General features: G+C 64.8%; 63 protein-coding genes and 3 tRNA genes (2 of these 66 running past the window's edge). 29 read left to right on the top strand and 37 right to left on the bottom strand.

All coding sequences use genetic code 11. The features are described from left to right. From J1N60_RS09370 to J1N60_RS09360, 3 genes are all read right to left on the bottom strand, one after another. Positions 1-372 carry the 5' portion of an NAD-dependent epimerase/dehydratase family protein gene (locus J1N60_RS09370; RefSeq protein WP_312912452.1) on the bottom strand. It extends 420 nt beyond the left edge of the window, so 372 of the gene's 792 nt are visible here — the first part of the coding sequence; the start codon lies at positions 370-372; the stop codon falls past the left edge of the window. Between the two features lie 106 nt (positions 373-478). Next, complete coding sequence (locus J1N60_RS09365) at positions 479-763, bottom strand: DUF7410 domain-containing protein (RefSeq protein ID WP_312912451.1); 285 nt, start codon at positions 761-763, stop codon at positions 479-481. Positions 764-872: 109 nt separating this feature from the next. Further along, positions 873-2279: a hypothetical protein gene (locus J1N60_RS09360; RefSeq protein ID WP_312912450.1), complete on the bottom strand. Its 1407-nt coding sequence runs from the start codon at positions 2277-2279 to the stop codon at positions 873-875. Between the two features lie 278 nt (positions 2280-2557). Between J1N60_RS09360 and J1N60_RS09355 the strand changes: the two genes are divergently transcribed. Beyond that, on the top strand, positions 2558-2821 hold the full coding sequence (locus J1N60_RS09355; protein ID WP_312912449.1) for a cytochrome C oxidase subunit IV family protein: 264 nt from the start codon (positions 2558-2560) through the stop codon (positions 2819-2821). A 411-nt stretch (positions 2822-3232) separates the two neighbouring features. On the opposite strand, the gene J1N60_RS09350 is transcribed toward J1N60_RS09355, so the two are convergent. From J1N60_RS09350 to J1N60_RS09225, 26 genes are all read right to left on the bottom strand, one after another. Next, positions 3233-3694 (bottom strand): hypothetical protein, encoded by a 462-nt coding sequence (locus tag J1N60_RS09350; RefSeq protein WP_312912448.1) that lies wholly within the window; start codon positions 3692-3694, stop codon positions 3233-3235. 162 nt (positions 3695-3856) lie between these two features. After that, on the bottom strand, positions 3857-5326 hold the full coding sequence (gene secY / locus J1N60_RS09345; RefSeq protein WP_312912447.1) for a preprotein translocase subunit SecY: 1470 nt from the start codon (positions 5324-5326) through the stop codon (positions 3857-3859). 2 nt (positions 5327-5328) lie between these two features. Then, positions 5329-5835: an uL15m family ribosomal protein gene (locus tag J1N60_RS09340; RefSeq protein WP_312912446.1), complete on the bottom strand. Its 507-nt coding sequence runs from the start codon at positions 5833-5835 to the stop codon at positions 5329-5331. Positions 5836-5837: 2 nt separating this feature from the next. Continuing rightward, positions 5838-6311, bottom strand: coding sequence for a 50S ribosomal protein L30 (locus J1N60_RS09335; RefSeq protein WP_312912445.1), 474 nt, complete (start codon positions 6309-6311; stop codon positions 5838-5840). Next, a complete protein-coding gene (locus tag J1N60_RS09330; protein ID WP_312912444.1) occupies positions 6308-6940 on the bottom strand; it encodes a 30S ribosomal protein S5 in 633 nt (210 codons plus the stop codon). Before J1N60_RS09330 ends, J1N60_RS09335 begins: the two co-directional genes overlap by 4 nt. Further along, a complete protein-coding gene (locus J1N60_RS09325) occupies positions 6937-7485 on the bottom strand; it encodes a 50S ribosomal protein L18 (RefSeq protein WP_253434022.1) in 549 nt (182 codons plus the stop codon). Before J1N60_RS09325 ends, J1N60_RS09330 begins: the two co-directional genes overlap by 4 nt. Beyond that, positions 7485-7934, bottom strand: a complete 450-nt coding sequence (locus J1N60_RS09320) for a 50S ribosomal protein L19e (protein ID WP_253434020.1) — start codon at positions 7932-7934, stop codon at positions 7485-7487. Before J1N60_RS09320 ends, J1N60_RS09325 begins: the two co-directional genes overlap by 1 nt. Then, complete coding sequence (locus tag J1N60_RS09315) at positions 7931-8641, bottom strand: 50S ribosomal protein L32e (protein WP_312912443.1); 711 nt, start codon at positions 8639-8641, stop codon at positions 7931-7933. The genes J1N60_RS09320 and J1N60_RS09315 overlap by 4 nt, the downstream gene beginning before the upstream one ends. Positions 8642-8644: 3 nt before the next feature. Continuing rightward, a complete protein-coding gene (locus J1N60_RS09310; protein WP_312912442.1) occupies positions 8645-9178 on the bottom strand; it encodes a 50S ribosomal protein L6 in 534 nt (177 codons plus the stop codon). Positions 9179-9180: 2 nt separating this feature from the next. Then, positions 9181-9573 carry a 30S ribosomal protein S8 gene (locus J1N60_RS09305; protein ID WP_254160199.1) on the bottom strand — a complete coding sequence of 131 codons (393 nt, stop codon included), beginning with the start codon at positions 9571-9573 and terminating at the stop codon, positions 9181-9183. Next, positions 9570-9758: a 30S ribosomal protein S14 gene (locus J1N60_RS09300; protein WP_312912441.1), complete on the bottom strand. Its 189-nt coding sequence runs from the start codon at positions 9756-9758 to the stop codon at positions 9570-9572. The genes J1N60_RS09305 and J1N60_RS09300 overlap by 4 nt, the downstream gene beginning before the upstream one ends. Continuing rightward, a complete protein-coding gene (locus tag J1N60_RS09295) occupies positions 9751-10296 on the bottom strand; it encodes a 50S ribosomal protein L5 (RefSeq protein ID WP_312912440.1) in 546 nt (181 codons plus the stop codon). Before J1N60_RS09295 ends, J1N60_RS09300 begins: the two co-directional genes overlap by 8 nt. Further along, positions 10293-11018, bottom strand: a complete 726-nt coding sequence (locus J1N60_RS09290) for a 30S ribosomal protein S4e (protein ID WP_312912439.1) — start codon at positions 11016-11018, stop codon at positions 10293-10295. The genes J1N60_RS09295 and J1N60_RS09290 overlap by 4 nt, the downstream gene beginning before the upstream one ends. Further along, complete coding sequence (rplX, locus tag J1N60_RS09285) at positions 11015-11371, bottom strand: 50S ribosomal protein L24 (RefSeq protein ID WP_312912438.1); 357 nt, start codon at positions 11369-11371, stop codon at positions 11015-11017. Before rplX ends, J1N60_RS09290 begins: the two co-directional genes overlap by 4 nt. A gap of 8 nt (positions 11372-11379) precedes the next feature. Continuing rightward, positions 11380-11778, bottom strand: a complete 399-nt coding sequence (locus tag J1N60_RS09280; protein WP_253433997.1) for a 50S ribosomal protein L14 — start codon at positions 11776-11778, stop codon at positions 11380-11382. Beyond that, positions 11778-12233, bottom strand: a complete 456-nt coding sequence (locus J1N60_RS09275) for a 30S ribosomal protein S17 (protein WP_312912437.1) — start codon at positions 12231-12233, stop codon at positions 11778-11780. The genes J1N60_RS09280 and J1N60_RS09275 overlap by 1 nt, the downstream gene beginning before the upstream one ends. Next, positions 12224-12658, bottom strand: coding sequence for a ribonuclease P protein component 1 (locus J1N60_RS09270; protein ID WP_312912436.1), 435 nt, complete (start codon positions 12656-12658; stop codon positions 12224-12226). The genes J1N60_RS09275 and J1N60_RS09270 overlap by 10 nt, the downstream gene beginning before the upstream one ends. A gap of 10 nt (positions 12659-12668) precedes the next feature. Further along, positions 12669-12890, bottom strand: a complete 222-nt coding sequence (gene rpmC / locus J1N60_RS09265) for a 50S ribosomal protein L29 (RefSeq protein ID WP_312912435.1) — start codon at positions 12888-12890, stop codon at positions 12669-12671. Beyond that, positions 12890-13897 carry a 30S ribosomal protein S3 gene (locus J1N60_RS09260; protein ID WP_312912434.1) on the bottom strand — a complete coding sequence of 336 codons (1008 nt, stop codon included), beginning with the start codon at positions 13895-13897 and terminating at the stop codon, positions 12890-12892. The genes rpmC and J1N60_RS09260 overlap by 1 nt, the downstream gene beginning before the upstream one ends. Beyond that, a complete protein-coding gene (locus J1N60_RS09255; protein ID WP_312912433.1) occupies positions 13897-14370 on the bottom strand; it encodes a 50S ribosomal protein L22 in 474 nt (157 codons plus the stop codon). The genes J1N60_RS09260 and J1N60_RS09255 overlap by 1 nt, the downstream gene beginning before the upstream one ends. Positions 14371-14377: 7 nt before the next feature. Continuing rightward, positions 14378-14803: a 30S ribosomal protein S19 gene (locus J1N60_RS09250; RefSeq protein ID WP_312912432.1), complete on the bottom strand. Its 426-nt coding sequence runs from the start codon at positions 14801-14803 to the stop codon at positions 14378-14380. After that, positions 14800-15522, bottom strand: a complete 723-nt coding sequence (locus tag J1N60_RS09245; RefSeq protein ID WP_312912431.1) for a 50S ribosomal protein L2 — start codon at positions 15520-15522, stop codon at positions 14800-14802. Before J1N60_RS09245 ends, J1N60_RS09250 begins: the two co-directional genes overlap by 4 nt. Before the next feature lie 2 nt (positions 15523-15524). After that, positions 15525-15779, bottom strand: a complete 255-nt coding sequence (locus tag J1N60_RS09240; RefSeq protein ID WP_312912430.1) for a 50S ribosomal protein L23 — start codon at positions 15777-15779, stop codon at positions 15525-15527. Next, positions 15776-16528, bottom strand: a complete 753-nt coding sequence (rpl4p, locus tag J1N60_RS09235) for a 50S ribosomal protein L4 (RefSeq protein ID WP_312912429.1) — start codon at positions 16526-16528, stop codon at positions 15776-15778. The genes J1N60_RS09240 and rpl4p overlap by 4 nt, the downstream gene beginning before the upstream one ends. A gap of 11 nt (positions 16529-16539) precedes the next feature. After that, entirely contained in the window at positions 16540-17559 is a 1020-nt protein-coding gene (locus tag J1N60_RS09230) for a 50S ribosomal protein L3 (RefSeq protein WP_312912428.1), read from the bottom strand. A 4-nt stretch (positions 17560-17563) separates the two neighbouring features. Then, positions 17564-18445 (bottom strand): RNA methyltransferase, encoded by an 882-nt coding sequence (locus J1N60_RS09225; RefSeq protein WP_312912427.1) that lies wholly within the window; start codon positions 18443-18445, stop codon positions 17564-17566. Positions 18446-18715: 270 nt separating this feature from the next. Between J1N60_RS09225 and J1N60_RS09220 the strand changes: the two genes are divergently transcribed. The 8 genes from J1N60_RS09220 (at position 18716) to J1N60_RS09185 (ending at position 29725) form a co-directional block, all read left to right on the top strand. Continuing rightward, a complete protein-coding gene (locus J1N60_RS09220) occupies positions 18716-20620 on the top strand; it encodes a polysaccharide deacetylase family protein (protein WP_312912426.1) in 1905 nt (634 codons plus the stop codon). Between the two features lie 150 nt (positions 20621-20770). Further along, a tRNA-Gly gene (locus J1N60_RS09215) sits at positions 20771-20841 on the top strand. Positions 20842-21434: 593 nt separating this feature from the next. After that, the gene (locus J1N60_RS09210; RefSeq protein ID WP_312912425.1) at positions 21435-21965 is read left to right on the top strand and encodes a winged helix-turn-helix transcriptional regulator; all 531 of its coding nucleotides are present in this window, start codon (positions 21435-21437) and stop codon (positions 21963-21965) included. A 145-nt stretch (positions 21966-22110) separates the two neighbouring features. After that, positions 22111-25320 carry a M14 family metallopeptidase gene (locus J1N60_RS09205; protein WP_312912424.1) on the top strand — a complete coding sequence of 1070 codons (3210 nt, stop codon included), beginning with the start codon at positions 22111-22113 and terminating at the stop codon, positions 25318-25320. A 246-nt stretch (positions 25321-25566) separates the two neighbouring features. Further along, on the top strand, positions 25567-25746 hold the full coding sequence (locus tag J1N60_RS09200; RefSeq protein WP_312912423.1) for a glycine zipper domain-containing protein: 180 nt from the start codon (positions 25567-25569) through the stop codon (positions 25744-25746). Between the two features lie 250 nt (positions 25747-25996). Next, complete coding sequence (locus J1N60_RS09195) at positions 25997-27682, top strand: NADH-quinone oxidoreductase subunit D (RefSeq protein WP_312912422.1); 1686 nt, start codon at positions 25997-25999, stop codon at positions 27680-27682. A 97-nt stretch (positions 27683-27779) separates the two neighbouring features. Beyond that, a complete protein-coding gene (locus J1N60_RS09190; protein ID WP_312912421.1) occupies positions 27780-28553 on the top strand; it encodes an SRPBCC family protein in 774 nt (257 codons plus the stop codon). Between the two features lie 2 nt (positions 28554-28555). After that, positions 28556-29725, top strand: coding sequence for a zinc-dependent alcohol dehydrogenase (locus J1N60_RS09185; RefSeq protein ID WP_312912569.1), 1170 nt, complete (start codon positions 28556-28558; stop codon positions 29723-29725). Positions 29726-29734: 9 nt separating this feature from the next. On the opposite strand, the gene J1N60_RS09180 is transcribed toward J1N60_RS09185, so the two are convergent. Further along, a complete protein-coding gene (locus J1N60_RS09180) occupies positions 29735-31888 on the bottom strand; it encodes a PQQ-dependent sugar dehydrogenase (protein WP_312912420.1) in 2154 nt (717 codons plus the stop codon). 395 nt (positions 31889-32283) lie between these two features. On the opposite strand from J1N60_RS09180, the gene J1N60_RS09175 reads away from it, so the two are divergent. The 3 genes from J1N60_RS09175 to J1N60_RS09165 all read left to right on the top strand — a co-directional run bounded on the left by J1N60_RS09175 (position 32284) and on the right by J1N60_RS09165 (position 35077). Next, on the top strand, positions 32284-33420 hold the full coding sequence (locus tag J1N60_RS09175; protein WP_312912419.1) for a cobalamin-independent methionine synthase II family protein: 1137 nt from the start codon (positions 32284-32286) through the stop codon (positions 33418-33420). Between the two features lie 248 nt (positions 33421-33668). After that, the gene (locus J1N60_RS09170; protein ID WP_312912418.1) at positions 33669-34508 is read left to right on the top strand and encodes a VOC family protein; all 840 of its coding nucleotides are present in this window, start codon (positions 33669-33671) and stop codon (positions 34506-34508) included. Positions 34509-34624: 116 nt separating this feature from the next. Next, entirely contained in the window at positions 34625-35077 is a 453-nt protein-coding gene (locus J1N60_RS09165; protein ID WP_312912417.1) for a response regulator, read from the top strand. Positions 35078-35258: 181 nt separating this feature from the next. Here J1N60_RS09165 and J1N60_RS09160 read toward each other — a convergent pair whose 3' ends face one another. Continuing rightward, on the bottom strand, positions 35259-35906 hold the full coding sequence (locus J1N60_RS09160) for a DUF7504 family protein (protein ID WP_312912416.1): 648 nt from the start codon (positions 35904-35906) through the stop codon (positions 35259-35261). A gap of 215 nt (positions 35907-36121) precedes the next feature. On the opposite strand from J1N60_RS09160, the gene moaA reads away from it, so the two are divergent. Then, positions 36122-37105, top strand: coding sequence for a GTP 3',8-cyclase MoaA (gene moaA, locus J1N60_RS09155; protein WP_312912415.1), 984 nt, complete (start codon positions 36122-36124; stop codon positions 37103-37105). A gap of 56 nt (positions 37106-37161) precedes the next feature. Here the strand turns inward: moaA and J1N60_RS09150 are convergent, their stop codons facing one another. The 3 genes from J1N60_RS09150 to J1N60_RS09140 are packed head-to-tail and all read right to left on the bottom strand — an operon-like array spanning position 37162 to position 40582. Next, complete coding sequence (locus tag J1N60_RS09150; RefSeq protein WP_312912414.1) at positions 37162-37656, bottom strand: DUF7519 family protein; 495 nt, start codon at positions 37654-37656, stop codon at positions 37162-37164. Continuing rightward, on the bottom strand, positions 37653-39626 hold the full coding sequence (locus J1N60_RS09145) for a DUF58 domain-containing protein (RefSeq protein WP_312912413.1): 1974 nt from the start codon (positions 39624-39626) through the stop codon (positions 37653-37655). The genes J1N60_RS09150 and J1N60_RS09145 overlap by 4 nt, the downstream gene beginning before the upstream one ends. Beyond that, positions 39623-40582: a DUF4129 domain-containing protein gene (locus J1N60_RS09140; protein ID WP_312912412.1), complete on the bottom strand. Its 960-nt coding sequence runs from the start codon at positions 40580-40582 to the stop codon at positions 39623-39625. The genes J1N60_RS09145 and J1N60_RS09140 overlap by 4 nt, the downstream gene beginning before the upstream one ends. Positions 40583-40765: 183 nt before the next feature. On the opposite strand from J1N60_RS09140, the gene J1N60_RS09135 reads away from it, so the two are divergent. The 13 genes from J1N60_RS09135 to rpsB all read left to right on the top strand — a co-directional run bounded on the left by J1N60_RS09135 (position 40766) and on the right by rpsB (position 47170). Next, positions 40766-40848 (top strand) — tRNA-Ser (locus J1N60_RS09135). Positions 40849-40969: 121 nt separating this feature from the next. Beyond that, the gene (locus J1N60_RS09130; protein WP_312912411.1) at positions 40970-41491 is read left to right on the top strand and encodes a 30S ribosomal protein S13; all 522 of its coding nucleotides are present in this window, start codon (positions 40970-40972) and stop codon (positions 41489-41491) included. After that, on the top strand, positions 41491-42012 hold the full coding sequence (locus J1N60_RS09125) for a 30S ribosomal protein S4 (protein WP_312912410.1): 522 nt from the start codon (positions 41491-41493) through the stop codon (positions 42010-42012). Before J1N60_RS09130 ends, J1N60_RS09125 begins: the two co-directional genes overlap by 1 nt. A gap of 1 nt (position 42013) precedes the next feature. After that, positions 42014-42400 (top strand): 30S ribosomal protein S11, encoded by a 387-nt coding sequence (locus J1N60_RS09120; RefSeq protein ID WP_253433931.1) that lies wholly within the window; start codon positions 42014-42016, stop codon positions 42398-42400. Positions 42401-42403: 3 nt separating this feature from the next. Further along, positions 42404-43153, top strand: a complete 750-nt coding sequence (locus J1N60_RS09115) for a DNA-directed RNA polymerase subunit D (RefSeq protein ID WP_312912409.1) — start codon at positions 42404-42406, stop codon at positions 43151-43153. A gap of 184 nt (positions 43154-43337) precedes the next feature. Continuing rightward, positions 43338-43422 (top strand) — tRNA-Leu (locus J1N60_RS09110). Positions 43423-43596: 174 nt separating this feature from the next. Then, on the top strand, positions 43597-43950 hold the full coding sequence (locus J1N60_RS09105; protein ID WP_253433925.1) for a 50S ribosomal protein L18e: 354 nt from the start codon (positions 43597-43599) through the stop codon (positions 43948-43950). Then, entirely contained in the window at positions 43950-44399 is a 450-nt protein-coding gene (locus J1N60_RS09100; RefSeq protein WP_312912408.1) for a 50S ribosomal protein L13, read from the top strand. Before J1N60_RS09105 ends, J1N60_RS09100 begins: the two co-directional genes overlap by 1 nt. Then, a complete protein-coding gene (locus J1N60_RS09095) occupies positions 44393-44791 on the top strand; it encodes a 30S ribosomal protein S9 (RefSeq protein WP_253433919.1) in 399 nt (132 codons plus the stop codon). Before J1N60_RS09100 ends, J1N60_RS09095 begins: the two co-directional genes overlap by 7 nt. Before the next feature lie 12 nt (positions 44792-44803). Then, positions 44804-44998 carry a DNA-directed RNA polymerase subunit N gene (locus tag J1N60_RS09090; protein WP_253433916.1) on the top strand — a complete coding sequence of 65 codons (195 nt, stop codon included), beginning with the start codon at positions 44804-44806 and terminating at the stop codon, positions 44996-44998. After that, complete coding sequence (locus J1N60_RS09085; RefSeq protein WP_254160137.1) at positions 44995-45174, top strand: DNA-directed RNA polymerase subunit K; 180 nt, start codon at positions 44995-44997, stop codon at positions 45172-45174. Before J1N60_RS09090 ends, J1N60_RS09085 begins: the two co-directional genes overlap by 4 nt. After that, complete coding sequence (gene eno, locus J1N60_RS09080; protein WP_312912407.1) at positions 45171-46376, top strand: phosphopyruvate hydratase; 1206 nt, start codon at positions 45171-45173, stop codon at positions 46374-46376. Before J1N60_RS09085 ends, eno begins: the two co-directional genes overlap by 4 nt. Continuing rightward, complete coding sequence (gene rpsB / locus J1N60_RS09075; protein WP_312912406.1) at positions 46373-47170, top strand: 30S ribosomal protein S2; 798 nt, start codon at positions 46373-46375, stop codon at positions 47168-47170. The genes eno and rpsB overlap by 4 nt, the downstream gene beginning before the upstream one ends. Before the next feature lie 135 nt (positions 47171-47305). Here rpsB and J1N60_RS09070 read toward each other — a convergent pair whose 3' ends face one another. Together J1N60_RS09070 and J1N60_RS09065 are read right to left on the bottom strand one after the other, a co-directional pair. After that, entirely contained in the window at positions 47306-47917 is a 612-nt protein-coding gene (locus J1N60_RS09070) for a trimeric intracellular cation channel family protein (protein WP_312912568.1), read from the bottom strand. Positions 47918-48142: 225 nt separating this feature from the next. Then, positions 48143-49378, bottom strand: coding sequence for a DegT/DnrJ/EryC1/StrS family aminotransferase (locus J1N60_RS09065; RefSeq protein ID WP_312912405.1), 1236 nt, complete (start codon positions 49376-49378; stop codon positions 48143-48145). Positions 49379-49607: 229 nt separating this feature from the next. On the opposite strand from J1N60_RS09065, the gene J1N60_RS09060 reads away from it, so the two are divergent. Both J1N60_RS09060 and J1N60_RS09055 read left to right on the top strand, forming a co-directional pair. Then, positions 49608-51221, top strand: coding sequence for an alkaline phosphatase family protein (locus J1N60_RS09060; protein WP_312912404.1), 1614 nt, complete (start codon positions 49608-49610; stop codon positions 51219-51221). Between the two features lie 2 nt (positions 51222-51223). Continuing rightward, the gene (locus J1N60_RS09055) at positions 51224-52240 is read left to right on the top strand and encodes a lipid II:glycine glycyltransferase FemX (RefSeq protein ID WP_312912403.1); all 1017 of its coding nucleotides are present in this window, start codon (positions 51224-51226) and stop codon (positions 52238-52240) included. A 232-nt stretch (positions 52241-52472) separates the two neighbouring features. On the opposite strand, the gene J1N60_RS09050 is transcribed toward J1N60_RS09055, so the two are convergent. Beyond that, positions 52473-52739, bottom strand: coding sequence for a MarR family transcriptional regulator (locus J1N60_RS09050; RefSeq protein ID WP_312912402.1), 267 nt, complete (start codon positions 52737-52739; stop codon positions 52473-52475). A gap of 311 nt (positions 52740-53050) precedes the next feature. Here J1N60_RS09050 and phoU point away from each other — a divergent pair, with 311 nt between their 5' ends. Beyond that, on the top strand, positions 53051-53534 hold the 5' portion of the coding sequence (gene phoU, locus J1N60_RS09045) for a phosphate signaling complex protein PhoU (RefSeq protein ID WP_312912401.1). The gene runs 188 nt beyond the window's last position; the window shows 484 of its 672 coding nt (coding positions 1-484); it begins with the start codon at positions 53051-53053; the stop codon falls past the right edge of the window.

Here is a 53534-nt window from a genome sequence, read left to right as displayed (position 1 = left end):
CGGGTCCACGACGTTCTCGCCGTTGACGGCGTGGTTCGAACTCGCGAAGATCACTCGCTCGAGGTCGTTCTCGAGGGCAGCCTCAAACGCGTTGTACACGCCGTCGATATTCGGCCCCTCCAGGTCGTCCCACTCGGCCCTGGGGGAGGGGTTCGCGGCGAGGTGGATCAGCACGTTCGCGCCCTCGAGCGCGTTCGAGAAGGCGTCGCGGTCGGCGATCTCGAGCGTCTCGCTGTCGATGTCCTCGTGTTCGCTGTGGCTGAAGAGGCGACAGTCGTACGCCGACAGGGCCTCGATTGCCTCTCGACCAACCCGTCCGGAGGCGCCGGTAATGGCCACTGTCCGATCGGTCGATCCGTGGTGGTCCGCCATAGACGGCTGCACCACGCTGAGCCCAAAATAGGTCCGGGCGGCGCGTGCCGGTCTTGGCGGGCTCGGAGGCTGGGCTCGGAACGGGGCGGACTCGAAGCCTATCGCGTCAGCCCGACCAGACGAGTCCGTAGAGGAACACGAACATGAAGTAGATCAGAAACACCGAGACGGCCGCCTTCGCGTGGAAGGTGAACAGGTCGAACTCCTCGTCCTCGCGGGCCTCCTCGAACGCCTCGCGCTCAGCGTCGCTGCAAACGTCGTCGTGAGCGAGACCCACGTGATACGTGAGGAGTTCCTCGGTCTGGAGCGGGCGAGCGCAGTAGGGACAGCTCAGTGCCGGTCCCTCCTCGGGCACGTCGTACTCGGGTTCGGTGACGGGCTCCGCGTGCATCTACGCTTGCGTAGGGTGCGGTCGAAAAAGTGTCTGCCGGTTCTCCAGAACAGGAGACTGCTCGAGTAACCGCACTGTACCTCGACGGCCGAATGAGTATCGTGGAAGCTCAGGCGGGAACGAACGGCGCACTCGTCGTCGGCAGCGAGACGAGGTACAAGCTGATCATCGTGAAGACGATCATGACGACGATGAACGGATACTGGCTCCGGATCGCCTGGAGCTTCCCGGGGAACAACTCGATCGAGACCGCGTGGGCGATCCACACGGCGAGCACGTGCCCGATCAGGATGCCGGCGATCTCGACGTAGCCGAACCAGGAGGTGAGCGCCAGCTGGGTCGGATTCGCACTCGGGTTCAGCGGCGCACTCAGTGCCTCGAGCAGGGCCGGCCACAGCGAGATGGAAAAGCCGATGTAGTGAGCGAAGTGGTAGCCGGCGGCGATGGCCAGCAGCGGCGGCGCGTACCTGATCGCGAGGTATCGCCGGGAGAGATACGTCTCCGCTCTCGAGCGAGTCAGTCCGGCCGCGGTCCAGTAGACCCACCAGCAGAGGGCGTACCCTCCGACCAGCAACAGGAGATAGACCAGTTGCGGCGGCAGGCCGATTCCGACCAGCACTTCGATCACCGTGACGCCCGGCGGGGTGACGATGAAGCCGCTGAACGTCAGTTCCCAGACCAACACGAGCACGAACCCGACCACCGAGAGGTCCGTTACCACGTCGTCGTCGCTCAATCTCGCGCCCGGCCAGCGAAGCGAGAGGCCGTCGTCGGTTCGCTGGATTGGTGCGACCGAGCCGTAGAGGCGAAACCAGACCGACAGCGGATCGCCTCGCTCGAACCAGGTCGACGACCCGAACGCGACCGCGCCGGCCACCGTCAGCACCGAGTAGACGAGGATGATCGTCGTCAGCAGCCGCGGACTCGAGATGACGGGGGCGACGACTTCGAGCCAGACGAACACCAGGAGGGCGCCGACGGCCGGCCAGGAACCGAGCGAGGACGGGTACGTGCGGTCGAGCGTCGGGAGGACGCTCGCGATCCGTCGCCAGGGATTGAGGGTGGGCCACGGATCGCCCACCGTGTAGGCGACCGTCGTCAGGATGGCACGAACGACGACGAACGAGAGGAGCACCGTGGCGCTGGTCAGGCCGATCCCCTGCGGGCCGACGATCCCCACGACGATCATTCCGAGAAGGACGCCGACGCCGACCGTCCCGCCGATGATCGAGGCGGCGCGAGCGAGCGTCCGGTTCGAGAGGCCCACGTGCTGATCGTGGGCGTGTGCGAGGAACTCCCGATCGGTGACCAGCATCGTCAACAGCGCGGAGACGCCGACGACACCCGCCCCAGTCGCGAGATAGAGCCACGTCGGCACGCTCACGTCGCCACGGCTCTGGGTCAAGCCAGAGGCGATGTTGCTCGCGGAGACGACGCCCGTTACGAGCGCGACGGCGAGCAGGGCCAGCCCCGCGACGATTCCCGTTCGGCGAGCGGCGACCGATCGCCCAGTCATTGGTCGACTCGAAGGCCCGGACGAGCATGATGGTGTCGTTGTCGGGCCGGGTTCGACCCTCGACAGTCCGGATGCTCGTCGCCGATATTGCAGTCGTCGGCTCGAGTGACCAGTGTCGACCATGCGAGCGACCTTCGCCGGTCGTACAGTCCGGCCAGTTCTGACCGTGCAACACGACCAGTTGTGAACGCGAAGCGCGACCGGTCCCAAAGGCGAACAGTCACCCGCGGAAGCGGCATGAGGAAGGTATAAGTGTGCGTCTCTCCGAACTCTCACCAATGTCGAGTGTACGAACCTACACCCTCATCTACGTCCTGTTGCTGTCGTTAGGGACGGCAAAGTTCGTGTTCTTCGAACTCCCCTGGTTTACCTACGAGTTCGCCGTGGGGGCGACGCTCTTCCTCGCCGTCATCAAGTCCCTGCTCATCGCCGGCTGGTACCAGCATCTCGTGGACGAACCGCGCTCAATCACCTACGTGATGCTCAGCGCCGTCTTCATGGTCTTCCTGCTGGCGGTCGCCGCCGGCTTCTCGATCCAGTAACGGTCGACGGCCGCGGCTGTTCGCCTCTCTGCTTTCTCGTCTGTACGGTCGCTTTCTCTCATCCCCCTCGTCCCTTCCACTCTCGGTCTCCAGACGTCACTTCACTCGAGTCGACCACGAGGACCGCATCACGTCGAGGCTACACCGGAGGCCAGACTACAGACGTATGGGGCGAATCCACGACCCGATGTATAGCCGTCCGATGAATCACAGGGTAGTCACCGCACGGACGCGCGTCCTATCAGACTGAGACTCGCCTGCTGAAACTGGATAGCACTCGAGACCGACAACCGGGGTTCGGTTCAACCCCACTCGAGGGAAAAGCGGTGTGCTGGAGAGCGATGGAAGAGCGTTCACTCTCTCGGGCGGTCGATACGGCTAGTCGAGGGAAATACGGAAAATGGGTCAGGCCTACCCCATCACGAGAAGGACGGCGACCGCGAGCAGTCCCAGGACGCCCAGGGTGAGCGCCGCGAAGGCGACGCCCATGGCCGTGTTTCCGAACCGGTCTCGAGCGGCGAAGTACGCACCGAAGAAGACGTAACCGATCAGGGCGGCGCCGCCGACGGCGAAGACGATCGGTTCGACAAGCGCCGAGTCGACGTACTCCCCTTCGCTGACGACCAGCACGGCGCCGGCCAGGAGGGCGACGGCAGTGCCGACGAAGCCGAGCGCCCAGACCACGGGTGTCTTCGCGATGGCGACGACGCGACTTTCCTCGGTAGCCGTTCGCGGCGACCACTCGGCGTACCCGCTGCGCGTTCCCGCGTGCCCACTCGGCGTCGCCCGCTGACCCATTCGGGTGATGATCGCTGCCGCACCGAGCACGATTAATCCCATCAGGAGTGTGCTTACCAGGTATATCTCTGACATCGAACCAGCTCTTAGCAGAGGCTTGTCCCTTCGCCCATATATATCCTGCAGTTGTGCTTCGGCCGGTTCGCTCGAGACTCGAAAATACGCGTCAGGCGCCGCGGCCCCGACAGATGCGTCGCTCGAGAACGAGGAGAACGGCAGGAAAAGTGAAAGGCGTGGCTACTCGCCGCCGAACATCTGGCGCATCATCGGATGCATCTCCATCAACTGCTCCTCGGCGATCTCCTCGTACAGTTTGTACGTGATCGAGACCGCGAGCAGCAGGCCGGTTCCGGAGACGGCACCGATGGTACCGAGCATATTCGCCCAGACGGCGAGCAACCCGACGAGCGCGCCGCCGATGACGGTCACCTGCGGAATGTACCGCTCCATGACCTTCTCGACGACACCCGCGTTCTGGCGGAAGCCGGGGATCTGCATCCCGGAGTTCTGGATCTGTCGAGCCGTCGCTTTCGGCCCCATGTCCGTCGTTTCGACCCAGAAGATGGCGAAGATGGCACCACCAACGACCATGAACGTCAGGTCGATGCCGATCCGCACCATGATCTGCCAGGGGTCAATTCCCGCGGGGGTCTGTCCCGTCCACCACATCCAGTCGCCCGGCGAGTAGATCGGCGCGAAGTAGTAGAAGAACCCGCCGACCGGCTGTCCGTTGGAGTAGACGCCGAGCCACCCGGGCATCGACCACTGACTCTGGAGGATCTGGCCCAGGAACTGGATGTTCGCCTGCACGGCGCGAACGAGGATCATCGGCAGGACGCTCGCGTAGATGAGCTTTACGGGGAAGCGTCCGCGAGCACCCTTTACGCGGGCGTGGCTCAGCGGGATCTCGACGCGGACGGACTCCGCGTAGACGACGATCCCGAAGATCAACAGTGTCGTCGCGAGCGCCAGCAGCTGGCCGCCGTTATTGGCGATGAACAGCGTATTGAAGCCCTCGCTACTGAGCCAGGAATTGACCGCAATCTCATCGGTGAACAGGATCTGGTACCAGCTGTAGAAGAATCCCTGGTCGGAAAGCGAGAGGAATCCCGAGACGAGTCGCTGGCTGACTCCGGCGATGATGAACAGGCCGACACCGCTGCCGACGCCCCACTTGCTGACGACCTCGTCCATGTAGAGGATGAGGATCCCGCCGATGAAGATCTGTACGAACATCAGCGTCTGCACCTCAGCCCCCGTAAGGGTGAGGCCGCCGAGCTGGAGGACGTTCACTGACGGAAGGAAGCTGCCGGCGAACACCATCGGCAGGGCCGTCAGCGCCGTCATCACGACGACGAGCAGCTTCTGCAGACCCTGGTAGAGGACCTGATCGCGCGGGTCGTTGGTGTCGAGTCCGAGCAGATTCGCCCCACCGAGCAACTGCAACACGATGCTGGCGGTGACGATTGGGCCAATACCGACCTGCAGGAGTGAGCCGTGCTCACCGGCTAAGATCGCGCGGAACTGGCCGAACAGGTCCTCGCCGCCCTGAGCGACGCCCAGGACCGCGATGTTCGTCAGGAAGAAGTACAGTACGAGAATCCCCGCCGTCCACCCCAGCTTTCGCTTGAAGGGAACGTGCCCTTCCGGGCGGCGAACGGTGGGCATTCGCGTCAAGACCGGTTCAGCGGCTTCCTTCCATCCCATGGTTAGTCCTCAGTGGCCTTGTCGGCTTCGGCTTCCGCCTCGGCTTCGTCGTTTTCCTCTGCTGCCTGTGCGCGCTCGGAGACGACCGCTTCGCCACCGGCGTCCTCGAGTTTCTCGCGGGCCGTCTCGGTGAAGGCGTCCGCCGTGATCTCGAGCGTGTTCCGGACCTGGCCGCTGCCGAGGACCTTGACGACGTCGGCCTCGTAGCCGTCCTCGACGACGTCGCGGGCGTCGATGGCGTAGCCGTCGTCGGTCTCTTCGGCGTCGCCGTCGGCGACGTAGAGGATCGCGTCCTCGTCGAGTGTCTGGACGTCGATCTCGGCGACGGTGGGCTGGGCGCCCTGTGGTCGCTTGAAGCCGTGTTTCTCTCTCGATTCGTAGTTGTGGAACTCGTGTTTGTCACGCCCGGCTTTGCCGCGGCCACCTCGGTGGCCGGCCCCGCGGCGGTTCTTGTGCGTGCCGCCGCCGTGGGTTCGCGAGCCGCGCTGACGTCGTTTCTTGCTCGTCATGGTTATCGCATCGCCGTTAGCAGGGCGTTAATCTCCTCGGTTGTATGCTTTCCGAGTTGCCCGCCGTTACCGGTCGGGTGTTTGACGCCATCGTGGCCACCCCGTGGCGGGTGCAGTCGCAGCGTCGGCGACAGCCCCTGCTCGCGAAGCGTCGTCTCCTCTGCGAGGAGGGCCTCGGCGAGGGCGGCGAAGTCGTCGTACTCGGTGTGATCGGCGATCCAGTCTGCGTCGACGTCGGACTGGCGGCCCTCGAGCGGTTCCGCTCGCTTCGCGAGCACCGTCTCGAGCACGTCGACGTCGGGTTCACCGTAGGCCACGAAGTCGTGGACCTTGGTAATCATCCCGCGGTAGGTGTCCGTGTCGGGGACGATGGTGAGGTGGTTGACCTTGTGCAGGTTCAGCATCGACAGCGTGTCGTCGACGGCCTGCTGGCGGTTGACCTCGCCGCGAATCTGGACGATAGCCTTCGCCGTCATCGTTCAGCCACCTCACGGGGGACACGCGACTGCGAGGCGTTCTCGAGCGCGTTGTAGGTCGCTTTCGCCAGGTTCACCGTCGTTCGGGTGTTGCCGTGGCTCTTCGTCCAGGCGTTCTCGATGCCGGCGAGCTCGAGCACCGCGCGCACGGTGTCGCTCGCGGCCAGGCCCAGCCCTTCGGGGGCCGGGATGAGTTCGACCTCAACGGAGCCGGCCTTGCCAGTCGTCCGACGAGTCAGCGAGTGGGGCCGATCCGATCGGTCCTCCCACGACCCGGAGCCGCGGGGCACCTGGATGAGGTTCAGCTTCGCGATACCAATTGCCTTCTGGATGGCGGCGCCGACCTGGTCCTCGCGACCCTCGGCGTAGCCGACGAAGCCGTCGCGGTTGCCGACGGCGACGACACACCGGAACTTCACCCGGCGGCCGGAGTCGGTCATCCGCTGGACCATGTTGATGTCCAGCACCTCGTCGTCCAGTCCGGGGAGGAGCTGGTCGACGAGTTCGGGCTCTTTGAGGGGAAGTCCGGAGTTGAGGGCGTCCTCCATCGTGTCGATTTCGCCCTCCTGAACGAGCTTCCCGAGTCGGGTTACGGGCTGCCACCCGTCGTCGTAGTCGTTTGCGCTCATTCTAAGATCGCCTCTCGTACGTCGTCGAAGTGTTCGGGAAGGTCAGTCGCGTCGAAGTCGCCGCTGTAAAGCGGCTCGTCGAGCTGTTCGGCGTACTCGGCGATGTGCTCACCGCGAGTACGCGACCAGTCGGCGAGGACGCTGTCGTTGTGGGGAATCTCGAGCCCCGCGTCGATCGCGCCCTCCTGGATCGCGAACACTTTGTTTCCGGGCGTCGCCTTGTTGAGGCCGATATCGAGGACGGCCTCGTCGACGCCGGCGTCTACCGCTCGCTTCCCGGCCAGCAGGCCGGTCAGGTACGCAGCCGAGAGGTTACTCGTCGGCGCGTCCCAGCCGTACTCCTCGAGGTCGCTCGAATGAGCACTGGCGAGCGTGTCGTCACCGTCAGGGCCGGGGGTGATCAGCTGCGCCGTGGCGTGCTTGTTGCTCAGGCGAGCAACGAGGCGGGGTTTCCCCGATTTCAGCAGGCGCAACCTCTGATGGTAGTCCGTCCGGACCTCACGGCGACGTCGCATCGGTACCTTGTATCGTGGTCCTGTCGCCATTATTGGTCACCGTATTCGTTGTCGATGTAGTTCAACAGGTACCGGACGCTGCGGAACTCCCCGCCGGCTGCCTTGCGATAGAGCTGGCGGTACTGCGTGGGCGTAATCTCGCCCTGGTCGCGGAGTTCGCGAAGCTTCCGGCGCTGTGCGCGAATCTTGTTGGTCCACTCTTCTTTCTGGTTCTGGCGGGCGCCCTTCTTGCCGCGGCGCTTGCCAGGCCCCTTCTTGTGGCCGTAGGAGCGCTTCTCGTTGCGTTTGCGGGCACGGCCGCGGGAGTTCCCGCGGGCGTCTTTCGCCCGGATCGTTCCGTCGTCGATCAGTTCGCGAATCTCCTCGCGCGTGATCGCCGACGCGATGTCGCCCTGGGCCTCGGGGTCGAACCAGACGCGGTTCTGCCCGACGTCGAGGACGTCCGCTGCGAGTCGCTTCTGTGAACTCAGGTCGGTCATTCGTCTTCCACCTCGACTTCGACGTAGGTCGGGTTCAGAACGCGGATTTCCGCGTCCTCGGCCTGCTCCTCGATTCGCTCGCGCTTGCGAGCGCCGACGGAGCTGGCGATACGAACGGCCTGGGTGTCGCCGTCGACACCCTCGAGGTCGTCCGTGTTCTCGACGTAGACTTCCTCGAAGCCGCTCGGGTGTTTGCCCCGAATAGCCTCGGGCGTGCGGTAGCCGGCCTGGACCTTCGCGCCCTTGCCTTTGAAGCCGCGACGCTGCTTGGAGAGGCCACCACGGGGGCGCCGCCAGGATTCCGGCGTGCGCTTTTTCTTGTGGTAGTCCTGTCGCTTGAACTGCGGTTTGCCCTCGGCGTGGCGCCGGCCGAGCAGGCGCGCCTCCTCGTCGTCGAGGTCGGGCGTCTTCTCGGTCAGCCCTCGGGGCTGCAGTTCGGTTTCGACGTCTTCGGTCTCGTCTTCTTCCTCGGCGGCTTCGTCTTCGATCTCGGCCTCCGTTTCCTCGGAGACCTCGAGGTCGCCGACGTCGGCTTTGATACGCGCAGCGAGCGCGTTACCGATGCCTTCGGCCTCGGCCAGTTCGTCCTGGTCGGCCTCTTTGACGTCCTCGATGGACTCGAACCCGGCCTCGCGGAGTGCGTCGGCCTTGCTCTCGCCGACGCCGCTGATGTCTTCGAGTTCCTGTGGTTGGTCGTCGTCAGCCATCTATCAGGCACCTCCTTTCTGTGGCTTCTGGGTGATGTAGACCCCGTCCTGAAAGACGCGGGTGTCCTTGCCTTTCACCTTGGTCAACTGTTCGATGTCGGCGGCGGTCTGGCCGACGTGCTCCTTGTTCGGGCCGGAGAGCGTCAGCGCTTCGCCGTCGACGTTCACTTTGGTGTCGCCGTGGATGGTCGTTCGTCGCGGTGCTTTCTCGCCGAGGAAGTTCTCGATGACGACCTCGTCGCCTTCGACGCGGACCTGCATCGGGAAGTGAGAGTAGAAGACTTCCATCTCGTACTCCCATCCCTCGGTCACACCGTGGAAGGCGTTTCGAACGTGGCTCTCGAAGGTACCGACGGTCGCGTTCGTTTTCGCGTTCTCCGTCTCGCTCTCGATGACCACGCGGTCGTCGTCGACGTCGACGGTGACGTCGGGGTACCAGAGGCGGCGGGTAACGCTGCCTTCCGGGCCCTCGATCGTCACGTCGAGGTGATCGACCTCGGCGGTTACGTCGTCTGGGATGTCCAGTTCGGTTCGCATTGTTAGTAGACGTACGCGATCACCTGGCCACCGATGCCCTGCTCTCGAGCCTCGTAGTGGCTCATGATTCCTTCACTCGTCGTCACGACGAGCGCGCCGAAGTCTCGAGCCGGGAGGAATCGCTTCTCCCACTTCTCGAATTCGTCGGCCTTGACGGAATATCGGGGCTTGACGGGGCCGCACTTGTTGATCGCTCCTTTCAATTCGACCTCGAACGTGCCGGCTTTGCCGTCGTCGACGAACTCGAAGCCGTCGATGTACCCGCGGTCGTAGAAGACCTCGAGGACGCTGCCGATGACGTTGGAGGCGGGTTCTACCTCGTGGCTCAGGTGTCCGACGCTCTCGGCATTGTCGATGCCCGACAGCGCGTTACTGAGTGGATCGTTCCCGGTCATTTGTACTTCTTGAATCCCATGTCGCGGGCGATCTCGCGGAAACACTGCCGGCACAGGTTGATGTCGTACTTGCCGACCAGTCCCTGCTTGCGACCACAGCGCTGACAGGCCGCTTCCTGTCCCGTGCGCTTGGCGGCGTGCTCGCCCGTCTCTTCGTTTTCAGTCTCGGTTTCGCTTTCACTCATCGTCTGGCACCTCCACGTCCACGTCGTAACTCGACTCGAGGTACGCGATGGCGTCCTCGGGTGTCAGCCGGTGTCGCGACGGGATCGCCTGGGTCGCTTTGGCTCGCTTCGTGACGCGATAGCCCGGTCGGACCAGGTTGACCGTCACGTCCAGGCCGTAGATCCCGACGTTCGGGTCGTACTCCTGGCTCGGGAACTCGGTGTGTTCAGCGACGCCAAAGCTGAAGTTTCCGGTCTGGTCGAACTGCGACGCCGAAAGATCCGCGAGAGGCAGCGCCGTCTCGAGGAAGTCCTCGGCGTCGTCACCGCGAAGGGTGACCTTCGTGCCGATCGGGTCGCCCTGGCGGATGCCGAACTCGGGTTCGGTCGCCTTTGCCAGGGTTCGGACGCTCTGCTGGCTGGTGATCTCCTCGATGATGTCCTCGGCGCGTCCGAGGTCGCGTCCGCCGCGGCCGACGCCCATGTGGACGACGACTTTCTCGACGCGGGGTTCGCGCATCTCGTGGAAGTCGGCCTCGCCGGCTTCACTTTCGCTCATTCGTCGTCACCTCCGCTCGCCGTCTCCGAGGAGTCGTCGTCGACGAAGTTCTCGTCGATGACGAACACGTACTCCTCGACGGTCTCGAACTCGCCGTCGTCGGTTTCGACCGTGACGATGTTCGAGCCGCTTCCGAGGGTCACGTCGATGTCGACGAGTTCGCCGATCTTCCCGCCGTGGTTGCCGCTGACGGCGGTGACCAGCGCACCCTCTTCGTAGGGGAAGTGTGCAACGACCGACTTGTCCTCATTGTCGACGACGACCGAGTCGTTCGTGCTGTACTCCTCGTCGACGACGACGTTCGTACCGTCGTGGAGCGAGAGCTGCGTCTCGCCGCCTTTGACCTGCTGTTTGCCGACGACCTTGCCGAGACGGCTGTCTGCGGCATCGGCGTCGATTTCGGTCAGCGAGAGGCGGCCGCCCTCGTCGGGGAAGACGCGGTAGTACTCCTCGCGTCCGGGGAAGCCGACGATGTCGAACATCCCGATGGGACGCTTCTCGTCGTTGATCGGCTCGCCGTTGACCAGGATCGCGTCCTGGGAGAGGGCGTAGCGGGCTTCCTTCTTCGAGTCGACGTAGCCGAGGACGTCCCGTAGGACGATGACCAGCGGGACGCCGGCTTCGCCGTGGGGGCCGGCGCGCGCTTTGACGGTGAAGACGTCGGTCTTGCGCTCGACCGGCCACGATTTCGGTACCGAGAGTCGTTTCTGATGGTTGCTCATTCGCTATCACCTTCCAGGCGCGCCTCGCGACGCTCGTCCGAGAGGTCGAGGTCCACGATCCGGACGTTCGACGTGTCGAGCGGTCGGGCGACTTCCTCGCCGTCTGCCGTCTCGACCGTCACGTCCTCGACGTGGATCACGGCCTCGTCGAGGTCGACGCGCAGGACCTCGCCTTCGTCGCCGGCGAAGTCACCGCGCATGACCTCGACGCGGTCGCCCGCGTTGACGCGGGTGCGACGCACGTCGTACTCCTCGCGAAGATCGTCGGAGAGCGTGGCGTGAACCTGCTTGTGCTTCTGGTGAAGCGGCGCCTGCTCAGTCTGGGTTCGTTGTTTGCGTGGTTGTTTACTCATAGTCTATCCTATACGATCATCGTCGCCGTGCTGGCGATTGCACCGAAGCGCTCCGCGACCTCGCGGGCGATGGGTCCCTTGATCTCGGTGCCTCGCGGCTCCTCGTTCTCGTCGACGATGACGGCGGCGTTGTCCTCGAACTTCAGGCGCGTCCCGTCCGGCCGGCGGATCGACTTCCGCTGGCGAACGACGACGGCCTCGAGGACCTGGCGTCGCATCTCGGGGGTACCCTTCGTCACGGAGACCGTGACTTTGTCACCGAGACCCGCCTTCGGCTGGCGGTTCTTGGTTCCGTGGTAGCCCGCGACGCTGATGATCTTCAACTCGCGCGCGCCGGAGTTGTCGGCACAGGTCACGAGCGAGCCCTTCTTCAGGCCCTGCGTGACGTCGGCTTTCATTGCCTCCATCAGGCATCACCCTCGTTGGCTTCGTCCTCGTCGCCGGAACCGCCAGCTAAATCTTCGGCCGACAGCTGCGGGTCGTGTTCCTCCTCCAGCGTCAACTCGGCGACGTCGACGGCGGTCGCTTCCTGGGTTACTTCGACGACCACGTGCGATTTCGTCTTCGACAGTGGTCGGGTCTCTGCGATCTTGACCGTATCGCCGACCGAGAGCGGCTCGAGCACGCCCGGCACGTGTGCCGGAATGCGCGAGCGACGTTTCATTTGACGGTCGTACTTCGGAACCGTCACGTCGTACTCTCGCTCGACGACTACGGTCTTGTCCATGTCCGTCGAGACGACGGTGCCGACGAGGATCTGACCTCGGACCGGCAGGTCGCCGTAGAACGGACACGTCTCGTAGTCGTACTCCTCCGGGTTTTCGGGTTCCGGAGGCCTTTCAACATCTAGTCCTATTGCCATGGTGAGTCACCTTTCGTTTCGGTGCGTCGGGCAGGTCGTGAGAGCAGTCGCGATCCATCGACCGTAACGTAGGCTACGTCCTCGCCAGCAGCGTGCCCGCTGGCACGGTCGCCGACGCTGTCACCGTCGGCGCAGTCTGCCGGAGAATCGGCAGGTTGTGTATCGGCCAGTTTGGACGTAGTCCCCGGAGACTTCTCGTCTCCGGCGGCTTCATCTGTGATCGCGAATTCGAATACCGAGCCCGATTTCGGCACGGTGAGCACCCGGGACGTCCCGTTCTCGCGAACTTCTATCGAGAGGGTCTTCGTCGTCTCGAGGACGACTCGTCCCTCGATACCCACGCGGCCGGCGTCGTCGCTATCGACGACCCGGACCGGCAGGCCGTTGAGTTCGTGTCGCGGGAGCGTTTCGGGTGTCAGTGCCATCGTGTATCGATTATTCCTCGTCGGTGTCGTCGAAGTCGCCCTCTTCACGCTGGATCGTCTTGACCCGCGCGATGGTCCGCTTGAGTTCGCCGATTTCGCCCGGGTTCTCCGGAGCGCCACCGGCGGCGAGGACCGCGTTGGCGTTCAGCAGTTCCGTCTCGAGGTCCTCGAGTTCGGACTGCCGTTCGGCGGGCGTCATGTCGCGGATTTCCTCGTTGTGGAGGATCGCCATCAGGCGTCACCTCCCTCGTCTGTTTCGTCGTCTTCGGCTTCGGCTTCGGCTTCGTCGCCCTCGTCCTCGGCCTCCATCTCCGCGACGAGATCCTCGGCTTCCGCCTCGATATCCTCGTCGAGCTCGTCGAGTTCCTCCTCGACGTCCTCGGCGTCTTCGGAACCGACCGCCGCCTCCGATTCGCCGGCGTCGGTCTCTTCTTCGGCGACTTCTTCCTCGAGAACCTCCTCGACGACCTCTTCGTCGATCTCGGCCTCGTCGGCGGGTGCCGGTTCGCCGCCTTCAGCGTCCGTTTCGCCTTCGTCGGCCTCGGCCTCGGTCTCATCTTCCTCGGGTTCACCCTCGAGCAATTCCTCGACGCCCTCGGCCTCGTTGGCCTCGACGGCATCGGGGACGACTTCCGCTGGATCGAGGTCGTCGTGGATGCGGAAGTCGTCGGGGAGCTCGGCTCCCGGCGGGATGATCTTGACCGTCACGCCGATCGTGCCGAGCTTCATGACCGCGACGCCCTGGCCGGTGTCGACGATCTCCTCGGCGGGTTCGCCGTTGTGCTTGATGTAGCCGCGGTTGAACTTCTCGACGCGCGAGCGCGCACCCGTGACCTTTCCGGCGAGGACGATCTCGGCACCGAGAGCGCCCGCGTCCATGATCCGGTCGATCGTCGTGTGACCGGCCTTCCGGAAGTACCAGCCACGCTCGAGGGCGTTGGCCAGTCGGTCCGCGACGATCCGCGCGTTGAGGTCGGGTTCGTCGACCTCCTGGACGTCGATCTGGGGGTCATCGAGGTTGAACTTCTCCTCGAGAGCCGTCGTGACCTTCCGGATGTTCTCGCCGCCTTTGCCGATGACCATCCCCGGCTTCTCGGCCTTGAGGACGATCTGGGTGCCCATCGGCGTCTTGGCGACGTCCATGCCACCGTAGCCCGCGCGGCCGAGTTCTTCCTCGAAGAACTCGTCGATCTGGGACCGCTGCAGGCCGTTCTCGATGAATTCGTGTTCGTCTGCCATTAGTCGTCACCTTCTGCGTCCGCGTCCGCGACGACGATTTCGACGTCGACCTGCGGGGTATTCCAGGCGGAGGCCCGGCCCATCGCACGCGGTTTGCGCCCAACGGACTCGCCGACCTTGTGGGCGGCGCAGTGGGCGATCTCCATCGACCCGCCGTCGAAGCCCTGGTGGTCGGCGTTGGCCGCCACGTTCTCGAGCAGTTCGAGGAACGCCTTGCTGGCCTTCTCGGGGTAGCGACCGGCGTCCCAGCCGTCGATGTCCGATCGGTGGCCGACGCCGGAGTTGTGCGACCGGAACGGAACCGAGCGCTCGCCCTCGACGACCGCCTCGAGGTACTCGACGGCATCGTCGACCGTTCGACCCTTGATCTCGCGGGCGATCTCCTTGCTGTGCTTGTGGCTCATGTGACGCTCCCGGAGCATCGCTTTCGCGGTGGTGTCCGGGTCGGCGTCGACTGAGTAGTTGATTCCCATGCGATGATCACTTCAGTGGGACGAACTTCGACGATCGGGTCGCGCCGATACCGGCCTGTCCGTGCGTGACGGACGATCGGGTGAGCTGGAACTCACCGAGGTAGTGGCCGATCATCTCGGGCTCGATCCGAACGCGCTCGAAGCTCTGTCCGGTGTAGACGGCGAAGGTCAGCCCGACGAACTCCGGCAGCACCGGCATGTTGCGCAGGTGCGTCCGGATCGGCGAGTTGGCCGTCTCCTGTTCGTCTTTCTCACGGGCCTTCTCGAGCAGCTTCTCCTGCTCGACCGAGAGCCCGCGCACGATACTCCGTCGCTGTCGTGCCGGAAGCACGTCAGCGACCTCCTCGAGCTCCATCTCCTGGAGCTCCTCGAGCGTGTGACCGCGGTAGGTAAACTCTTCACCTTCGCGGCCGGTTCGGTACTCCTGACTCATTTGTTTCCACCTCGACCGGTTCGCCGGGAGGCGATGTCACCGACTTTCCGTCCCGGCGGTGCGTTCTTCGAGACGGATTTGGGGCGACCGGGGTGCTGACGGCCACCGCCACCGAAGGGGTGGTCGACGGCGTTCATGGCGACCCCGCGGACGCGCGGCCACTTGATCCCGCGGGCGCGCATCTTGTGGTACTTCTTTCCTGCCTTGACGAACGGCTTCTCCGTGCGGCCGCCACCGGCGACGACGCCGATGGTGGCGCGACACTGTGGATCGAGCCGCTTGACTTCGCCACTTGGCAGCTGAACGACCGCAGCCTTGCGGTCGTGGGTGATGAGGTCCGCGTTGACGCCGGAGGCGCGGGCGAACTTGCCGCCGTCGCCCGGCTTGGCCTCGACGTTACAGACCGGGACCCCCTCGGGAATCTCCGCGAGTGGGAGCGTGTTCCCGGGCTTGATCTCGGCGCTGACGCCAACCTGGATCTCCTCGCCGACGGCGACGCCCTCGGGAACGAGGATCAGGCGCTGTTCGCCGTCGTCGAACTCGACGGCCGCGATCGGCGCCGAGCGGGCCGGGTCGTGCTCGATGCTGACGACCTCGCCCGAGACCACGTCGGTGTCCTCGAGCTTCTTGTGCTCGAGATTCGCCTTGTATCGGTGCGACGGGGCACGGAACGTCGGCGACCCGCGTCCTCGACGCTGGCCGAAGATTCGTCGTCCCATGCTCAGAACACCCCGATTCGTGAGGCGACTTCCTGGGCGTCGTCGTCCTCGCCCAGCGTCACCGTTGCCTTCTTCGTGCCGTCCATGGTGATCTGTGTGTTCACGTTCGCGACCTCGACGTCGAAGCGCTCCTCGATGGCGTCCCGAATCTCGGGTTTCGAGGCGTCGACGTGCACGAGGAACTGGAGCTTGTTCTCGAAGTCCATGTCGTTCATGGCCTTCTCGGTGACGAGCGGGTACTCGATGATCGAACTCATCGGTCTGCCACCTCCTCGAGGGCGCTCTCGGTCCAGACGGTCAGTCGACCGGCCTGGGTGCCCGGTGCGAGGTCCTCGGCGTTGACCTCGGCGGCGGTCGCCACGTCCGCGCCCGCGAGGTTGCGGGCGGCACGCGAGGGACCGGTCTCGCTCGAGGTCACGAAGAGGATCGACTTGGGCTCTTTGTGCTTGCGACCGCGGAGTTTACCCTGCCCTGAGCGGACGCTGCGTCCGTCGTCGGCGCGCTGGATGTCCGCGTCGACCCCGGCGGCCCCGAGAAAGGAGACGACCTCCTTCGTCTTCACGAGGTCCTCGAAGTCGTCGCCGACGACCAGCGGCAGGTCGGCGTCGTCGTCGAAGGCGTGTCCGCGTTCGGCGACGAGCTCGGCGTCGGCCGTCGCGGCGATGGCGCTCCGGATCGCGAGTTTGCGCTCTTTCTTGTTGATCGATTCGCCCTGGTCCTTCTCGGCCTTCGGCGGGTGGGCCCGTCGTCCCTTGACGGCCTGGGGAACGCGGCGGGCGCGTCCGTTCTGCCGGGGTACGTGGGCCATCCCGCGACCGCTACCGAACGATTCGGCGGGGGTTCGCATGCCGGCGAACTCGTCGGCACCGTAGGCCTGTTTTCGGTTTGCCTGTGCGACGCGGACCGCGCGGGCGATCAGGTCCGGGCGGTACTCCGTCTCGAAGACCGCCGGGAGCTCGACCTCCCCCGCGTCTGCGCCGTCCAGGTCTCGTACTGTTGCGTTCATGTGTTGCTAGTTCACCCCTGGTTGGATGCGGTGGAGACGTAGCGCACCTCGGGATCGAGACGCGGCTGGTCTCCGGGTCGAATCGCCGGGCGAAAGCGCACGAGGCGCTTGTTCGGCCCGGGGAGCGAGCCCTTGATCAACGCGTGCGGGCCGTCGACCTCGCCGTAGTTGACGAAGCCGCCGTCGACCGTCGCGTCGTCGCCGTCGCCGATGTCGACGAGGCGCTTGTTGAGCTCGGTCCGCTGGTGGTACCCGGTCTGACCCTGCTGGGGGACCGTCGAGCGGACGCGGCTCGGGTTCCAGGGACCGAGGTTCCCGATGCGGCGGCGCCATCCCTGCCGGGCGTGCTTGCCCTTGCGCTTCTGGACGCCCCATCGCTTGACGGGACCCTGGGTACCTTTCCCCTTGGTGACGCCGCTGGCGTCGACGTACTCGCCGGCGCGGAACACGTCGTTCATGACGTGCTCGCCGCCCTCGGCGATCGTCTCGAGCGCGAAGTCGACGCGCTCCTCGACGGAGCCGCCGCCGACGCGCGTCTCCATGACGTCGGGTTTCTTCTTGGGAACCGAGGGGATCGAACCAGGGACGGTGTGGGTGATGACGCGAACGTCGTCGACCCGACCGGCCTCGAGTTCCTCGCGGAACTCGTCTTCGGCGGCCTCGGCGTCGTACTCGTCGCCGGGGACGTCGAGGACGCGCTCGAGTTCGTCGACGAACTCGGTGGTCCAGACCTCGGTGATCGGTTGCTGTCCATACGGTGTGTTCTCGTACGCACGCAGGGCGACGGCGCGCATCGGCGGCGTCTCCACGATGGTCACGGGAACGGTCTGTTCCATTCCCTCGGTCGGCGAGTTAGCGGTGTCGTCGACCATAACCACGTGGGTCATGCCGGCCTTGTAGCCCGCGAAGCCCTGGAGCGTTGGCTGTCCGTCGTCGTCCGGCCACGAGGAAAAGCGTGGGACCTCGCTGGTCGCCCGCTTTCGTGGGCCGAACCCGAGTGAGCCTTTGCGTGGTGCGTTTGGTTGTGGCATTCTATCACGCTCTCAGTGAGAGGGGAGCGAGGGTGGCGAACAGAGCCTCCTCCGTTCGCACGACCGCGCTCCCCTGGTTCGGAACCGTATTGAGCCAGAGGTCGAACCCCGTTTCCGTGCGCAGATCGCTGGGTTCGACGTTTGCGTCGTCCTCGGTATCGGCGTAAGCGGCCTCGACGGCCCCCTGGTCGATACCGAGGATGTCCGGCAACCCTCTCTCGGGTGCGCCGAAGGCGACGGTCATCCCGTCCCGTTCGACGCGTCCGGCCAGCGTCTCGAGGCGTCCCACGGTGAGCGGTTCACCGTATCGGGAGGCCGCGATGCGAACGCCGGCGTCCTCACGGCCGAGTGCTGCCGGGAGGTCCGTCCGCTCGACGGCGAATCCCGGTGGGGATTCGTCGACGAGTTTCGCCCGGACCGGTCGTCGCGAAGAGATCCTGACGGTCACGCGCTCCCCCTCGTCGACCTCCATTCCGGGAGGTGTGTTGAGGGAGATCGGGTGTTGCAGTCCGCAATTGACCCGGACGCGCCCTTCAGGTCCGACCTCGGTCACGATTCCTTGTCTTGTCGACCCCGAACCGTTCGATTCGGAGCCGGTCTGTGACGGGGCACGGAGCGGCGGTAAGACGCCCACGGCCTCCAGTTCGTCCCGCTTGCCCCAGGCCTCCTTTCGAAGGTAGGGGGGCGTCGCGGCGTACCGCAAGACGGTTTCGACGAACCCGTCGCCAAATCGCCCGTCGTCGCCCCCTGGATCGGGGTAGACGATCAGGCGATCGGCCCGGAAGATGGTCGCCGCACGGGCGACGTACCCGAGTTTGCGAGTGGCCTCGCGTTTGTCCTCGGCTTCCCGGCTGAGTGACGACGGCACGAGCACGCTGACGGTCATACCGCGACTTCGGCGCCTCGTCACTAGACTGTAGCGATGTGTTACGGACAGTGTCTTAAAAGGGTAGCGGATTCGATTCCGGGCTGTGAGGGGTTCGCAGGGCCAAATTCGTGACACTCGGGCACACAAAATGGTCGCGATAACGCGGCAATCGCTACCGGGTTCGGCGGGCTTAGCGAAAGGGAAAGGATGGTCCTTTTCCGTGAAACGGTTGGATTTTTTTCATTATAGCCTCCATTAAGAAGGTACCCGGCGGCAGACGGTGACCCAATGCAACCGTCATCTCGACGCAAGCTGTTGGCTGCACTGGGCGCAGGCTCGGCATCGTTCGCTGGCTGTCTGGACATGATCCCCGGCGGCGATCCGAGAGACGGGAACGGAAACGGAAACGGAACCTCAGGCAACGGCAACGGAAACGGCGACAGCGATCGAACCGGGAACGGCGACGACGAGGGCAGCATCGAGTGGCCTGCAATCGACACCGGCGAAGCCATCGACACCTTCGAGAACCTCGAGCACTGGCGGACGACGGAAGGGACGATCGAGGCCGCACCCGACGAGGCCAGAACCGGATCACAGGCGGCGGTCCTCGAGGGCGACTCGAGTCAGGTCGTCGCCACGACGGCCTTCCCGGATCGACTCGATCTCGACGGGTACGATGTCTCGCTAGCAGTCAAAGTTGAGTCAGCCAATCGAGTCGCCCTCGAAGTTGAAACCGGCAACCGCGACAACCGACTGAAGAGCATCCGCGTGGTCCCTGGCGGGTACGAAGGCTGGCTTCGCATCGACTTCGGGTACGGCCAGAAGTACGGTGAACTCGACCTCCCGAACGTCACCCGGCTAAACATCATCGGGTACGGACCCGAGGACGGACCCACACGACTCGTGATCGACGACCTCCGGAGGACACAGGGCGTCGACAACGGCAAGGCCATCCTGGCGTTCTACGGCGGCCACCGTACCCAGTACGAGCGCGCCGCGCCGATGCTCGAGGAGCGCGGCTGGTCGGCAGCGGTCGCCGTCGACCCCGAACAGATCGGTGGGCGCAGCCAGATGACGCTCGAGCAACTCGAGGAACTGCAGGACCAGGGCTGGGACGTCTGTGCGTATCCCGTGAGTCAGGGTGCGCTTCCGGAGATGCCCATCGACCGCCAGAAGCGCGTCCTCGAAGTCACCCGAACCGCACTCGAAGAGCGGGGCTTCGAAAAGGGCGCCCGGCACTTCGTCGTCCCGGACGATCGGATGACCCAGGAGACCCACGAGGCCCTCCGCGAGCACTACGAGTCAGGGCTACTGTTTGGCGGCGGACCAACCAGCGGCAATCCGACCTCCATTCACACCCTCCCTCAGATCTGGGGGCCGGCTCTTCACGAGGGGGTCCGCCGTCACATCAACAACGTCGACCAGTGGAACCAGCTCTCCATCCTTCGCATTCCGCGCATCGTCGAGGGTGAGTCGACGTCGAGCAGCATGTCGGTCGACGACCTCGAGCACCTGCTCAACCACATCGAACAGCGCGGGGTCGACGTCGTGACGCTGTCGGACGTGGTCGACGGCAACTTGGGTGGCGATGGCGACGGCAACGATGGCGAAGAAGACGAAGCCACCGAACGACCGGAGGGAACGATCTTCGATAGCGGCCGGTCGCTCTCGTTCGACGGCGACGGCTCGACGACGTCGGACTCGTTCGACCTCTCCGAGGGAATCCTCGTGGGAGACGTCTCGGCCGACGGCGAGTTCGTCGCCAGACTCCAGTCGAGCGACGACAACCTGGCCGACGACCTGCTGGTACAGACCGCCGGCGGCGCGGACGGCGAATCGATGATGGTCGTCGGCGGGGGCTCTTACGAACTCGATGTCGAAGCCGACGGCGAGTGGGAGATCAGTCTCGACCAGCCCGAAGTTCACGCCGATGACCTGACGGACGTCCCGAACTCGGCGTCCGGATCGGGGCCGTCGTTCGTTGGCCCGCTGTGGACCGAAAACGATCTCAGCCTCCAGGTCACTCACGGCGGGGACGGGATGTTCATCGTGGACGGCTGGGGAGCCGACGGTAGCTGGGAACAGCTGGTCAAACAGAGCGGGGAGTTCGACGGATCCCGGTCGTACGCCGCCGCCAACGTCTGCTGGATCGACGTCGAGGCCGACGGCGACTGGTCGCTCGAGATCGAGTGAGCCGACGCCGTGGCCACCGGCCTCGAGACACTTATCGAGTCGATAAACCGCCGGCCGGGCCCGCGGTGTGAGTCGTGCAGTCGTAGCCCATACCCCTCCCGATTCGCAACCCTTATACACCCTTGCCGGTGTAGGTGAGAGTGCAACAGGGCGCTGGTAGTGTAGTGGTATCACGTGACCTTGCCATGGTCACAACCTGGGTTCAAATCCCAGCCAGCGCATTTACACTGAATCAAACCGACGAGCGGAGCGAGTCGCGTATTCAGTGAAAATCGTCCCTGGATTTGAATCAGACCGAGGTTCTGTGAGCGTAGCGAACAGGTTCTCGGGCGTGGTTCAAATCCCAGCCAGCGCGTTTTCACCGCCCAACATCGACGAGCGAAGCGAGTCGCGCCTCGAGTCAACTCGAGCACGGGGTCGGTGTGACGCCATCGAGCCAGGCATTGGAGTTTACGCACTCCCGAATCGGCGTTTTCTTGGCAAATTCCCATACATATTGAGTATTTTTTACATATATTTTGCACTTACGTCCGATATATATGCCCAATCCAAAATATATCGGCAACATTAGTTTATACCAGGTCGTGATATTCATGGGATCGAATGGCACGCGAAACCAGAGCAGGTCGATATCACGGACTGGATGATACATTTGAACTGGGACAACGGCAGTGGTGGGAACCGGCTCGTAGAACGAAGCCGATACCCGATCGTGGCGGATTCGCTCGAGCGCGGGTAACGCCGTCGATGAGAGGAGGAGATTGGTCGTGGACTGTCCGTCGAGATGCCGGTTCTTTCAACGACGAGTGTGACGATGGCAGTTTCCAAGCGTGAGTCGTCTAGCGATTCGTGTCCGCTCGAAAACGATCGACGGCGGATGATTTACGAGACCGTCGAGGCCGAGCCCGGTCTCTGTCTCTCCGCCGTGAGCGAGCAAAGCGGCGTCGCACTCTCGACCGTTCGCTATCACGTCCGCGTTCTCGAAGACGAGAACGTGATCCAATCGGTCACAGTCTGTGGGAAACGACGATATTTTCCGTTCAGTCAGGACGACCTCGAGTTGCGAAGCGTCCTCTTCGAACCGGCAAAGCGACGGGTGCTCGAGGCGCTGGCGACGCTGGGTCCGACGCACAACGCTCGCCTCGCTACCGCACTCGAGTGCGACTCGAGTACGGTTTCACATCATCTCTCGATGCTCGAAGACGCCGGGTTCGTCGTTCGCGAGCGTGACGGCCGGACGGTCGTCAACGAACTCGCTCCTACCGTCGAGTCCGTAATATTCGAGGACGGGGCGAATCACGGGTCGGACGAGTCCGAGTCGCGACTCGAGACTGAAGCCGCGTAACCGTCTGCGAAGCGTAGCCGTCTCGACGGCTGATTCGATCGGTATCCGGACTCCGAGAAGACTCCTGGATGCGTTTGTCAATACCATTTTTATCATGATTATTGTTGACCGCGATAGGTCCGCTGGACCACCCTGCACACGAACTATGATGGAACACGAACACGGCGCGGACGACACGCACGAAGCCGAGGCAACCTTCGATACCGTACCAATCAACCGACGCGACTTCGTACGACTCTCTGCTGCACTGGGTGGCGTTCTGGCCTTGCCAGGCAACGCTATCGCTGACCTCGAAGACTCGGCGATGACCGACGAGTACGAGTACGTCGTCAATCACACGCCTGACGACTACGCCGTCGCGACGCTCATCCAGTTCGAGGACGAGTCGGGGATCGACGACCTGCTCGGGCTCGACCTCGAGGTCGAAATCGACGAAGACTGGATTCTCGAGGAGCCGCCCGCAGCCTACGCGCAACTCACGACGGCGGAGGTCGAGGAGGTACTCGAGATTCCAACCGCTGAAGAATTGAGTTACACGCCCGGATCGAACCCGTTCTGGCGACTGGGGTACTATCCTCTCGGCGTCTTCCCGGCCCCGCACCGCGCCGTCGACTTCATCGACTACGAGCAGATGATCAGCGGGATGGAGTACCTCGAGTCCGAGCACGCAGAGCGGCTCAACTTCTACGCCCTCGCGGACGCGGAGAACCCGCACGACGTCGAGTTCGGGACGAGTCCCGGCCACCACAACCGACTCACCGACCGGTACGATCCGAAGGACCTCCACGTCGCCGAAATCACGAACGACATCGACGAGATTCGCGGGACTAAGGAGTTCGAGAACCGTCAAAAGGTGATGTTCGAGGCCTCGATGCACGGCCTCGAGCGCGCTGGCCCCGAGGCGTGTTATCGGTTCATCGAGCGAGTACTCACCGGACGCGAGCAGGAGTTCGAGCGACTGCTGGACGACTGCGTGTTGATCATCCTCTCGTGTAATCCCGACGGCTGGGTGGCCCGCAGCCCGCAGTACGATAGCGGCTGGCAGACCGGGGGACCAGGTGCGACCCATCCACGGCTACCCGCGGCGCCACTCCACGAGCGAGGGAACGCCGAAGTGTACGACACGAACCGGCAGTACCCCACCGTCGGGTGGATCGATCCGTCTCACCACCCTGGCGAACCGGACGAGAGCCGCTGGGCGGAGGACAATCCACACGATATCATCGACAAGGTTCCCGACGCGATGGGCGTCGTCGAGCACTTCCGTGGGTACGAAAACCTCACTCACGGCGCCGACCTCCACGCGATGTTCTGGAACTCGGACTTCATTCTGGGACTCATCAACCAGATCGAGTACACCCAGGACGAGTTCCACGACCTCTACGAGATGAACCGGACCCTCGAGACGAACCTCGAGGAGGCGATGGACGACTGGGAGACGCTCGCCGAGGTCCAGGAGGAAGCCACCGGTAAGTTCAACCCCGAGGTCCTCATGCCCACGCTGCCGGAGACGGCGTACGACTACTCGACCATCTGGGACACGATCGGCTACACGATCACCGGCGGACTCATCGGCTTCATGGGCGCCAGTGAGGACCTGGGCGGCCTCGACGTGACGACGATGGCGTTCGAGATGGCCTACAGCCACATGATCGGGGGGAACGTGTACAATCCCGAGTTAGCCGACAAGTGGGTGACGGGCTACATTGCGGCAATGAAGACGATGACCGACTACGCGCTCCGCGACGTCGACTCCGAGGTCGTCACCCGGGACGGCGAACCCACGGAGATCGCCTACGTGACGACCGACGAACTCACGCGTTCGTCGGACGACCTCTCGTTCCTGCAGGATGACGATACTGATAGCGGCGGAACCGAACTCGCCAGCACCGAGCACGATCTCATCGTCGACGCCGAATCCACCGAGACGCTGACGTTCGACGTCGCCGACGGTCTACACACGCTATCGGTACACGCACACGCACCGTACGGCCTCGTCGACGTCGTGCTCCGCGGTCCGAACGGGAACGAGGTCCGCTCGTATCGTCCCTCGACGTTCAACGGCGATCGACATCACCACATCCCGCCGATGGTCGTGAAAGAGCCGGCGGCCGGCGAGTGGACGCTCGACGTCGAGAGCCTGATGGCCGAGGAAGCGACGGAACTCCACGCTCACGTCGGGACGCTGCAGTCGGAGGCCGACAACCCGGACCCTCGAGACGCGCTCGGCTTCGAGCAACAGGAGTACGAGGTGACGCCGCTGGCGTTCTTCGACGACTTCGAGGCGGAGAACGAACTGCTCACTACGGTCGCGCTCACGCCCGAAGAGGTGGCCGAATCGGGGGTCGACGCTGACCACCTCGTCGTCGTCCACGACGACCGCGGCGACGACCCCGAGGGCTACGCCGCAGCGATCGACGACTTCGTCGAGTCCGGCGGTAACCTCGTGGTAACCGACACGGGCCTCCACCTGCTCGCAGACCTGGAGACCGCACCCGGCATCGCCGAGGGCGACGTCGTCGACGAGACGTTCGGCGTCAGTCACCTCGAGGAGAAAGACGAGGAACACCCGCTGCTCACCGACACCCGTCCGATCCAGCGGATGACGTGGAAGGTAGCACCGCTCGGCTACCCGTACGCGAACGACGCGCCGATGACGCTGATCGACGCGGACGCCTTCGAGACGTCCGGCGGAACCGTCGCCGGGACGACCGACGACCTAGTGAGTTGCGGTTCGATCTTCACCGACAGCGACGGGTGGCGTGGTATCCACGCGATCGGTGGACTCTTTCCCCCGGCCAGCCAGCAGGAACTGCACCCCTTCGGGCTGAAGAACTACGTCCTCTCGTACTTCGGGTTCACCGTCCTCGTCAACGCGCTCGGCATGGAGCAGCGACGGTTCGTGGACGGCGAGATCGTCCGGACGGTCGGCGACCGCGAGCAGGGCCCGCGGTTCGCGGTCGACGGCGAGCGCGAGGATTCGGGCTCGGTGTTCACCGGCGGGCAAACGAATCGCACCGAACTGGACGTCGAGGCCACCGAACCGGTTCTGGTCCGTGACACGGTGCCGGAAGACTGGACAGTCGACGAGGGGTACGGCGACGTCGAGGCGACGACGCCGGCGTTGAACGGTGGCACGCACGTCTACTTCGGCCTCGAGGACGCCCAATCGGCCTACGAGAACCTCACGCACTTCGTAGAGGCCCCCGACGACCTGCTCGACACTGGTGAGTACACGTTCGGACCGATCGCTGTCTCGCGTGACACCGGCGACGACGGGACGCTCACCGACCGCGAGTGGATTCTGCTCGGTGGTACCGACCGCGACGTAACTGTCGTCGCAGAGGACGTCTGATCGTGACGGAAACGGGCCGCTCGCGCGTGCTTCGGCGCGCCGCCGGTTCCTGATTCTCGCCGGCGTGACGGGTACCGCCGTGGTTACCCGAACCCTTCGGCTACGACTGAAGATGGCGGGCTCGTCGATGAGCTCGAGACGCGTACTCCTCTCGAGGGATCGGTCAGTTCGAGAGGTCAAACTCGCACGACCGCCTTCGGTACGTTCAGCGATAGTATTATCTCCGGATGCAGCGAGTATGTCCCTATGACTTCGAGAGACGAAGAGAATGGGTCCGGACGAGCTCCCGGAATGGGGATGTCGATCGGACTCGTACTCGGCGTCGCCATTGGCGTCGCGATGAACGAGTTGGCTATCGGTATTGCGCTCGGGATCGTCCTCGGTGCGGGCATGGATGCCGGCTGGCCGGAAAGTCAGCAGTCGTAGATCTTCCATCGGCTCGAGTGGCAACAGCAGCGACCAGAACCACCTCGCGCTCCAGGGACGAGGTTCGCCGTTACCTGTCGACCCGTCACCGATGGCCGAGCCTCGAGCCACCGTAGGAAACAGTCTCCATCGACGGTCTCTCGGCTCGTCGTGACGGTCGTCTCCGTCGCCGAAAAGCTTCTTTTGCGTAGCAGGGGTGCGACGTGTACGCGCGCCGTCGAGCGCCGAGACGTGCCCAGCGAGGGATTCCATGAACGACCAATCGACACACCAGCGGGAGCGAATTCCGCCCGATTTCGACCACGTCAGAAGAGACTTCGTCGACGAGAACCGGGTCGCCGAGTTACTCGAGGAGTACACCATCGGCCGAGACGACCACATGAACGCGCCCGCGTTCGTGATTCGCCCCGATCAGGTCCAGGAGGCGCTCACGACCTTACGCGAGGAGGCGGGGTTCGATCACCTCTCGCTGATCACGCCCCAGGAGTACGAGGACCGCTACGAGTCGAACATCCACCTGACGAAGTACGACCGGCGGACGCACGAGGTGACGCTGGTGGTTCCCCTTCCGAAAGACGATCCGGTCTGTCAGAGCGCCGAACCCGTCTTCCGCACCGCGGACTGGCACGAGCGCGAGGCGTTCGACCTGGTCGGCATCCGGTACGACGACCACCCCGACCTTCGTCGAATACTCCTGCCCGAGACGTGGCAAGGCCACCCGCTCTCGCTGGACTACGACCAGGACAAGCCCCAGGTCGTCGACCTGGCGGCGCATGCCAACCCGCTCCAGCCCGACCACCACGACGCGGACACTGACACGATGTTCCTGAACGTCGGGCCCCATCACCCGGCCACCCACGGCGTCCTCCACCTGGAAACCGTCCTCGACGGGGAGTCAGTCGTCGGCGTCGATCCCGACATCGGCTACCTCCACCGCTGCGAGGAGCAGATGTGCCAGCAGGGCACCTACCGCTACCAGATCATCCCGTACTCGAACCGGTGGCACTACACGTCGAACCTCCCCAACGAGTGGGCCGTCGCCCGCGCCATCGAGGATCTCGCGGACCTCGAGGTCCCCGAGTATGCGCAGGTGTTGCGGACGATGACGACCGAACTCGGTCGGATGCTGGGTCACTTCCTCGCCGTCGGCACGTTCGCCCTCGACGTGTACGGCGATTTCACGGCCATCTTCCAGTACGCCTTCCGCGACCGCGAGGTCGTTCAGGACATCTTAGAGGACCTCACCGGCCAGCGGATGATGTTCTACTACTTCCGCCTGGGTGGAGTCGCCTGGGATCTGCCCGAACCCCGCGAGGATTTCATCGAGAAGACGCGGACCTTCCTCGACGGACTCCCGCGGAAGATGAACGAGTACGGCGCCCTCCTCACGAGCAACGAGGTCTACCAGATCCGGACCGTCGACACCGGCATCCTCGAGCCGGAGGTGGCGAAGGACTACGGCTGCACCGGACCCGTCGCGAGGGGGTCGGGCGTCGACTACGACCTCCGGCGGGACGACCCGTACGGCTACTACCCGGAACTGGAGTGGGACGTCGTCACCGAGGACGGCTGTGACAACTTTTCGCGCGTGCTCGTACGCTTGGACGAGGTCGAGGAGAGCGCCAAGATCGTCGAACAGTGTCTGGACCTGATCGAGGACTGGCCCAAGGACGAGCGAACTGTACAGAGCAACGTCCCTCGGACGCTCAAACCGCCGGCGGACACGGAGACCTACCGGGCGGTCGAGAGCGCCACGGGCGAACTCGGCGTCTACGTCCGGTCGGACGGCTCGAACTCGCCGGCCCGGTTCAAGATCCGGAGCCCGTGTTTCCACAACCTCTCCGCGTTACCGGAGATGGCCGAAGGGGAGTACGTCGCGGACATGATCGCCACGCTGGGCAGCCTCGACATCGTGCTCGGGAGCGTCGACAGGTGACGGGTCCACGAGAAACGATGCCGCGGGCGCGGTGGCTGCACTTTCAACCCGTTGATCGATGGGGACAATCGTCGCGAGTACAGGTAGAGGGATTTCGATGACGCAATCTGGAACCGTCGAACACCGATCCGCGAAGACCGGTTCGACCGCAATCGATCGACCCTTCTGGACGCGCCTCGCGAGCATCGTCGCCGGCGGCGCGCTCCTGGCGATCGGGCTGAGGAAACGTTCGCTCGGCGGAGCGATAGCCGCGGGCGTCGGCGCCCTGCTCTGTTATCGGGGTCTCGCGGCGCGCGACAGGAGGGGAGCCACTCTCGAATCGGAACCGCTCGAGTCGGAACCGGACGGCGATCGGAGACCCGATGCGCGGTTCTCCGGCGCGGCCCCGGCGGTGGAGCGTTCGATCACGATCGACCGATCGCCGGAAGAACTTTTCGAGCGGTGGCGCGACCCCGACACCGTAACGAGGGTTCTCGGGCCGGTCGTCGACGTCACCGCGGACGATCCGGGCGTCTGGACGTGGCGAATCGTCGGGCCGTTCGATCGGCAGTGGACCTGGAAGACGGAGGTCGTCGAATCGGAGCCCGGTACGTTTATCGGCTGGGAGTCACACGACGACGCGGCGATCCCGAGCTGGGGAACCGTTCGGTTCCGGTCCGAGCCCACGGACCGCGGAACGGTCGTCACGCTCGATCTGAACTTCGACCCGGCCGGCGGGGCGCTCGGTGACGCGGCGTTGAACCGCGTCGGGATCGTTCCCGCCACGCTCGTGACGAAGGCCCTTCGGCGATTCAAGGCCCTCGTCGAGACGGGCGAGATTCCCACGCTCGAGCGAAATCCCTCCGCGCGCGGCTACGGTGATCTGGTATGAGTATGAGAGCACTCTGTTGGCACGACGTGAACGACCTGCGGGTGAACGACGTTCCGGAGCCCGAGATCGTCAACCCGCGGGACGTCGTGCTCCGGGTGACGAAGACGACGGCCTGTGGCTCGGACCTCCACTTCATCGACGGCTACCTGCCGACCATGCGCGAAGGCGACGTCATCGGCCACGAATTCATGGGCGAGGTGGCGGAGGTCGGGTCGAGCGTGTCGAGTTTCGAGCGAGGCGACCGGGTCGTCGTCCCGTCGTTCATCGGCTGCGGGAACTGCGGGTACTGCGCGGACGATCTCTGGTCGCTCTGTGACAACACGAACCCGAACCCGGAACTGCAGGAACCGATCCTGGGTGACGTGACCGCCGGCATCTACGGATACACGCACGCCTTCGGCGGATACGCCGGCTCCCACGCCGAGTTCGTTCGCGTCCCGCACGCCGACGAGAACTGCTTTCACGTACCCGACGAACTGGACGACGAGCAGGCGCTGTTCGCCTCCGACGCGTGGGCGACCGGCTACATGGGCGCCGACTTCTGTGACATCGAAGACGGGGACACGGTCGCCGTGTGGGGCTGCGGCGGCGTCGGGCTGATGGCCCAGCAGAGCGCGAAACTCATGGGCGCCGAACGCGTGATCGCGATCGATCGGTTTCCCGAACGGCTACGGCTCGCGCGAACTGAGGCCGGCGCCGAGACCGTCGACTACACCGACGTCGACAGCGTCGTCGACGAACTCGACGCTCGAACCGGTGGTCGCGGCCCCGACGCGTGTATCGACGCCGTCGGGATGGAGGCTCACGGTACGGGCGTCGCTCACGCCTACGACCGGCTCAAACAACGACTCAAACTCCACACCGACCGGGGGGAGGCGCTCCGACAGGCCATCGTCGCCTGTCGCAAGGGCGGAACCCTCTCGATCCTCGGGGTCTACGGACTGATGGACAAGTTCCCCCTGGGAATCGTCATGAACAAGGGGCTCACCGTCCGAACCGCCCAGCAACACGGCCAACGCTACGTCCCGCGGCTGCTCGAACACGCTGCCGAGGGCGAGATGGACCCGTCGTATTTGGCGACACACGAACTCTCCCTCGAGGACGCACCTCGCGGGTACGAACTGTTCAAGCACAAGAAAGACGGGTGCGTGCGACCGGTCTTCACCCCCTGAGCATCCGGACTACGTTTCGCCGTCGGATTCGTTGCCGTTGGTTTCGTTGCTATCGGTTCCGTCGTCAGTTTCGTTACCGCCATCTCCGTCGCCCTCGTCTTCGTCCTCGTCCTCGTCGATAGGTTCGTCCTGGGTGTCCTCGGTCGCCTCCTCGTCCGCCTCCTGTTCGTCAGCCCCGTCCTCGGGTACCGAGATGTCGTCTCCCTCGCCCGGTGACACGATCCTCATGACGACCCCCGTGTCGCCCGACGGGACCCCCTCCCGGTTCGCGAGGACGTAGACGTTGCCGTCGCCGTCCTGGCCGAACTGCCGAACGAAGTAGGGGAACGAGCCGTCGTCTGTCCCCGAGACCTGGAGTTCTTCCATCTCCCAGAGTTCGTCGCGGGGTATGGCCTCGACGTCCTCCTCCCCGCCGTCAGCATCGTCGCTCGAGTTGGTATCCGCCGTTTCGTCGTCGTCCGAACCCCCGTCGTCGTCCGAATCGTCGCCGGTAGGCTCTGACGCCGCGAGGAGTCGACCCGCCGGCGCCTGGCGCGCCGGATCGGCCGTCCAGTCGCCGAAGACGTACTTCCCCTGCAACTCCTCGACCTGGTCGGCCTCGTACACGTGGCCGCCGATGATCGTGATTCCGACCGTATCGCCCTCGTACACGTGGGGGTACTCGACGATCGGATCCTGCAGTTCCTGGCCGTTGTACGGCGGTTCGTCGGGAGCGGCGTCCGGACAGTCTGCGGGCGGATCGCTCGGGCTATCCGTACTGAAGCAGTGGGTCCCCTCCTTGACGTTCCAGCCGTAGTTGCCGCCGGCTTCGACGAGGTTCGCCTCCTCGTAGAGGTCCTGCCCGGCGTCGGAGACGAACAGTCGCCCGTCGCTGTCGAACGAGATGCCGAACGGGTTCCGGAACCCCCACGCGTAGTACTCGTCGATGGCATCGTCCACGTCGACCAGGGGGTTGTCGTCCGGGACGGCGTAGGGCTCGTCGCCTTCCGCATCGACGTCGATTCTATGGATGCCGCCGAGGAGGGTGTCGGTGACGTTCTGGCCGTTTCCGCCCGCGTTCTCGTCGTACCAGTCCTCGAGGTGGCCCTCCATGTCGTCGTTCGCACCGCCGCCGTCGCCCATCGGGACGTACAGGTAGCCGTCGGGTCCGAAGGCCATCGGGCCTGCGTCGTGGTTGTACTGTGGTTTCTGGAACTCCAGGAGGACGGTCTCCGAGTCCGGGTCGGCTTCGCTCCGGTCGCTCGACGCGTGGAACTCAGAGATGACTTCGACGTGACTCCAGCCATCGGGCGTCTCGTCGTTCGGCGGCGCGCTGTAGTGAACGAAGAAGCGACAGTTCTCGGCGAAATTCGGGTGGACTTCCACGCCGAGGAGGCCCCGTTCGTCGTAGTCCTGGTTCGGATCGGCGTACGATCCTTCGAACGTTCCGAGTTCGACCAGCCGGTCGCTCACGTCGAGGAACGGTTCTTCCCGGCGTCCGTCGCCGTCGACGAGCCAGAGTTCGCCCGTTTGATCGGCGACGAGGTACTGGTCCTGGTCCTGGTCCTGTTCTTGGCCCCCACCGATCACGGCAAAATCCGTCGGCGCCGTCATCCCCTCTGCAACCGACTGGAGCCCGATTTCGGCCCCCGAATCGAAGAACGCTGGCACCTCGCCGTCTTCCGACTCGTCGCCGGTTTCGTCGTCGGTTTCACCGCCGACCGAGACCTCCCCACGCATCGTCCCCGCGTGCGGTTCGCAGTAGTACTCCGCCATCTCGCTCGTCGCCTCGAACTCGAGCGTCTGGGTCTCCCCCTCTTCAGCGAGGAGTTCCGTGCGCTCGAGTTCCTCACCCTCGCCATCGACGATGACGATGTTGTGCGCCTGGCCGTCGAGGTTCTCCCACGTGAGTTCGTACGTCGTCCCCTCCTCGAGTTCCAGCGTCGGGTTGGTTTCGCCTTCGATTTCGTCTGGGGCGATTCCTTGCCAGCCGCTGGTCTCGCCCCCGAGTTCGATCGTCTCGCTCTCCTGGGCGAGCACCGAGTTGCCGACTACGGCGAGGCTGCCCGCGGCGGCGGTCGCTTGCAGCAGTCGTCGCCGCGTGGTCGGCCACCAACGGGAGCTCTCGGTTCCCGCGGAATCGTACGGACGGGTCGGTCGCTCGTCGCCTGGCTGTTCGCTCATAACGCTCGAGACGGCAAGGGACGAATGGATAAACGCCACCAATCGTTCCCGTACTTTTCTCGCTCAATCGGCTGTTGTTCCTGTACTGTGCTCCTCGCACAGGCGGATGCAGACGTAACGTCGAGTTACTCGATGCCGTCGTCGAATCCGCTCCGTCGCGACCGACCTCTCGATCGATCCTTCTGCCGATCGTATTGCACCACTTCTCGCCTCCAGAACGAGCGAAACAGCGCGTTTACCGAAGTACATCGAGTAGACCATCGACGCTGGAGAGCCATCGCCGTGACTGGGGTCACGGTCGGTGGCCGCCCGCACTCCCCGCGTGACGGGCGAAGCAGCGGAGAAGAGAATATAAACGTGGCTCGAGCACGTTGACGTCACACGAGTGAACGTAGATGTCCAGTGATCTCTCCATCCAGACGACGCACGTCGGAAGTCTTCCCCGGTCGGACGCCCTCCGCGAAGTGTTGCGACGCGACGACGATTCGCGTTCGGAGACGTTCGAGACCGCCGTCGGCGAGGCGATCCGCGACGTGGTTCGCAAACAGGCCGAAGTAGGAATCGACGTCGCGAACGACGGCGAACAGAGTCGGCTCGCGTACTCGGTCGACGTGACGAACCGCCTCTCCGGGTACTCGGATCGGTTCGCCGAGCGCGACCTGCCGGCCGACCTGGAGGAGTATCCCGAATTCGCCGAACACGCGCTGGGAGACATCGATAACATCGGCGGACCGATCGCGACGGGTCCCATCGAGTACGTCGGCGAGGAGGCCCTCGAGCGTGACCTGGCTCGTTTCGACGAGGCAGTCGAGGAGACGGGCGTCTCCTTCAGCGATCGATTCCACACCGCGCCGTCGCCAGGGGCCGTGCTTAGGTTCACCGACTCGACGTACCACGACTCGAATGAGGAGTACATCTTCGACCTCGCGGAGTCGCTCCGGACCGAGTACGAGATTATCGTCGACAGCGGCGCACAGTTGCAGATCGACGCGCCGGAACTGCTCGCCGGGTTCACGATCACCTACAAGGACGCCTCGACCGAGGAGTTCCGCGACCAGGTCGAAACCTACGTGGAGGCGATCAACGTCGCGCTCGGCGACGTCCCGTCCGACCGCGTTCGACTCCACGCCTGCTGGGGGAACTACCCGGGTCCCCACCACCACGACGTGGCGCTTGGCGACGTTATCGACAAATTCTACGAGGCCGACGTTTCGGGACTGGTCGTCGAAGGCGCGAACCCTCGACACAACCACGAGTATCGAACCATCGCGGAACATCCGCTCCCCGACGACTGGACGCTCGTTCCCGGCGTAATCGACGTGAAGACGAACGTCGTCGAGCACCCCGAGGTCGTCGCGGACCGGCTCGAGCGGTTCGCCGAGAGCGTCGGCGATCCGTCGCGTATAGTCGCCGGATGCGACTGTGGCTTCGAGACGGTGATGACCGCGAACCTCGTTTATCCGGCGCTCGTCTGGAAGAAGCTCGAGTCGCTGGTCCAGGGTGCGGAACTCGCCTCGAATCGGCTCGCGTGAACGGCCTGGGCCATTGGAGACGTCTCCGGACAATTGCCGACTCCCGAACGAAACGGATGCGTCGAAAGAACCAGACGAACGCACTCCCTCGAGCAACCGCCGGATGACATCGACGTAACCAGGTGAAACCGGTGTTCGCGAAAGTATATCGGATTCACGCCCGAATATCTAACAGAACATCGTGACAGCCACCAGCCGGATCGACGACCGACGAACATCGCTCGCCGCCGACGAGGATTCCGAATCGCATGACTGACCACCTCCCGGATTCGGCGCGCATCGGTCGCACCGCGCTGACCGTCGCGAACCTCGAGGAGTCGGTCGAGTTCTATCGAGACGTCGTCGGGCTCGTCGTCCGAGCGAACAGCGAGACGGCGGCCACGCTCGGCACCGAGACGGAACCGTTGCTCGAGCTTCACCGAGACGCCGATGCCCCGCCACGAAATCGGAACCAGGCGGGGCTGTTCCACAACGCCTTCGAGGTCACCTCGAGAGCCGCGCTCGGGGCTGCCCTCGAACGGATTCGCGACCGGTGGACACTGAACGGCGCCTCCGACCACTACGTCAGCGAGGCGCTGTACCTCGACGATCCCGACGGAAACGGCGTCGAGATCTATCGCGACCGGCCACGGTCGGCGTGGCCGCGCCGTGACGACGGAACGGTCCGGATCGGTACGATTCCGCTGGATCTCGAGACCCTCCCCGCCGAATCTGACGGAGCGACGACCGTTCCCGACGGGACGACGGTCGGTCACGTCCACCTCGAAACGACCTCGCTCGAGGCCGCTCGCGAGTTCTACGTCGATACACTGGGGTTCGAGGTTCAGACCGAACTCGACAGAGCCCTGTTCGTCTCGGCAGACGGCTATCACCACCACCTGGGCGTGAACGCGTGGGCCGGTCGATCGCAGCCACGACTGGCGGACGGTCGCGGGCTGGCGTGGTTCGAACTCCTCGTTCCGAGCGCGGCGGCCCTCGAGACGATCCGCGACCGGCTGGTCACCACCGACGTCTCCGTAACGGAGCGTGAGAACGGATTCGAGACTACCGATCCAGACGGGATCACGGTTCGCATCGGAATCGCGTGAACCGTCACGAGAATACGTCTTTGCTTGCGGTTCTTCCACACGAAATCGGCACGTATCGGTGCTTACCCCACATGCTTAGGGACCACCTTTAGGCAGGTCTGGAAGAAAGGACGTGTGTGCAGACGTTCAGACCAACGGAGCCCGTCGACATTCTCCTCATCGAGGACAACCCAGGTGACATTCGGCTCACCGAGGAGGCGTTCAAATCGGCTCTGAGCGAGGTGCGCTTTGAGATTGCGACGGACGGCGAAGAAGCCGTTCGATTCTTACACGAGTGTCAACAGGACGACGAACGATCCTTTCCCGATCTGATCTTGCTGGACCTGAATCTCCCCCGACTCGACGGATTCGCGATTCTCGAGATGCTCAAAGACGACTTCGACCACCCGTCTCCACCGGTGCTCGTCCTCTCGAGTTCGACAGCCAGAGAGGACATCGTCAAATCGTACGAACGGGCGGCCAACGCCTATCTGACCAAGCCCGACTCGCCCGACGAGTTCGATACGATGGTGCGAGCAGTCGAGGATTTCTGGATCGAGTCGGTACAGCACCCGCCGATCGAGTCCTGAGGCGGAGAGCCGTCGCCGAGGATCGTCGCGTCCCGGTGCCTCCGACTCGCTGCCGGCGCTAACCGATCGTCGATAGACGCTTCTGATTCACCTCAGAAGAGACACTTCGGAGTAACAGGTTCTGCGCCGTGGTACACAGGGTTACACTCGAGCAGTGTTCACAGTAAAGCGAGAGTCACACTCACGGCTCGAGTTCGACGACGTCGTCGAAGAGATGCGTGAGCGTCGCGATCGTCTCCCTGTCGTGGACCGACGAGTCGACGTGGACGTACGCGACGGCGTCGGCCCGGCGAATCTCCTCGAGGGTCACGTGCAGGAATCGGAAGGTCATCTCGAGACCCTTACGCTCGAGCAGCGGTGTGAGTGATTCGAACCAGAGGATGGGGTGCTGGTGGCGGCTCGAGATTGTGTTCGAGTTCGAGTCCTCGAGTGCACCCTCGCTCTCGTCCCACCGCGAGAGCGCGTCGCCAATCGCGATGCCGATGCCGGTGACGTCCTCGGTACCGACGGTGAGTATGTGCGCTTGAGGGAGTTCCACGGAACTGGTGCCGGCAGCGATCGAGCGGGTGACCTCACCGATCGAGACGATGCCGAACTTGCTCGGGAAGTCGCCGATACGCGACCGCCAGGCGTCCAGGATCGCCTCGGCCGTGTGGGCGCGCGAGACGACGACCGTCGGCCGCTCGTCGTCGGTCTCGCCGGTCGGATCGGGAGTACGGATGCCCTCGACGGTGGTGACGATGTCGGAGGCGTCCATAGAGGGGCTGACGACCAGCACGCTCGAGCCCGGGTCGTACTGATCGAGCGCTGCCGGAGGAGAACGTCCCATAGGAACCCCTCGTCGGTCCTCGTAATAAAGCGCCCGGCCGTGACAGCCCAGGACGGGGTAATATTAACACACCGACCTCCGAGGAATTGGCGGGTTCGTCGATGATGGTTGCCTGATGCCCTGAAGACGCACGCACGTGCAACGTAACCACAACCGGTTACCTCTCGTCCGAATGCACCCTCGAGTTTAAGCGGTTTCGTGCGTAAGTCAGTCGCATGCTCACCGACGACTTCGGGCGCGAGGTTTCCGGGGTACGTATCTCGCTCACCGATCGGTGTAACTTCGACTGTGTCTACTGTCACAACGAGGGACTGGGGGACACGCGGGGGCCAATGGACCCGCGAGAAAACGAGATGGGAACCGACGACGTCGTCCGCTTTCTCGAGGTCGCCGCCGAGTTCGACGTCGAGGCCGTCAAGTTCACCGGTGGCGAACCGATGTTGCGTGACGACCTCGAGGAAATCATCGAGCGAACGCCCGACTCGATGGCCGTCTCGCTGACGACCAACGGGACTTTCCTGCCCGACCGCGCCGAAGCGCTCGTCGACGCCGGACTCGAGCGGGTGAACGTCTCCCAGGACGCCCTCGATCCGGAGGCGTTCGCCGCGGTGACGAAGAGCGGGGCCTACGACCGGGTGATCGAGGGCGTCGAAGCGGCACTCGAGGCCGGACTCGACCCGGTCAAACTCAACATGGTCGTGTTCGAGCACACCGCGGGGTACGTCCCACAGATGGTCGAGCACGTGGCCGAAAACGACGGCCTCCAGTTGCAGTTGATCGAGTACATGCCCGAGTTGACCGGCAAGCCCGAGTGGCACGTCGAGATCGAGCGCGTCCACGACTGGCTGGCCGACCAGGCCGAGGAGATCGAACACCGCGAGATGCACGACCGGAAGCGCTACTGGATCGGCCAGGAGGACGGGGACGGCCGCGGGATGGTCGAGATCGTCGACCCCGTCGAGAATTCGACGTTCTGTGCGAACTGTCACCGCGTCCGCGTCACCCACGAGGGCTACCTCAAGGGCTGTCTCAACCGCAACGACGACCTGCGCCCGATGGGCGAGATGACCAGGGCCGAGATTCGCGAGGCGTTCCGCGAGGTCGTCGCCAATCGCGTGCCCTACTACGGCGAGTACATGGTCCGGAACGAGAGTGGGGAGTGGGAACTCAACGACGAGTACATCGACGTCGGCGCCTGATTCGCGACTCACGGAAGAACGGAATAGGTGCCCTGGCGCAGCCACGAGGACGAACGCTACTTGAGCGCAGCCACGAGGAAGACGACCGCGAGCAACAGCAACACGACGCCGCCGGCGGGTTGTCCGCCGCCGCCGAAGACGTACACGCCGTACCCGAGAGTCGCCGCGGCCAATCCGACCGAGACACTCGAGACGACGTGGACGGCCTCGAGGCGGCGAGTATCGGTCTCTCGCCCGAGTTGCTCACCGAGTTCGACGGCGCTTCGGCCGAGGTCCAGGGCGACGAGGGCGGCGATGGCACCGACGACCGTCACTTCGGGGGGCATTCCCTGCAACCCGCTGAGAACGACGGCGACGAACAGCAACCCGGCGCCGGCGTCGGTCGCGTCGGTGATTCCCCACACCAGACCTGCGGCGAGCGAGGCGGTTCCGACGACAGCGAGGACCGCGCCGGCTGGCGACCCGACGGCGGTCGCTCCGACGACAATCACTGCAGCGAGAGCCGCCCCGAGGCTCGCGATCCGCGTCGGTCGTCTGGTCAACTCCTTCATCGACGACCACCCGCGTTCGCTCGAGCGACCGCCTCGTCGATCGTCTCCGAAGGTTCCCAGTCGATCACGGGGATACCGGCGCGCTGGAGGTCGAATCGCCTGATTCGGCGGGCGACGCGGGCCAGTTGCTGACTGGTCGTCCGTTCGGCCGTCGGGTTCGGACTGATGACGGTGAGCGCGTGGCCCCTGGCGTCCAGGCGGCGAACGATCCGGGCCGCGGCAGCGTCGCACAGCGGACTGAGAAAGACGATCTGGGTCTCGGCGGCGAGTCGGCGACGGATCATCCGCAGCTGTGGTCGCCACTGGGTCTCCTCGCGGGGCGGGTCCGTCGAGAACTGCACGTGGGACGCGAGCGCCTCGCTGAGCCGAATTCGGTGGTGCTGTCCCGACGAGGGGGCGATCCAGCACGTCTCGCGCAAGTTGAGCCGCCGATTGGCTTCCCGGTTGACGGGGCCGAGCGCGGCCAGCCCGACTGTATCCCCGGCGTCGAGCAACGACGCGGCGATCCGACCGGCCGCTTCGACGGACCGATCGATGGCGTGGGCCGCGTCGGGCTGGTGTGCGAGGTAGGAGGCCTTCCGCGCGTCGATCAACACGAGGACACGAGCGGCCCGTTCCTCGTGGAACTCGAGGGTCGCGAGTTCGCCCGACCGGGCGTGTCGATTCCAGTCGATCCGGTTGAGCGGGTCGTTGCGCCGGTACTCGCGAACCGAGTGAAACTGCATCCCCTCCCCCGAGTCGGCGGTCGTCAACTGACCCGAAAACGCCGCGGCGGCGGGCCTGAGCGGGACCGCGGTCGTGAGCGGCTGGAGCGTCGGCTCGGCGACGATAGCCGTCTCCGTCTCGGACTCGGCCGTGAGATACGATTCGCGTTCGCTCGAACGGGAGAGGTCGCGCGTGAGCGCGAGCGCCGGGTCGAACGTGTGTCTACCACGACGAGCCGTGACGGTGTACTCGAGGGTTACCGAGTCGTGGGGGCGAAGCGACGTCCCGAGTCGGGCCGAACCCGACTCGAGTGCGAGCCCCGCGGGAATCCCGTCAACGAAGCGAAGGTCCGGGACGAATCCGCCCGAGTCGTTGGTGATCGTCACCGTCACCGTCACCTCCTCGCCTGGATCCGGGCGGTCGTCGCTGAGCGTGCGCTTGAGGGTGAGGTCGGGGGCCGGGGCGTCCCGAAGGTGGGCGAAGCCGGCGTAGCCGACCCCGACGACGCCGGCGAGAACGGCGCCCGGCGACTGGGCGACGGCACCGACGCCGACGGCGAAGAGCGCGAGGCCGCCGACGCCCGTCCAGTACCCGGTTTCGCGAACCGACCGTTCGACCCGGCCGGTGAACGAGTCCTGGGTCGTCCGTGGGGTGACGTCCTCCAGTTCTTCCGGGTCGTACTGCGGGATCGAGTCGGGCAGTACCTGATCGCCGAGGCCGCCGTACCCGATCACCGCGATCGAGGCCGCCGTTCGCCGGACGTTCTGCCGGAAGGTCGTCTCGCGGTCGAGTCCGGCCACGAGCCGATTTCGGAGGGACGTCTTCGGGGGCTCGAGGTCCGGCGAGAGAAACGCGGCGACGCGTTCGTCGGCCGTCCAGGTGCCCGATTCGATGCGGTCCCGCGCGTCTTCCGTCGAGACCCCATCGAACCGCGTGAGGACCGCCATCGCCGCCTCCCGGAGCCCGTCGACGATGCGTCTCGAGCCGGAGACGAATCCGTAGGAGTCGGTTCGAAACTGGGCGATGGCGCTCGAGAGCGTCCGCCCGGGCACAGGGACGGTCGTCCGGTGTTCGGGGTCGGTCGTCGTCGTCAGGTCGCGCTCGGTGCGGCGACGGCTGAATCCACTCACCGCGACCAGGATTGCCAGCACGCCTATCAGACCAATCAGGCTCTGGCTGACGTTGAAATCGGTCGCGCCGACGAGAACGAGTACGCCGGCGAGAAACACGAATACGCCAACGGCGAGCGGCAAACGGCGGGTCATCTGTCGTCACCTCGATCGTTTCGGCTGGCAGCGTCCGTTTCGCCGTAGGTCGACTCGATCGCTCGCAGGATCGAGACCGCCCGTTCTTCGCGTTCGTCGGTCGTGTCCTCGTGACCGTAGCGAACGGCCTCGAACAGGCCTGTGAGTTCCTCGACGTGGTCGCGCTCGAGGCCCGCATCGACCGCGACGGCCGCGAACTCGCGGGGCGTCGTCGACTCGGGACGGTCGACCTCGAGGAGGTCGGTCATCTCGAGCCAGGCGCGGTAGATCTCGTTGTCGACGCCCGTCGAGGAATCGTCGGCGATTCGATCCGCAGCGCGACCGGCGGCAGCAGCGACCGCCGCCTGTTCGGTGTTTTGCGCGTCCGCCGCGTCCTCGAGTGCCGTGGCGTCATCCGTGGACGTGGACCGCTTGCTCGCGACGAGGCCGCCGACGAAAATCGTCGCGATGACGGCGAGCGCACCGAAGAGCGGGCCGAGATCGAACGAGGTGTCCGTGCTCTGGGCGTCGCTACCGGGACTCCCGCCACCGCCGGAGCTGTTGTTTGGCGGTTCGACCCGGCCGCTCTCGTTCGGGAACTCCGGCGGCGCGCCGACTTCGAGGATGAGATAGACGAGCGCGAGGATGACGAGCGCCGCCAGAACGGCGGCGGCTCCTATCTTGACGAGTTCACGCCGGTAGTTGATCAGGTACCAGACTACCACGAGTGCCGTGATAATTAGTAACGCGTACACGAGGTACTGGAGAAATACCGGTGTCGAGCCCCATACGTCCGCACCTGAATCGGCGTACGGCTCACCTTCTCCTTCGCCCGGCCCTTCGCCGACGCCTTCGCCGGAGCCGACGCCGTCGCTCCCGGGATCGGTGGGCGTGGTGATGGTCGCGGCGACGAGGCCGATCGCGACGATCACGAGGAGGGCAACCGCGAGACGGAGGAGCGTTTCTGTGGAAGGCACCGATTGTCAGTTCGTTGTTCCTAGTTCCTAATAAGTCGTAGCATTTCGATGTGGTAGCACGCGACTCGAGAGCGACGAATCACGGCCTTTCGTTGCCCTTAAGTACTGGCCACGGGAAGTGACGGGTGCAATACGAATGTAGGGGGTCGGCCCCGAGTCCGCGAGGGCGACAATGACCACGGTGTCGTGGTAGCCAAGCGGCCCAAGGCGCATGGTTGCTAACCATGTGGCGTCAAGCCTCCGGGGTTCAAATCCCCGCCACGACGTCGATCACCCACTCGCACCCGGCCACGAGTCACGGGACCCACAACCGCAACCCGCAGCATGGAACCCCGTGACCCGTCGCCGGCGAGAGCCGATCAACGAACCACAGACGACCTACAACACATGAGTGAGGAAGAACCGCAAGAACAGGAGGAAGACGAGCTTCAGTACTTCGTCCGGATCGGGAAGACCGACCTCGACGGGACGAAGTCCGTCGAACGCTCGCTCGCCGAGATGAACGGAATCGGCCGACGTGCCGCCCGGATCATCGCGGAGGAAGCCGGCGTCGACCGTACGGCGACGTTCGGTGCCCTCGAGCAAGAGACGATCGACGAAGTCGTCACACTCGTAGAGAACTACGCCGACGAGGTCCCAGAGTGGCTCACCAACCGCCAGAAGGACTTCTACACCGGCGAAACGACCCACGAGATCGGCAACGATCTCCAGTTGACCCGTCAACACGACATCAACCGCATGAAGATGATCGACTCCTATCGGGGAGTCCGTCACAAGCGCGGCCAGAAGGTCCGCGGCCAGCGGACGAAGTCCACCGGCCGAACGGAAGGGACCATCGGCGTCAACGTCGAGGAGATCCGCGAAGAACAGGCCGAGGAAGCCGCAGCGGAAGCGGAGGATGACGAATAATGCCGCTGGGATCCAACACCAAGCAGTACGAGACGCCGAATCACCCCTACCAGGGCGAGCGCATCTCGAACGAGCACGCGCTGCTCGACCGCTACGGCCTGAAGAACAAAGAAGAGCTCTGGCGAGCCCAGTCCGAACTTCGCTCGTACCGACGCGAGGCTCGTGACCTGCTCGCCCAGCCACAGGACGAAGCGACCGTCATCAACCGGACCGAGGAGTTCCTCGGACGCCTCAAGCGCGTCGGGATCCTCAACGAAGGCGACGAACTCGGCGCCGTCCTGAGCCTCGAGATCGAGGACGTCCTCGAGCGCCGTCTCCAGACGGTCGCCTACCGCAAGGGACTGGCCCAGACGCCACAGCAGGCGCGCCAGTTCATCACGCACGGCCACATCGTTCTGGACGGCCAGCGCCAGCGAGTCCCGTCGTACGTCGTCGACGTCGACGAGGAGGACCTGGTCGACTTCGACGAGAACAGTCCGATCGCGGACGAACTCCACCCGGCACGAGCGGAGGGTCAATAACATGGCAGACGACGACAAATGGGGCATTGCCCACGTACACGCATCGTTCAACAACACCGTCATGACCGTGACCGACCTCACGGGTGCGGAGACGATCGCGAAGTCCTCCGGCGGGACGGCGGTCAAGCAGAACCGCGACGAGGCATCGCCGTATGCGGCCATGCAGATGGCCGAGTCCATCGCCGACGAGATCAAGGCGGCCGGCATCACCGGCCTTCACGTCCGCGTTCGCGGTCCCGGTGGCAACCTACAGAAGTCCCCCGGACCTGGCGCGCAGGCGACGATTCGCGCGCTCGCCCGTGCGGGTCTCGAGATTGGCCGCATCGAAGACGTCACGCCGATCCCCCACGACGGATCGCGCGCACCCAAAGGCAAGGGCGGCTACTAGATCATGACTGAAGCGTACGACGTCGAGTTCGTCGAACGCGACGACCGGAGCGCCCGCTTTCTCGTCCGCGGCCTGACGCCCGCGTTTGCCAACGGCATCCGCCGGGCGATGGTCGCGGACGTGCCCACGATGGCGATCGACGAGGTTCGCTTCATCGAGAACTCGTCGGTGATGTTCGACGAGCAACTCGCGCTTCGGCTGGGACTCGTCCCGCTGACGACGCCCCCGGAAGGCGAGTTCGTCGAGGACGACACCGTCACCCTCTCGATCGACGTCGAAGGACCGGCGACCGCCTACTCGGGCGACCTGGTCACGAGCGACGACCTCGTTCGACCCGCCGACGAGAACGTCCCGATCATCGACCTCAAGGACGGGCAGCGCCTCGAGGCCGAGGCCGACGCCGTGATCGACCGCGGCAAGGACCACGCCAAACACCAGGGCGGCGTGGCCGTCGGCTATCGCCACTTACAGCGCGTGACCGTCGAGGACGACCTCTCCGAGTTCGAAGACGAGGAACCACAGATCGTCCGCGGCGTGATCGAAGAGGACGGCGAACTCGTTCCCACGAGCGAGTTCGGCCACGACCTCTCCGAGCGCTACCCCGGCAAGCAAGTGCGCGTCGAGGACGTGCCCGGCGCGTTCGTCTTCCACGTCGAGACCGACGGCTCGTTCAGCGTCGAAGAGCTCGTCACCCGCGCGGTCGATTCGATCGATCGGCGCGCTGCCGAACTCGAGGAAGCCGTTCAGCTGTAGCGACGTACCGAACAACGAATTACGAACAACACACGAACACCAATGATCCGACGTCCCACCCCCGTTGACACACACGCTGGGTCGCCATCGACGGCCGTCGAGGCCGCGAGCGGCGAAACTGGCAGCCGATCGGACTCCCAAATCGAAAGGGGTTTTACGGGGCGACGGGTACGGAGGAGTGCGAGCAGGGATAGCCAAGTCAGGCCAACGGCGCAGCGTTCAGGGCGCTGTCTCGTAGGAGTCCGCAGGTTCAAATCCTGCTCCCTGCATCACTTCTCCGATCGAAATCAGACGTCGACTGCTCGAGTGACGGCTTCGGCCGGGTCTCGAGCGTTCGTTGGCGTCTCGACGACTACGACTACGATTGCGACTACGACCGCGATTGCGGCTGCGACTTCGACTGCACCTGCAATCGCGACGCAGACCGAATCTGGAGGAAACCAATGAGTACAAAGACCAATCCGCGACTCACCGATCTCATCGCCGAGTTGAAGTCGACGTCCCGACAGCGGGACGCGGCCGTCTGGCGAGATATCGCGGACCGTCTCGAGAAGCCCCGCCGCAACCACGCGGAAGTCAACCTGGGGCGGATCGAGCGGTACGCACGCGAGGAAGAGACCGTCGTCGTCCCCGGCAAGGTGCTGGGGTCTGGCGCACTGCAAAAGAACGTCACCGTCGCCGCCGTCGACTTCTCGTCGTCGGCCGAGACGAAAATCGAACAGGTCGGCCAGTCGGTCTCGCTCGAGCAGTTGCTCGAGGAGAACCCCGACGGGTCGAACGTCCGGGTGATCGCCTGATGAGCGTCGCCGAATACGACGCCGACGTCGTCGTCGACGCCCGCGACTGCATCCTCGGCCGCGTGGCCAGCGAGGTCGCCCAGCGCGCCCTCGACGGCGACCGCGTCGCCATCGTCAACGCCGAAGATGCCGTGATCACCGGCGACAAGAACGACGTGTTCGAGACCTACCAGACGCGCCAGCAACTGGGCTCCGACAGCGGCCCGTACTACCCGCGTCGTCCGGACGCCATCCTGAAGCGCGCCGTTCGCGGCATGCTTCCCGCGAAGAAGCCCCGCGGCCGCGAGGCACTCTCGAACGTCCGCGTCTACGTCGGCAACCCCTACGAGGGCGACGACGACTACGAGGCCGAGGTCCTGGAGGGCACGTCGCTGGACCGACTCTCGAACATCCGCTTCGTCCACCTGCACGAAGTCTCCGAACAGCTAGGTGCTAACGTCACATGGTAACGAACACGAGTGGAAAGAAGAAGACGGCCGTCGCCCGCGCCACGGTGCGCGAGGGCGAGGGTCGCGTCCGAATCAACTCCCAGCCGGTCGAGCTGGTCGAACCCGAGATGTCCCGACTGAAGATGCTCGAGCCGTTCCGCATCGCGGGCGACGACCTCCGCGACGGCATCGACGTCGAGGTTCACGTCGAAGGTGGCGGCGTCAGCGGCCAGGCCAACGCCGTCCGCACCGCCATCGCTCGCGGCATCGTCCAGCACACGAACGACGCCGAACTCCGCGACGCGTACATGGAGTTCGACCGCTCGCTGCTGGTCAACGACGTTCGACAGTCCGAACCCAAGAAGTGGGGCGGCCCCGGCGCACGGGCTCGCTACCAGAAGTCCTACCGCTAAGGTGATCAAGATATGATGGTACCGGTCCGGTGTTTCACGTGCGGTAACGTCGTCGGCGAACACTGGGAGGCGTTCGACGAGCGAGCGAACGAGGGCGACGAGGACCCACAGGAGGTCCTCGACGACCTCGGCGTCGATCGCTTCTGTTGCCGACGCATGCTCGTCAGTCACACCGACCTCGTCGACGTCGTCTCACCCTACCAATGATGCAACAACGCCACAACCGATACGAGAAGGCTCGCATCCTCGGCGCTCGAGCGCTGCAGGTGTCCTACGGGGCACCAGTGTTGATCGACACGGATCAGTCCGAACCGATCCTGATCGCAGCCGAAGAGTACGACGAGGGCGTGTTGCCCTTCACCGTCCATCGAGGAGGGAAATGACGCGCATCACCGACGTTCGGCTCCGGGAAGTGCTGGACTCGCGAGGGAACCCGACGGTCGAGGCCGACGTCCTCACCGAGAGCGGCGGATTCGGCCGCGCCGCGGCCCCCTCGGGTGCCAGCACGGGCGAGTACGAAGCGATCGAGCGGCCGGCCGGCGAGGCCATCGCCGCCGCCCGCGAAACCGTCGTCCCGCGTCTCGTCGGTGAGGCCTTCGCCGGCAATCAGCGCGAGGTCGACGGCATCATTCGAGCGGCCGACGGCACCGACGACTTCTCGGAAATCGGCGCCAACAGCGCGGTCGCCATCTCGATGGCCGCCGCCAAGGCCGGCGCCGACGTGCTCGGCGCACCGCTGTTCCAGCATCTGGGAGGCACCTTCCGCGGCGAGAACTTCCCGGTTCCGCTCGGAAACGTCGTCGGCGGTGGCGAACACGCCGCCGACGCGACGGACATCCAGGAGTTCCTCTCGGCACCGGTCGGCGCCCCGAGCGTCGCCGAGGCCGTCTTCGCGAACGCGGCGGTCCACGCCGAAGTTTCGGAACTGCTCCACGAGCGCGACGTCCCCGCCGGCAAGGGTGACGAGGGCGCCTGGGCGCCGTCGATCGACGACGCCGAGGCCTTCGACATCGTCGACGAGGCGGTCTCGACCATCGAGGACGAGGTCGGCTTCGAGATCCGGTTCGGTCTCGACGTCGCTGCCGCCGAGATGTACGACGAGGAGTCGGGTGTCTACGAGTACAGCGACACGACTCGAGACACCGACGAACAGATCGCCTACGTCGCCGACCTCGTCGAAGAGTACGACCTGGTCTACGTCGAGGACCCCCTCGACGAGAACGACTACGAGGGCTTCGCGAAACTCACCGAGGAGGTGGGTGACCGGACGCTCGTCTGTGGCGACGACCTGTTCGTCACCAACACCGAGCGCCTCGCTGCGGGCATCGAACAGGGTGCGGCAAACAGCATCCTGATCAAGCCCAACCAGATCGGGACGCTCACCGACGCCTTCGACGCGATCGAACTCGCTCGCGCGAACGGCTACGAGTCGATCGTCTCTCACCGCTCGGGCGAGACCGAGGATACCACGATCGCACACCTCGCCGTGGCGACGGACGTCCCGTTCATCAAGACGGGCGCCGTCGGCGGCGAGCGAACCGCCAAACTCAACGAACTCATCCGAATTGCAGACGATGCGACATGACTGAGGACAACGCACAACAGGACGGACTCGACGCCGCCGAGGCGGAGATCGACGAGGAGCCAGCCGAAGGGGCCGGCCCCGCCGCCGAATCCGCCGACGAGGACGTCGAGTCAGTAGACGAACAGAACGCCGAGGCCGCGGAGGCCGCGGACGAACAGGAAGAAGCAGAATCAGCCGGACCCACGCTCGACGACGACGTCATGAGCGACGAGGAGGCCGACCTCCTCATCCCCGTCGAGGACTACCTCGGCGCCGGGGTCCACATCGGGACCCAGCAGAAGACCCAGGACATGGAGCGGTTCATCCACCGCGTCCGGACCGACGGGCTCTACGTGCTGGACGTCTCGAAGACCGACGGCCGCATCCGCACGGCCACGGACTTCCTCGCGAACTACGCGCCCGAACAAATTCTGGTGACCTCGAGTCGCCAGTACGGTCGCTTCCCCGCCGAGAAGTTCGCCGAGGCCGTGGGTGCACGCGCTCGCACCGGGCGGTTCATTCCGGGCACGCTCACGAATCCGAAGTACGACGGCTACATCGAGCCGGACGTCGTGGTCGTCACCGACCCCATCGGTGACGCCCAGGCCGTCAAGGAGGCCATCACGGTGGGCATTCCGGTCATCGCGATGTGTGACTCGAACAACCAGACGAGCAACGTCGACCTCGTCGTCCCGACGAACAACAAGGGGCGCAAGGCGCTGTCGGTCGTCTACTGGCTGCTGGCTAACGAAACCCTCGATCGCCGTGGGGCGGAGCCCAGCTACGCGCTCGAGGACTTCGAGAGCCTGGTGTAAGGTCACGTTTCGATTCAGATCGTGTTTTGCGCGACTGCGAGTTCGAGCCAGTGAGCGTGAGCAACAGCACCAGCGCTCTCGGCGATATCAGAGCGGCTAGCGAGCGAAAACTGGCTCTCGAGTTCGAGGAGAGACTTACTCGCCGGCGACGACCTCGAGTCGCTGGGCCGTCGGCACGGTCCAGCCCCGCGAGAGGGCGAGCACTCGCGTTCCGACGGTGACGATCGCACAGGCCGCGGCCGCGAGGGTCGCGTCGGCGGCGAGTACCGTGAAGAGCCAGTAGGCGCTCCCGCCGAGGACGGCGCAACTGGCGTAGAAGTCCTCGAAGAGGATGAACGGGGACCGATCCAGCAACAGATCGGCGAACGCACCGCCACCCACGGCGTTGATCGTGGCGATGGCGACGACGCCGAACGCCGGCAAACCGATTTCGATGGCGACGATCGCTCCCGCCGTGGCGAACGCCGCGAGGCCGACCGCGTCGGCGTACAGCGTGATCGGTCGGTCGTCGGGCGCCTCGAGCCAGGCGTAGAGGAGGACCGCCAGGCAGACGCCGAGGAGTCCGAGGGCAATCTCCCCCACGTTCTGCAGGGCGAGCGGGACACGGCCGACGAGCACGTCGCGCGTCGCGCCGCCGGCGAACGCGGTCACGAGGCCGACGACGGTGACGCCGAAGAGGTCGAACTCCGCCCGAATCGCTTTGACGGATCCGACCAGGGCGAACGCGACCAGTCCGATCGCGTTCATCACGAGGAAGGGGTCCACGACGAGCGTCTGGAATCGACTCACTACGAGTGGCCACGGGCGAGACGGTATTGACTGTGTCGGACGACCGCTCGCGACTCGAGGCGCTCTCCGGGACAATTCGTACCTCGAGCCAGAATCCAATACTACAAATTCTATAGTTCTCGGCGCAGTCCGGCTACCGGGATATTCGTCCTGGTGCGTCGTGAGGCGAGAATTGAACGCTCGTCATTCGGGCTCGAGGCGGCGCTCGATAGCCCGTTCGACCGCTCGGATCGCGTCCGGATCGACGTGCTGGTGAACCGGCAGGAGGACGACCGTCTCCGAGAGCCGGTGGGCCGTCTCGTAGGCGTAGTCCTCGAGCACCGGCCGCGAGAGCCGCGGCCAGGTGTGCACGCCGCCGACGCCGTGGGACTCGAGCAGGCGACGAAGCCGTTCGGGTCGGTCGGTCCGGACGGGGAAGACCTGGGGGCAGGCCCCCGGTGGGAGCGTCTCGAAGAGGGGGTCGACGTCGGGGCGATTCGTGAGCAACGAGGTCCAGGCGCGGTAGTTCTCCCGTCGGCGCGAACGGATTTCGTCGGGGTTCGATCCCGCGATTACCAACGCCGACAGTCGCGACAGCCGCCGTTTCGACGCCTCGTATCGTCGATTCGGATCGGGAATCACCTCGCCGCCGCGATTGGTCCTCGAGAACCCAGTGACGGCGTCCTCGAGCGACGGACACCGAGCGAAGGCGTCGGACGCGAGCGATTTACAGACGAACTCGAGGTCCGACCGTCGAACGCGACCGTCGACGCCGGCGAGGGTGGATGGCTCGAACCGGGCCGAGACGTCCGGATCCGAGAGGTAGAGCACCGCCCCGTTCGGGATCGCCAGCAGTTTCCACAGGCTGGTCACGCCGACGTCGCCTCGCGTTCCGAGCAATCGACCACGCTCGAGGCTGAGCGGGCCATGGGCGTTGTCCTCGACGTGGGAGCAGTCGTACTCGTCGACCAGCGTCTCGATCACGTCGAATTCCGGCTGGGGAAATCCGAAGTAGTTCACGGAGACGACGGCGAGCGTCCGGTCGTCGATGCGGGACTCGAGGTCCCGGCGGTCCGGCGCGAGCGACTCGGTGATGGCGTAGTGCCGGGGTTCGAGGCCGAGTTCGCGAATCGGCTCGACGACGGCGTCGGGGAGGTACGCGGGGAGGGCGACGTTCGTTGCCCCGTCTCCGTCCATCGCCAGGAGCGTCGCGAGGCCGTCGCGGAGCGCAGCCTTGCTCGAGCCGTAGTACGCCATTTCATCGGCACGCCGCTCGAGGTAGGAGGCGACGGTCGGGCGTTTCGGGCGAGACGCTGAAGGAGTGTCGTCCGCGAGCGCACCCGTGGCTCGGAATCGAGTCGGTCCAACGATTGCCTGCTCGAGGAGAGGACGTCCACCGTCGCGGATCGACGCGAGCACCGATGGCGTTCCCCCGATCATCGATTCGCCCACGTCTGCCTACAGTCGGTCGATTTCCGTCCTGCCATCGTCGGCGAAACCACGGACAGCCACCGGCTTAGTGATGCGGACGATACGAATCGGTTCGACCGTTCAACGTCGACTTACAGCCCCCCGGAACCCCGCTGTATCGTCCGCCGACTGGGGGAAATCTCGACGTACACGGTCAATACAGTCGCATAACAATGGCGCCGACAGCCAACACTCGAGTATGGATGACGACGGACCACAACTGCTCGTCGTAGGGCTCGACGCCGCCTGTTTTCCGGTGCTCGAGCCACTGTTCGAGGCGGGAACGACGCCGACGCTTCGTCGCCTGTTCGAGGTCGGAGCCTCCGGCCCGCTCGAGTCACAGTTGCCACCGTGGACGGCGAGCGCCTGGCCCAGCCTCTACACGGGACAGAACCCGGGCAAACACGGCGTCTACGACTTCCTCCGGTTCGAGGGGTACGACTGGGACGTGGTCAACGCTTCGCACGTTCGCGCCCGCCCGATCTGGGAACTGCTGAGCGACCACGGCCTCTCGAGCGTCGTCGTCAACGTGCCCGTGACCCACCCGACGCGAGAGTTCGACGGCGCGCTGATTCCTGGAATGACCGCGCCGGAGGATCCGCCGTGCCATCCCGAAGGGATTCTCGAGGAGATTACAGCCGAGTGCGGCGAGTACTGGGTCTATCCCCGGAGCGGTCCCGAACCCGAGACGTCGATCGAGAGCTACGAGCGGACGATCGAAGGGCGAGGACGGGCCTTTCGATACCTCCTCGAACGATTCGACCCCGCGTTCGCCTTCCTCCAGTTCCAGCAGACCGACTCCGTGTTTCACGAACGTCCAGGCGAGAAACGAGCCGTCGAGGCGGTCTACCGGGCCGTCGACGACCAGCTCACCCGGATCATCCTCGAGTTCGAACCGGACAACGTCCTCGTCGTCAGCGACCACGGCATGGGTCGAGTCGAGGGCTGGGAGTTCCGTATCAACGAATTCCTCCGCGACCGCGGGGACGTGGTCACCAGGAGCGGCGGCGAGGGGATGCCCACCTGGTCGCGAGCCTGGCAGAACGACCTGCTCGAGGGAGAATCGGCGGGCGCTCACGACCGGAACACGCTCGAGCGAGCGATGAACCTGGCTGCCCGGGCCGGTATCACCACCCAGCGCGTCGCAAACCTGCTCGATCGCGTCGGGGTGAAGGAGGCCGTGGGAAAACGAGTGCCGAACGACGTGATCCGGTCGGCGAGCGAGCAGGTCGACTTCCCGAACTCGAGGGCGTACCTCCGCTCGAAGAGCGAACTCGGCGTCAGGATCAACCTCGAGGGACGAGAGCCCAACGGCCAGGTGTCGACCGGGGAGTACGACGCCTACCGGCAGGCCCTCATCGAGGACCTCCGTGCCGTCGAGACGCCCGACGGCGAACCGATGTTCGAGGCCGTCGAGCCGCGAGAGGCGGTCTTCGACGGGCCCGAACTCGAGCGCGCACCCGACATCGTGACGGTTCCGGCGGGCTTCGACAACGCGGTCGTCGAGGGACTCGAGGGCGAACACTTCGCCGAGCCCTGGGAGACCTGGAACCACAAGCGAACGGGCGTGATCGCCGCGGCCGGGACGGCCTTCGACGAGGACGCCTCGCTCTCGGACGCGACGATCTTCGACGTCGCGCCGACGATCTGCTCGTTCTTCGACGTAAACGTCGACGCGGCGATGGACGGCGAGGTCCTCCCGGTGGTCGAGGCGAACGAACGCGTCGCGTACCCGAGCTACGAACCGGACGCGATTACGGCCACCGACGACGCGACCGTCGAGGAGCGACTGACCGACCTGGGGTACCTCTGATCATGGGCATCGAAATCGAACGGCTGGACGTCCGCGAGGACGCCGACGAGTGGAACCGGTACGTCGAGCGCGCAGACCGGACGCACCCGTTCTACCGGGCCGAGTCGCTCGCGCTGCAGGCGGAGGACACGAGCACGGCGGTCCACCCGCTGGTCGGGTTCAAGGGACAGGAGGTCGTCGGCCTCTTTCCCGTGTTCGAGTTCAGGAAGGGGCCGATCACGAGCGCGTTCTCGCCGGCGCCGTACTCCTGGAGCTGCTATCTCGGACCGGTCACGTGCAATTTCGAGAAGCTGAAACGGCGCAAGGCCGACCGGCGGATGAAGACGTTTCTGGAGGAGAGCCTCGAGTGGATCGACGAGCATCTCTCGCCAATGTACGCCAAATTCGAGTCGGTTCGCATCGGCGACGTTCGCCCCTTCGTCTGGAACGGCTACGAGGTCGACCCGACCTACACCTACGTCGTCGACCTCGGGGACGACCCCGACCGCTTGCTCGACACCTTCAGCGGCGACGCCAGGTCCAACGTGCGAAACGCCGAGGATTTCGAGGGCGTGTACGTCGTCGAAGAGGGGTCGATCGACGACATCGACCGGATCATCGAGCAGGTCCGGTCGCGCTACGCGAGTCAGGGTCGGTCGTTTCACCTCTCCGCGTCGTTCGTTCGGTCGCTCTACGAGGACCTCCCCCGAGGGTCGGTCCGGCCGTACGTCTGTCGCGTGAACGGTGACGTCCAGGGAGGCATCCTGGTGCTCGAGTCGGACTCGACGCGGTTTCGCTGGCAGGGTGGGGTGAAACCGGACGCGGACGTCGACCTGCCGGTCAACGATCTGCTCGACTGGCACGTCATGCGCGACGGCCTCGAGGCCGGCCTCGAGCGCTACGACCTGGTCGGAGCGGGCGTGCCGAGCATCAACCGCTACAAAGCAAAGTTCAATCCGCGTCTCGAGACCCACTACACGGTCACGTCTGGGGCGTTCGGACTCGACGTGCTGATCGACAGGTATCGGAAGCGAAAGTGAGACGAGGGAGGGGAGGTGTGGGGAAGTGGTGGACGAGCGATGAAGCGGCCGACGAGCGAGAGACGATGGCAGGTCATGTCCGGGAGGTTTCCGGCAGGTCACGGCTCGAGGGACGAACCGACGGCTCACCAGGTGAGCGATCGAAGAATGGGTGGCCCGATAGTGGTGGTGCGATGGTGTGACAGGGGTACGGGGCGGGCCACCCCCGACCGAAGAACGGCCGAATCAGCCGTTACAACTCGCCGTCGACCGTGTAGATCGACCGGCGCGCGTCTCGCAGCGACGGGCGGCTGTCGACACAGTCGACGTTCTCGAGTTTCGTGAGCGCGTAGCGGACGGTCCGCGCGCACAACCGAGACTCCGTCGCAATCTCTTCCTGGGTCATCGCGCCCTCGTACTCGAGCACCTTGTAAACCAGTTTGGCACTCGGCGGGAGGTCGCTTACCAGTGTACTCTGCGTCGATTCGTCGCTAGTGTGTTCGGTATCTGTGACGCTCATTGGTCGAGGCGGGTCGGTACGTGATTCGACCACGGACCGCACTATCAACGGCGCCCATCGTTCACGGAACTATGCGGTCACTATACGTCGATACACTGTGATTGACTCGCCTCGAGACTGAAACCCGTAAAATGGGTCGTAGCGGCGATTTTCCGCCAGTACAACGATCTCATATAGGGTGTATAATCGTTTCTGCCGTAGCAAACGAGGGTCCGGTCGGGCGTGTTCGACGCGCTCGAGTCCGGAACGCCGACGCGGAGATGATGCACCCGTACGTAAGGTATTTGGACGCCGGCCGTGGTGATTCGTGCATGGCCAGAACCTCCTACCAGGAACAGCTTCTGGAGCTTCGATCGGACATCTGTTACATGGGTGAGGTCGTCATGGAACGCCTCCGGATGGGCCTCGATGCGCTCGAGCAAAAAGACGAGGACCTTGCCCAGGAGGTCATCACGGGTGATGGCGAGATCAACCGAATGTACCTCGACCTCGAGCAACAGTGTATCGACCTCCTGGCGCTCCAGCAGCCAGTCGCCAGCGATCTGCGGTTCATCGCCTCGTCGTTCAAGGTCATCACCGACCTCGAGCGGATCGGCGACCTGGCGGTCAACCTCGGAGAGTACACCATCGACGCGGAACAGGACCTCTTTCCCGACGTCGACGTGCAGGCGATGGGCGATTTGACTCTCGAGATGATCGACGACGCATTGCGAGCCTACGACGAGGAGGACGTCGACGCCTGCCGAGAACTCGCGGTTCGGGACGACGACCTCGACCACTTCGCCGAACGAGCGA

Origin of the sequence: Natronosalvus caseinilyticus, assembly GCF_017357105.1 — an archaeon.
Classification (GTDB): domain Archaea; phylum Halobacteriota; class Halobacteria; order Halobacteriales; family Natrialbaceae; genus Natronosalvus; species Natronosalvus caseinilyticus.
The sequence above is the reverse complement of the archived record's forward strand: the minus strand, read 5'-3'. Positions and strand labels throughout refer to the sequence as shown.

Excerpts from the sequence above, each read along its gene's own strand:
- J1N60_RS09365 (WP_312912451.1), bottom strand. The coding sequence starts at position 763 with ATGCACGCGGAGCCCGTCACCGAACCCGAGTACGACGTGCCCGAGGAG.
- J1N60_RS09360 (WP_312912450.1), bottom strand. The coding sequence starts at position 2,279 with ATGACTGGGCGATCGGTCGCCGCTCGCCGAACGGGAATCGTCGCGGGG.
- J1N60_RS09355 (WP_312912449.1), top strand. The coding sequence starts at position 2,558 with ATGTCGAGTGTACGAACCTACACCCTCATCTACGTCCTGTTGCTGTCG.
- J1N60_RS09350 (WP_312912448.1), bottom strand. The coding sequence starts at position 3,694 with ATGTCAGAGATATACCTGGTAAGCACACTCCTGATGGGATTAATCGTG.
- secY (WP_312912447.1), bottom strand. The coding sequence starts at position 5,326 with ATGGGATGGAAGGAAGCCGCTGAACCGGTCTTGACGCGAATGCCCACC.
- J1N60_RS09340 (WP_312912446.1), bottom strand. The coding sequence starts at position 5,835 with ATGACGAGCAAGAAACGACGTCAGCGCGGCTCGCGAACCCACGGCGGC.
- J1N60_RS09335 (WP_312912445.1), bottom strand. The coding sequence starts at position 6,311 with ATGACGGCGAAGGCTATCGTCCAGATTCGCGGCGAGGTCAACCGCCAG.
- J1N60_RS09330 (WP_312912444.1), bottom strand. The coding sequence starts at position 6,940 with ATGAGCGCAAACGACTACGACGACGGGTGGCAGCCCGTAACCCGACTC.
- J1N60_RS09325 (WP_253434022.1), bottom strand. The coding sequence starts at position 7,485 with ATGGCGACAGGACCACGATACAAGGTACCGATGCGACGTCGCCGTGAG.
- J1N60_RS09320 (WP_253434020.1), bottom strand. The coding sequence starts at position 7,934 with ATGACCGACCTGAGTTCACAGAAGCGACTCGCAGCGGACGTCCTCGAC.
- J1N60_RS09315 (WP_312912443.1), bottom strand. The coding sequence starts at position 8,641 with ATGGCTGACGACGACCAACCACAGGAACTCGAAGACATCAGCGGCGTC.
- J1N60_RS09310 (WP_312912442.1), bottom strand. The coding sequence starts at position 9,178 with ATGCGAACCGAACTGGACATCCCAGACGACGTAACCGCCGAGGTCGAT.
- J1N60_RS09305 (WP_254160199.1), bottom strand. The coding sequence starts at position 9,573 with ATGACCGGGAACGATCCACTCAGTAACGCGCTGTCGGGCATCGACAAT.
- J1N60_RS09300 (WP_312912441.1), bottom strand. The coding sequence starts at position 9,758 with ATGAGTGAAAGCGAAACCGAGACTGAAAACGAAGAGACGGGCGAGCAC.
- J1N60_RS09295 (WP_312912440.1), bottom strand. The coding sequence starts at position 10,296 with ATGAGCGAAAGTGAAGCCGGCGAGGCCGACTTCCACGAGATGCGCGAA.
- J1N60_RS09290 (WP_312912439.1), bottom strand. The coding sequence starts at position 11,018 with ATGAGCAACCATCAGAAACGACTCTCGGTACCGAAATCGTGGCCGGTC.
- rplX (WP_312912438.1), bottom strand. The coding sequence starts at position 11,371 with ATGAGTAAACAACCACGCAAACAACGAACCCAGACTGAGCAGGCGCCG.
- J1N60_RS09280 (WP_253433997.1), bottom strand. The coding sequence starts at position 11,778 with ATGGAGGCAATGAAAGCCGACGTCACGCAGGGCCTGAAGAAGGGCTCG.
- J1N60_RS09275 (WP_312912437.1), bottom strand. The coding sequence starts at position 12,233 with ATGGCAATAGGACTAGATGTTGAAAGGCCTCCGGAACCCGAAAACCCG.
- J1N60_RS09270 (WP_312912436.1), bottom strand. The coding sequence starts at position 12,658 with ATGGCACTGACACCCGAAACGCTCCCGCGACACGAACTCAACGGCCTG.
- rpmC (WP_312912435.1), bottom strand. The coding sequence starts at position 12,890 with ATGGCGATCCTCCACAACGAGGAAATCCGCGACATGACGCCCGCCGAA.
- J1N60_RS09260 (WP_312912434.1), bottom strand. The coding sequence starts at position 13,897 with ATGGCAGACGAACACGAATTCATCGAGAACGGCCTGCAGCGGTCCCAG.
- J1N60_RS09255 (WP_312912433.1), bottom strand. The coding sequence starts at position 14,370 with ATGGGAATCAACTACTCAGTCGACGCCGACCCGGACACCACCGCGAAA.
- J1N60_RS09250 (WP_312912432.1), bottom strand. The coding sequence starts at position 14,803 with ATGAGTCAGGAGTACCGAACCGGCCGCGAAGGTGAAGAGTTTACCTAC.
- J1N60_RS09245 (WP_312912431.1), bottom strand. The coding sequence starts at position 15,522 with ATGGGACGACGAATCTTCGGCCAGCGTCGAGGACGCGGGTCGCCGACG.
- J1N60_RS09240 (WP_312912430.1), bottom strand. The coding sequence starts at position 15,779 with ATGAGTTCGATCATCGAGTACCCGCTCGTCACCGAGAAGGCCATGAAC.
- rpl4p (WP_312912429.1), bottom strand. The coding sequence starts at position 16,528 with ATGAACGCAACAGTACGAGACCTGGACGGCGCAGACGCGGGGGAGGTC.
- J1N60_RS09230 (WP_312912428.1), bottom strand. The coding sequence starts at position 17,559 with ATGCCACAACCAAACGCACCACGCAAAGGCTCACTCGGGTTCGGCCCA.
- J1N60_RS09225 (WP_312912427.1), bottom strand. The coding sequence starts at position 18,445 with ATGACCGTCAGCGTGCTCGTGCCGTCGTCACTCAGCCGGGAAGCCGAG.
- J1N60_RS09220 (WP_312912426.1), top strand. The coding sequence starts at position 18,716 with ATGCAACCGTCATCTCGACGCAAGCTGTTGGCTGCACTGGGCGCAGGC.
- J1N60_RS09210 (WP_312912425.1), top strand. The coding sequence starts at position 21,435 with ATGGCAGTTTCCAAGCGTGAGTCGTCTAGCGATTCGTGTCCGCTCGAA.
- J1N60_RS09205 (WP_312912424.1), top strand. The coding sequence starts at position 22,111 with ATGATGGAACACGAACACGGCGCGGACGACACGCACGAAGCCGAGGCA.
- J1N60_RS09200 (WP_312912423.1), top strand. The coding sequence starts at position 25,567 with ATGACTTCGAGAGACGAAGAGAATGGGTCCGGACGAGCTCCCGGAATG.
- J1N60_RS09195 (WP_312912422.1), top strand. The coding sequence starts at position 25,997 with ATGAACGACCAATCGACACACCAGCGGGAGCGAATTCCGCCCGATTTC.
- J1N60_RS09190 (WP_312912421.1), top strand. The coding sequence starts at position 27,780 with ATGACGCAATCTGGAACCGTCGAACACCGATCCGCGAAGACCGGTTCG.
- J1N60_RS09185 (WP_312912569.1), top strand. The coding sequence starts at position 28,556 with ATGAGAGCACTCTGTTGGCACGACGTGAACGACCTGCGGGTGAACGAC.
- J1N60_RS09180 (WP_312912420.1), bottom strand. The coding sequence starts at position 31,888 with ATGAGCGAACAGCCAGGCGACGAGCGACCGACCCGTCCGTACGATTCC.
- J1N60_RS09175 (WP_312912419.1), top strand. The coding sequence starts at position 32,284 with ATGTCCAGTGATCTCTCCATCCAGACGACGCACGTCGGAAGTCTTCCC.
- J1N60_RS09170 (WP_312912418.1), top strand. The coding sequence starts at position 33,669 with ATGACTGACCACCTCCCGGATTCGGCGCGCATCGGTCGCACCGCGCTG.
- J1N60_RS09160 (WP_312912416.1), bottom strand. The coding sequence starts at position 35,906 with ATGGGACGTTCTCCTCCGGCAGCGCTCGATCAGTACGACCCGGGCTCG.
- moaA (WP_312912415.1), top strand. The coding sequence starts at position 36,122 with ATGCTCACCGACGACTTCGGGCGCGAGGTTTCCGGGGTACGTATCTCG.
- J1N60_RS09150 (WP_312912414.1), bottom strand. The coding sequence starts at position 37,656 with ATGAAGGAGTTGACCAGACGACCGACGCGGATCGCGAGCCTCGGGGCG.
- J1N60_RS09145 (WP_312912413.1), bottom strand. The coding sequence starts at position 39,626 with ATGACCCGCCGTTTGCCGCTCGCCGTTGGCGTATTCGTGTTTCTCGCC.
- J1N60_RS09130 (WP_312912411.1), top strand. The coding sequence starts at position 40,970 with ATGAGTGAGGAAGAACCGCAAGAACAGGAGGAAGACGAGCTTCAGTAC.
- J1N60_RS09125 (WP_312912410.1), top strand. The coding sequence starts at position 41,491 with ATGCCGCTGGGATCCAACACCAAGCAGTACGAGACGCCGAATCACCCC.
- J1N60_RS09120 (WP_253433931.1), top strand. The coding sequence starts at position 42,014 with ATGGCAGACGACGACAAATGGGGCATTGCCCACGTACACGCATCGTTC.
- J1N60_RS09115 (WP_312912409.1), top strand. The coding sequence starts at position 42,404 with ATGACTGAAGCGTACGACGTCGAGTTCGTCGAACGCGACGACCGGAGC.
- J1N60_RS09105 (WP_253433925.1), top strand. The coding sequence starts at position 43,597 with ATGAGTACAAAGACCAATCCGCGACTCACCGATCTCATCGCCGAGTTG.
- J1N60_RS09100 (WP_312912408.1), top strand. The coding sequence starts at position 43,950 with ATGAGCGTCGCCGAATACGACGCCGACGTCGTCGTCGACGCCCGCGAC.
- J1N60_RS09095 (WP_253433919.1), top strand. The coding sequence starts at position 44,393 with ATGGTAACGAACACGAGTGGAAAGAAGAAGACGGCCGTCGCCCGCGCC.
- J1N60_RS09090 (WP_253433916.1), top strand. The coding sequence starts at position 44,804 with ATGATGGTACCGGTCCGGTGTTTCACGTGCGGTAACGTCGTCGGCGAA.
- J1N60_RS09085 (WP_254160137.1), top strand. The coding sequence starts at position 44,995 with ATGATGCAACAACGCCACAACCGATACGAGAAGGCTCGCATCCTCGGC.
- eno (WP_312912407.1), top strand. The coding sequence starts at position 45,171 with ATGACGCGCATCACCGACGTTCGGCTCCGGGAAGTGCTGGACTCGCGA.
- rpsB (WP_312912406.1), top strand. The coding sequence starts at position 46,373 with ATGACTGAGGACAACGCACAACAGGACGGACTCGACGCCGCCGAGGCG.
- J1N60_RS09070 (WP_312912568.1), bottom strand. The coding sequence starts at position 47,917 with ATGAACGCGATCGGACTGGTCGCGTTCGCCCTGGTCGGATCCGTCAAA.
- J1N60_RS09065 (WP_312912405.1), bottom strand. The coding sequence starts at position 49,378 with ATGATCGGGGGAACGCCATCGGTGCTCGCGTCGATCCGCGACGGTGGA.
- J1N60_RS09060 (WP_312912404.1), top strand. The coding sequence starts at position 49,608 with ATGGATGACGACGGACCACAACTGCTCGTCGTAGGGCTCGACGCCGCC.
- J1N60_RS09055 (WP_312912403.1), top strand. The coding sequence starts at position 51,224 with ATGGGCATCGAAATCGAACGGCTGGACGTCCGCGAGGACGCCGACGAG.
- J1N60_RS09050 (WP_312912402.1), bottom strand. The coding sequence starts at position 52,739 with ATGAGCGTCACAGATACCGAACACACTAGCGACGAATCGACGCAGAGT.